Here is a 56793-nt window from a genome sequence, read left to right as displayed (position 1 = left end):
GCGCGGGCTCGTCCCGGCACCACCCCGCCGGGACGAGCCCGCGCCGGACCGGAGGCTCGCCGCACGGGCGGTACGGCGCGAGGGACTGACGCGCGGAGCCGGTGCGGCGGAGGAGCCGTCGCGGACGACCTCGCGGGCGATGCCGCCGAGGCCGTACAGACCACGGACGCCCGGGTCCGGCGCCACTCGCCGCCGTGACCCGGCCGGAACCGTAGGACTCGCGTCGTAGCGGCGGCCGAGGACGGCGGTCAGCCGCCCCCCGCAGACGGGTGCTCCCCGCTTCCTTGCCCCGGCCCCGCGGAGAGCCGTTCGTGCTCGTCCTCCCAGACCCTCAGCAGGACTTGGGGGTCGGCGCCACAGGTGCGCGCGTACAGGAGGATGAAGCGGCGGGGCGGGAAATGGGCGCCGCCGAGGACTCTGGCGAGGTAGTCGACGCCGACTCCGGTCCGGTGCGCCAGGATCTCGTGCTGGATGCCCGCTTGCCGGCGCACTCGTTCGAGAACGACACCGATGTGCGTGGGACCCGTCAGCGGGCGGTTGCGTGTATCGGACATTGCTGGGCTCCGCTGGGCTCTGGGGACGTGCTGGTTCATGCCTGGAGCTCGGTCAGGGGAGTTGTTCGGACTGGTGCGGGAATGACGCTAGGCGCGCAAAGGCGCCGCATCTCCCCTTTTCTCAACCCTGCGTCGGCACAGACCCTCGCCAACGCCTGTTCAACAGCCTTCAGTTGCCCCCGACCACCTGTGCGCCGTTCGATTCACATGGCGGGTCTACGGGGCGGACGACTTTGTCAATTGTCCCTGCTGAAAGGCTTACTTGGGCCGCCACACGACAAACATGCCGCGGCCCGCGTGCGAATTGACGCCGCCGACGCGCCCTCCCGACCGGAACGCGGTCCGGCGGTGCGATGAACCGGTGGTCCGACGGCTGCACTTGCATGCGCGAGCAACGGTTGAATCGAGACATTGTTGCCTTAAGCACGCATACATCACCGGCTCCGGGGCGATCCTGACCTCGCCGGGCGAGATGCAATTGCATCTCGACGACGGGGAGTTCGTTCACCGTAGGAGGAAGTTCGGTGGGGAAGTCGATGTATGTGTCACGGCAGGACGCGGACGACGCCGGCGTGATGTGGCGCAAGAGTTCGTACAGTTATCCGGAAGGGGAGTGCGTCGAAGTCGCGCAGCCGTCGGGCGCCCAGGTGCTCTTCGACGACTCGAAGGTCCGCGAGGGCCGTGTGGTGGAGGTTTCCACGGCCGCCGCGGTCGCCTTCGTGACCGCCGTGCGCCGCGGCGACATCTGAGGCGACGACCACCGCCGGGCGCACCGTCCGCCGCGGACGACGCGCCCGGCCGTGAAAGAGTTCTGATGCTCCGTCAAAGAAATCGGGCAGCTCTGGACATCGCCCGTAACCGACCAGTATGCATAGGGATAATGCAAGTGCATTCCGTTCCTGACGGGGACGGATGATCAGCGGATACCTGGGGGTGTGCCGTGGCGGAACAGCCTGTGCCTGCACAAGGACAGGACGGTACGAACACGGACTTGGGGCAGGACAGGGCCCACAGTGCACGCATGTACGACTACTACCTCGGCGGAAAGACGAATTACGTCGTGGACCGGGAGGCCGCCCAGGAGGTGATCCGGGTCTTCCCGGCGATCGAGACCGTCGCGAAGGTCAACCGGGCCTATATGCACCGGGCCGTCCGCTACCTCGCGCGGCAGGGGATCCGGCAGTTCATCGACGTGGGGACCGGCATTCCGACCTCGCCCAACCTCCATGACGTGGCCCAGGAGGTCGCGCCGGACTGCCGGGTCGTGTACGTCGACAACGACCCGATCGTCCTCGTCTACGCCGATGAACTCCTCGACGGCACCCCGGAGGGGCGGACGGCCTACGTCCAGGCCAACGCGACGAAGCCGGATGAGGTCTGGGCCGCCGTACGGGAGCGGAACATCCTCGACCCCGAACTCCCGGTCGCCCTCAGCCTGCACGCCCTGATGCACTTCGTCACGGACTCCCAGGAGCCGTACGAGATCGTCAGGAGCCTCCTGGAACCGCTGCCGCCGGGCTCGTACTTGAGCCTGAGCCACTGCACCGGGGAGTTCGACCCGGAAGCCTGGCAGGCCATCATCGACACCTACGCGGAGGCCGGCACCTCCGTCCAGGTGCGCGGCCGGACGGAGGTGCGGCGCTTCTTCGACGGCCTCGAACTGGTCGACCCGGGCGTGGTCCTCGCCCATCAGTGGCATCCGCAGCCCGGCAGCGGACCCGGTGTCCTCAGCGAGCGGCAGGTGTCCCTCTACACCGGAGTCGCCCGCAAACCGTGACCGACGCGGCGCGAGCGCGCGTCAAGGGGCCTGGAACTTCCGGTACATGCGCGCCAGATCATTGAGCTTGCGCCGCGCCGCGTCCGGCCCCAGCCCCTTGAAGCGCAGCTCGTCGAAGACGACCTCACGGTGGTCCACCAGGTCCTCGTCCTGGATGAACAGAGCGCCGTCCAGGTTCTCCGCGTAGGCGACCTTGGGCACCCGGCCCTCGAAGTCGAAGATCGTCGTGGTGCCCAGCTCGACCGGCAGATCGTAGTGATGCGCCGGATCGATCAGCCGCAGCTGGTAGTTGCGCCGCTCGGACAGGCCGGCCAGATGCTCCATCTGGTCGGCCATGATCTCCGGGGAGCCCACCCGATTGAGCAGCGCGGCCGCGTGTACCACGATGATCAGCTTCTTGCCCGGCGCGGCCTCGAACCTCGCCCGGCGCTCCTTGCGCAGCCCCAGCAGCGCGTCATGGGTGCCGCGCTCCCCACGGCCGCGTCTGATCAGGGCCTCGGCGTACGCCGGCGTCTGCGCCAGGCCGTGCAACAGATCGCTGCTGTACGCCTTGATGCGCGTCGCCATGTCCTCGAAGCTGATCACGGCCTGGAGGTACGGCTGCGCCACGGTCGACCATTCCTGCCACCACGTCGGCTGGTTGGCGATCTCGGCCAGTTCGAGGAGGACGACCTGTTCCTTCTCGCCGCTGATCTCGTACACCACGAAGAGCCGCAGCAGGTCCTTCTCCTTGAAGTGGTGCATGCCGCTCTCGATCCGGCTGAGCTTCGAGGAGGAGCAGCCCATTCGGCGCGCCACCTCCTCCTGCTTCAGCCCGAGATGGTGCCGCCGGCTCCGTAACGCGTGCCCGAGCAGCATCCGGGGCGCGGACGGAACGGCCTCGTCCTTGAGGTAGCGCACGGTGCCCCGGCGGCCCGGCCGGTCGCCGCCGCTCCCGCTTCCGACCGGCCCCGGGACCCCTGCTATCCGCCTGATCAACGTTCCCTCCTCGCCTCTCCCCGTGGGACTGCCCGCGCCCCCGCCCCGCGGAGCCCCATAGTGCACAGCCTCGCGCCGCACGGAGCCCGAATCACCGGAAAACCCCCATCGGTACGGATGTCCACCTGCTCTCGGCCCCTCGCAGACACCTCACCAGGAGAAGACGAAGACGCCTCGGAGGTCAACGTGGCGACCCATGGCGGGAGTTGGCGCACGGGCAAGGAAGGCCGGCGATATTCGCGAGAGATCGGCAGGGGTTCGGGGACAGCCTCCCGCGATGACCTCACCTGCCCAGCCCCTCGTGGGCACCCGGCTTCGTCGTACCGCCGCCGCCCGCCACCGACCGCTTCCGGCTGAACCCCTCGGCCCGCAGCACAACGCCGCCGACCACGCCGCCTGGACCTCCAGCATCGCCCACATCCGGGCCAACCCCGACTTCACCGGCCGCTCCTGGCCCCCGCTGGCGGGCATGTCCCTGGAGGCCGACCTCGAAGACCTGCGCCGGCACGCCGAGGACGTCGAGCGCCGCTCCGGCTTCACCTACACCGTCCTGTCGGTCCCCGGGAACGATGTCATCGGCTGCGTCTACATCTACGGCTCACGCCAGGACCCCGAGGTCACCGACGTCCGCTCCTGGGTCAGCGCGAGCCACGGCGAGGGCCGCACAAGCGCCGCGTGCGTGCCTCGCGGCGGCTTCCGTCAGACCGTGGACCGGGCCCGCTCCCCTTCCGCCCCGAGTTGGCGGTTCCGGGCCCGTCGGAAGAGCAGCGTGCCCGCCGCGGCGGCGAGGAAGACACCGCCCGCGGTCCAGGCCACCACGGGCGCCCGGGACGTCCCGGCGGAGCGGGCCGCGGCCTGGTCCGTGGAGCAGGACTTTCCGGATGTGGCGGGGGCCACGCGCAGACGCGCCCATGGCCGGTCCGGACCGCTCTGACCGGCATCGTGCCGGTAGACGACGTAAAGGCCCGGCGCGGCCCCGCACTTGAGGGTGGCGGTGGCGGTCAGGACGGCGCGGGCGCCCCGCAGGACGGGGCGGTCGGCGAACGCGCGGGAGGTGAGGCTGATGTACCCGTCCGCGCCTTCGTCGTCGTTGTCGGTGAGGGTGACACGGCTGCCGGCCCGGAAGGTCCGCACATCCCATTCCGACTGGGGCCATGTGTCGCCCGGAGCCCAGCGCTCCTCCAGATCGGGCGCGGGCAGCCGCTTCACCTTCTCCCGACAGGCCCGGCGCGCGTCCCCGTCGACCGGCTGGACGCGCACCCGCGCCCAATGGAAGGGATGTTCGTCCGGGCCCACGTCTCCGGCGCCGCGCCGGATGACCGGCTGAGTGCCGGGCCGGGCGTCGCAGGCGATGGTGACGGTGGTGGTCAGCAGCGGATCCCTCATGCGCAGCTTGCCCGTGGCCATGAACACGGAGGCGTGCATGGTGTCGCCGTAGGAGGCCTCGCCGGACCGGGCGTCGATGGTCAGTGTGTCGCCGGGCCGCACCGACGCTAGGCCGCCGTACGTGAGCGACGGCGACGGCGTCGACGGCGCGGCCGACGCCGGCCCGGCCGCGAGCAAGGGCAGCAGGAGAGGGAGGGCCGCCCAAGCCGCCCTGCGGAATCTGTCCATCGCCTGTGCCCTGTCTGTCTTTCGACGTCTGTCGTTCGACGCCGTGTCAGGCGGCGTCGCCGATCGGTATGCTGATCCTCTTCGCGGCGAACGCATGTGCGATATATGCGATTTCAACGGTCCGGTATCGCGCACCGTTCGGCTTCCTCCAAGACGGAAAGACACCCTGGTGCGTTCCAGCTACAGATGGGTTCCGGTCCTCGCGCTCGGACTGGGCGCGGGCATGTTCGGTGCCGCCCCGGCTTCCTCGACGGAGACCTCCGGGACCACGGCCCCCGCGGTCGCTCCGAAGGGGCCGAACGTGCCGAACGGGCCGGGTCTCGTCGGCGAGGAGAGGTACTGGACGGCGGACCGCATGAAGAACGCGGTACCCGCCGACGGGCCCACGGCCCCCGCCTCCCCGCGGCACGGCCTCGGCGCACAGCGGGCCGCGGGCCACAGCTCACCACCGCCCGGCACACCCGCACCCCAGCACTTCGCGGGCCACCCGATGATCGGCACCTTCTTCTTCGACGGCAGACCGCTCGGCGGCGACACCTACTGCACGGGCAGCGTCGTGCACACGGCCGCCAAGGACATCGTGCTGACCGCCGGACACTGCGGCATCGGGCTGAGCAAGGCCACGCACCGGGTCTTCGTCCCGCAGTACCGCAGCGGCAAGAGCGCCGCGCAGCAGCCGTTCGGCGTCTTCCCGGTCCTCCAGGTCTACACGGACCCCCGCTACACGGCGAACACCAAGTCGGCGGCCTCCGACCTCGATCTGTCCTTCGCCCAGGTCGACGCCAACAGCCGCGGCAAGGTGGAGGACGCCACCGGCGCCCTCACCTTCACCCCCACCAGCGGCTACAGCCACAAGGTCACCGTCATCGGCTATCCCGGCTCCGGGAGCGTCAACCCCGGCCATCTGCCGGTCCGTTGCCCCGTCACCACCTCCCAGCTGCCCGGGTTCCGGCAACTGCGCATGACCTGCAAGGGCTTCTACGGCGGTGTCTCCGGCGGCCCCTGGATCGAGGGCTACGACAGCGCCACGGGCAAGGGCAAGGTCATCGGCAACACCGGCGGATACAACGGCGGCGGCAACGACGCCGACGACGACTGGGTGTCGTACGCGCCGGTCTACGGCAAGGACGCCCAGAACCTCTTCCAACACGCCGCCGCCCACCAGCAGTTGGGCAAGAACCCCCCGTACACGGGGACGACGGACCCCTGGCTGCCCGGATCGGCGAGCACCTGGAAGAAGGCCGCGCTGATGACCTCGGGCGACTTCCGGGGGACCGGTCACAGCGACCTGATCGTGGTCTGGACCGACGGTGAGGTCACGCTGTACCCCGGTAACGGACACGGCGGTTACGGCACCGAGCGACGGCTGATGGCGCCCAACAGCACCTGGAAGAACGCCAGGACCATCACGGCGGGCGACTTCACCGGGTCCGATCAGTTCGACCTCCTGGTGCGCTGGACGGACGGCGAGGTCACTCTGTACGGCGACGTCGGCTCCAAGGGGCTGAACAGGGCCGGCACCCGGATGATCAAACCCAACGCCACCTGGAAGAACGCCACCCAGATCAGTGCCGGCCGCTTCGGCACCACGCGATACGTCACCGATCTGATCGTGCGCTGGGCGGACGGCGGGCTCACCCTGTACACCGACGTCGGCGCCGGCACCTTCGGGCAGCAGCACCGGCTCAAGGCCCCCAACGGCACCTGGAAGAAGGCCACCCTGCTCACCAGTGGTGACTTCTCCGGTCGCCGGCAGTGGGACCTCATGGTCCGCTGGACCGACGGCGAACTCGACGACTACCCCGGCACCGGCACGTCCGGCCTCGGTACCGAGCGGCGCATCCAGAACCCCAACGGGCGGTGGGCCAAGGTCGCCACCATGACGGCCGGCGACTTCACCGAGAACGGCCGCACCGACGACCTTGTCGTACGGCGGTCCGACGGCGAGACCACCATGTACACCGACACCTCGGGCAACAGCCTGGGCGGGGAGCGCATGCTCGTCGCCCCGACTTCCTGACGGCCCCCAAGGGCGGCCTGTACGACGGCTGCCGGACTCGCTCACCCGGGCCCGGTCGGGCGGCGAGTGGCGGGCAGAGGGCAGAGGGCAGCGGGTGGTGGGCAGCGGGTGGGCGTCCGCGTGCGTCGCCGTCGCGCCCGACGCCGTCCGGGACACCGGCAACACCCGCACCCGTACACCGGCAACACCCGTATACCGGCGCCGTGTTGGGAGCGGGCTCAGAGGCGTCGTACGATCCCGCCGTGCCCCGGCACGCCTACGCGGTGCCCTGCGACGTGGAGAGCCAGGCGCGGTAGCGGCGCAGCGCCCGTCGCTGCCTGCGCTGCTCGGAAACGAGGGCGAACGCCGGATGGGTGCCGGGTGTGGGACGGCTGCCACGGGCGATACGGCGCATCTGGTGGCGGACCTGTGCCATTCCCGCGGCCGAGGCGAGGGCCTTGTCGGACCAGGTCACCGGCCGCAGTCGTGCGTCGGCCTCGCGGCCCTGGCGCCAGCGCTCGGGCAGATCCGGCGTGACGGCGAGGGCCGTGCCCATCCCGACGAGCGCCACACCGCTGTCGAGGACCCGCTCCGCGGTGTCGCGCCGGGTGATGCCGCCGGTGAGCATCAGCGGCAGCGGGCTGGTCGTGACCAGGTCCTTCGCCAGGTCGAGGAAGTACGCCTCGCGGGCCTGGGTGCGCGCGTCCGCGGGGCGGCCCGACATCGCCGGGCTCTCGTAGCTGCCGCCGGACAGCTCCACCAGGTCGACGCCGAGCGGTGCGAGCATCGCGATCACCTGGCGTGCGTCGTCGGCGTCGAACCCGCCGCGCTGGAAGTCGGCGGAGTTGAGCTTCACGGCGACCGCGAAGGACGGGGAGACGGCGGCGCGGACCGCGCGCACGACGTCCAGCAGCATCCGGGCCCGGTTCTCCAGCGGGCCGCCCCACTGGTCGGTGCGCCTGTTGACCAGCGGGGACAGGAACTGCGACAGCAGATAGCCGTGCGCGGCGTGCACCTCCACACCGTCGAAGCCCGCCTGCTCGGCGCGCCGGGCGGTGACCGCGTACCGGTTCACGGTGGCCCGGATCTGCTCGGGCGTCATGGCGACGGGGCGGCCGAAACGGCCGCTGTGCCTGCCCAGGTCGACGCCGACCGCGGACGGGCCCCAGACGACTCCGGGCATGTCGGATCCGATCTGGCGGCCGGGGTGGTTGATCTGCATCCAGATCGCTCCACCGCCCGACCTGCCCGCCTCGGCCCACTCGGCGAACGGCTCCAGCGGCGCGGCCTCGTCGAGCACCACTCCGGCCGGACCGGTCAGCGCCTCGGCGTGGACCATGACGTTGCCGGTGATCAGCAGCCCGGCGCCGCCGGCGGCCCAGCGCCGGTAGAGCCCGAACAGCTCCTTGCCCGGGAGCTGGCCGTCACCGGCCATGTTCTCCTCCATGGCCGCCTTGGCGATCCGGTTGTTCAGCACGTGCCCGGAGCGCAGGGACAAGGGCGAGAACAGCTCGCTGGTCATCCGGGTTCTCCTCTCGATCTCGGTCGCCTACGATGTATGCAGCGTTCACATTAGGTCGGCGATGTAAGCGCTGTAAACATGAGGGAGTGTGACCTATGTCGCAAGCGAGCGGCACGTACCACCACGGCGATCTGCGCGCCGCCTGTCTGCGGGCCGCGCGGGAACTGCTGGAGGAGGACGGCGCTGCCGGGCTCTCCCTGCGGGCGGTGGCGCGGCGAGCCGGTGTCTCGGCGGCTGCTCCCTACCGCCACTTCGCGGACCGCGACGCGCTGGTCTCCGCGGTCGCCGCGCAGGGCTATCGCGAACTCGCCGGACATCTGGCCGCGGCGCATCCCTCGCCCACGACCCCTGAGGAGCTGGCGGCGGTCGCCGTCGCCTACGTGCGCTTCGCGCTGGACCGACCGGCGCTGTTCCGGGTGATGTTCGCGGAGCCCTGCGATCCCGACAACGAGGAACGGGTCGGCGCGACCACCGCCATCTCGGAATACGTCCACGGCATCGTCCGCGGCGCCTTCCCCGGCGCCGATCCGGACGTACTCTCCACCACGGTGTGGGCCCTGGTCCACGGTCTGGCGTTCCTGCACCTCGACGGCAAGCTCGATGCCTCCACCCCCGAGGGGGTCGCCGACCGGGTACGCGCCGCGGTCCGCGCGCTGTTCACCGCGGCGGCGGGGGCGGCGGCCAAGTGAAGGGGGAGTGGCGGGTCGCGTGGTAGCGGCGCGGCCGAGGCCGTGCAACTGCTCGTTCTGCCGGGCGACTTCGCGGCGCGCTGCGGGAACTCGGACAGGCGCGCGGTGGCGAGGCGGGAGCGCGCGTCGGCGGTCCGGTCGGTGAGCGCACGGCGAGCGCACGCTGAGCACACGGTGTGCGCCGAGGAGGTCGCGCGGGTGGTGCATGCCTCGGGCGGGGACCGGACACGGAGCGCCGCAGCGGCACCGCGCCGGTCCCCGCCCTGCTCAGACCTCGGTCGGCCGGAGCCTTCGGCGCCCGGTCACACCGCGACGCGGCGCGAGCGCCGGGCGCGGCGGAGACGGAGGCAGACCGCGAGCACGGCCGCGGCGGCCATGGCGATGGCGGTCGCGGTGAAGGCCGTTGACGTGGTGGATGTGGTGGACGTCGCGGTGGCCGCGGAGGCGGAGGGCGCGTCGGCGGAGGACGCGGAGACGGAGGACGTGGGCGGGGCCGCCGGGGCGCCGTCGTAACCGCCGCCCTTGCCCGCCCGGTCGTAGGCGGAGCCGGGGAGCTTGTCGCCGTACTTCTTGTGGACCAGGCGCTGATAGTCGGCGAGGGAGACGCCGGCCTTGCCCACGGCGCGGCGCGCGTCGGGGTCGAGCGGGAGCACACGGCCGTCGCGCACCACGTACCAGGCGTCGATCTGCGGCTCCTGGAAGACGGTTCCGCGGCCGTGCGCCTTGCCGACGTAGTCGGTCTCGTCACCGCCGGTCGCGATGTTGACGACCTTCCACCCCTGCGCCGTCCGTACGGTCCACAGCGAGGCGACCTGGCCGTCGGCGGAGACCGCCTTGCTCGCGACGAACTGCGGCGCGGCGACGGGAGCGCCCGGGCGCCCGGCGACGAACCCGGGAGCGAGGGAGTAGACGGTCACCGAGGGCCCGACCAGATGCGGGCGGGCCGCGTCCGCCTTGAGGGCGCCGGCGCGGGCGAAGAAGCGCGACAGGGTGTGGAGGGTGGCGGGGCTGGACGCCGCCTCCCTCGCCTGGGCGGTGGCCGAGGCGGTGAAGGGCGCGGGGAAACCGGCGGGCCCGGAGGCCGCGTGCGCGGCGGCGGGGGTGAGGGCGCCGAGGGCCGTGGCGGCGAGCAGGGCGACGACGGCCGTGCGCGGGTGGGTCGAGGTCATGGGGGTCACGCTCCGATCCCGTAGAGCGAGTGCGTCCACGTGAACGAGTTGTTGTCCACGTAGTAGTCGTAATCCGCCCAGTTGTAGCGGGAGTTGGAGGGCCACGGATCGCCCCAGTAGACCTGGCCGGCGGCAGGGTCGTAGCCGTAGAGCACATGCATGTGCCCGCCCCCGGAACTCCACTCGATGCGTGTCTCGACGGGGCGGCCGGCGTCGATCTCCTTCTGCACGGTGGCGTAGCGCAAGTAACCCCGCACGTACGTACCGGGGTTGATGCCCATCCAGTCCAGGGCGTCCTGCACATTGCCCAGCGACGCCTGCCAGTTGCCGCAGGGGCTGCCCTGGGGGCGGCCGAACGCGGCGTCGCAGAACTGGTTCTGGTTGTAGTCGCGCCCGAACCACGAGGCGATGGTGTTGCCGCTCGCCGCCCAGCACCAATTGCTGTTCTGCTGCGCCTGCATGGTGATGTTCAGGCGCTTGGCGGTGGCGAGCGCGGGGCGTGCGGCGGCCCGTGGCGCCGTCTGTCGCACGGAGTCGGGTGCGGCGTGCGCGGTGGCCGCGGGGAGGAACGCGGGCGTCAGGACGGCGACGGCCGTGAGGGCCAGTGACGCCAGCCGTATACGGCGTCGGTTGGAGGTGGACATGGCAGTGCTCCCAGTCAAGGTGGGGGGTGGCGGTGCGCGTCCGGACGCTGCCACAGCAGCTTTGATCACCCGCCGGGCCCCGGTCAACGGCATCCGCCGCGGGATGGTGGTGAAGTAAACTTCGCGCGTACGGTTGTGAACGCCCCCGCGGTGCCGGCAGGTGGCGGCCCGTAGGCAACACCCCGTGCCCGTACGGGAAGTGAACGTTCACTGGAAGACGCTCATGGGGGCCGGAAGAGGGAAGAGCCCCGATGGCAGCACGTGCTACCGATCGCCATGGCACCCCGCGCGCCAGTGATCCGGCCCTCGGCCCGTCCCGCCGCCCCGGCCCTTCCACCACCCCCGAGGCCGAACTCGCCGAAGCCCTGCGCACCGGCCCGTTCGATGTCGCGCTCCGGGCCGCGCTCGCCGCGCGCGGCCTTGCCCTGCACCGGGTGCAGCACCGGCTCGCCCAGCGCGGCATACGGGTCGGGGTGACCAGCCTCAGCTACTGGCAGCGCGGGCTACGGCGGCCCGATCGGCCCGAGTCGCTGCGCGCCGTCACCGTACTCGAAGAGGTCCTGGAGCTTCCCCCGCACGCGCTCACCCGGCTGATAGGGCCACGCGCCAACGGCGACCGCCCCCCGTCCCGTCCCTACCGCGCCCTCCTCGAACCGGCCGCCGCGCTCGAAGCACTGCTGGCGAGCCTCGCCGCGCCGGAGGACGGCGGGCTGCACACCGTGATCCACTACGAGCACGTTCACATCGGCGCCCGCCGGGAGCTGCTCGCACGGGACTCGCACCATGTCGTACGCGCCCACCGCGACGGCGTCGACCGCTATCTCGCCATCCACCTCGGCGACCCGGGCTGCGACACCGAGCGGGTCCGGGTACGCGGCCTCGGCAACTGCCGGGTCGGGCGGACCCGGCGCGACGGCGCCTCGGGAATCGTCGTCGTGGAACTCCTCTTCGACGCACGGCTGAGAGCCGGCGAGACCGCCGTCCTCGGGTACCGCTTCGAGGACGGAACCGGCGCGCCCAGCGAGGAGTACGTGCGCGGCTTCACCTACGGCGGCGGCCAGTACGCCCTCCAGATCGGCTTCGACCGCGCCGCCCTCCCCGTCCACTGCCGTCGCTTCACCCGCCCCTCGGCCACCGCCCCCCGCAAGGCGGTCACCGACCTGACCCTCAACGCCCACGGCTCGGTCCACCTGGTGGAACAGCAGATCCGCCCGGGCGTCCTCGGCATCACCTGGGAGTGGGACTAGAGCCGGTCCCGAAGGCGGCACCCGAGGCGGACCCCCCTTGTTAGGCCGGATGCCGTCTGCGGATGCATGCCGGGGTCGACCGCCGCAGCATCCTGATCATGCGGATATCTACTGTCGTACGGACCAGTCCACTGTCGGCGCGGCGCCGTGGAGCGCGTCATGTCATACCCGTGGCCCTCGTCTGCGGTGTGCTGCTGGCCGGCACCGCGGCGTGCGGCTCGGACGGCGGTCGCCGGAACCACGCCGGCGCACCGGGTCTCAACATCCCGGTGGCGTCCGGGTCTCCCAACCCGGGCGCGGTGCCCCGCCTTCCGGGCATCGGAAGCCGTATGTCGAAGCGCGTACCGGCTGACACCCGCCAGGCGGTGGTCGTCTACGGCGACGACCAGGACTCGGACGAGAGCACCGTCGTGCTCTACGAGCGCAAGGGCAACGCCTGGAAACTCACCGGTACCTGGCCCGCGCACAACGGCAGGCAGGGCTGGACGACCGACCATCACCTGGACGACGAGCGCAGCCCCGTCGGCGCGTTCTCCCTGACGGACGCGGGAGGGTCGCTGGAGGACCCCGGCAGCCGACTGCCCTACTGGTACGACGACAATGCCTACGCGGCCATGACGGAGGACGGCGACGAGCACGTCCACGACTTCGACTACGTCATCGCCATCGACTACAACCGGCTCAAGGGCGTCGCGCCGTTCGACTGGAACCGCCCCGAGGGAGTGGAGAAGGGCGGCGGCATATGGCTGCACCTGGACCACGGTGACGGCACGTCCGCCTGTGTCACCGTTCCCGAGTCCGGGATGAAGACGCTGCTGAGCACCCTCAACCCCCGCCTCCACCCCGTCGTGGTGATGGGGGACCGGGACCACCTGAGCGCCTGACGGCGGGCCACCGGCGCGGTCGGCGAGGCCGCGCCCACCCGGCGGCCTCCGCGCTCGGCCTCCGCGCCCGGTCGGCGCGGTGGTCAGCCGGACGGCCCGCGCCGGGTGCGCAGTGCCAGTACCAGGCAGACCGTGGTCGCGGCGATCACGAGTGAGGCGAGCAGCCGCGCCCATGAGGTGCCCGCCACCGGTGCCTGGGCGGCGAGCAGGACCAGCGCGGTCGCGGCGGCGGCGGCCAGCGCGGGTGCCGTCGGCGGACGGCCGGGTGGCGCGGTGACACCGACGGTCCACGCGTCGGTGACGAGCAGATAGGCGAGCAGCAGCGCGGCGACGCAGACGACCAGCCGGAGCGGGGGATCGGTGGCAGCCGCGATCGCGATCGCCGAGGCCGGCAGCACGGTCGTCCTGCGCCGGGCCGCGACGGCGCGCCGGCGCATGGAGGTCAGGACCGGCCGCGCGTCGACCATCGGAGCGGCCCACCACGCGGCCCCCACCGCCCCCAGGACCAGCACCTTGACCAGCCACGACGCGTGCAGGGCGGCCGGCGGATCGCAGGCCGCGACGACAAGTGCCGTACCGAGCAGGCGATCGGTGAGCCTGGAGGTGAGACGCGCGACGAGCAGCGCGGCACGGCTGTCGGCCGGGCGCGCATCCGGCCGAGCGGCTCGGGTGCCGGCGGTGGTCATCGGGTCCCCCCGTGGATGCGGGTGCGCAGCAGCGGCGCGAGCGCGAGGTCCAGGCTCTCACCGGGCCGGTGGGCGACGACCGCGATGCCGCGTTCCACCAACGCGAAGCGCATGGCGTCACGATCGGCCCGCCACAGCCGCAGCGCGAGTTCGCCCTCGGTGTCGCCGGCTTCCAGGGTCGGCTCGCCGGTCGGGATCTCGACCACGACCATCGGATTGGCCCGGCCCCGCACCTGGTGCAGGATGTCGAAGATCCGCTGATCGGTCAGCGGCGTGATGACGTACACCAGCGCTCCTTGCGGCAACGCGGGCGGCGGGAGCAGACCGATCCCCTCCGTGCGGTACGCGGCGTCCTTGCGGACGTCCAGCACACTCTCGACGATGCGGTAGAAGTACCCCTGGCCGCCGCCCGGTTGCAGCCAGCGGGTCGTGCCGCCGACCGATACGACGCCGACCCGGTCGTGGGCGCGCAGATAGGCGCGGACCAGCCCCGCGGCGGCCCGGAAGGTCTCGTCGAGCGAGGACGCGCCGGTGACCGGATCGACCACGTCGGCGAGCACGTCCAGCAGCACCACGGTGTCGGCGGTGCGCTCCGCGGCGAACTGGTGGACCTGGAGGGCGCCGCGCCGGGTGGTGGCCGGCCAGTGGATCCGCCGCTGCCGTTCGCCACGTACATACGGGTGCACGCCGGTGACCTCGATGCCCTCGCCGCGCTGCGCGGCGGTGTGCTCGCCGAGCCGCTGCGGCAGCCGGACCGGGATGGGCGTGAGGCCGGCGTGCCCGGGCAGCGGGAAGACGGCGACCTCACCGAGTCCGACCCGCACGGTGCGCCGGGCCAGCCCACCGCGGTCGTAGACGTCGACGTCCACCGTGCCGAGCGTCCAGCGGCCCCAGCGCCGCACGGTCAGCACGAGATCGATATGGCGCGGCCCGACCGCAAGATGGTCGAGCCGGACCCCGTGGCCGAGGGTGATGCCGGGGTCCAGACGGCCGGTCTCACCGTCGCAGGCCACCGCGATCCGCACCGTCACCCGCTCGCCCTCGAAGCACCGCCGCGGCTCCACCTCGGCCTCGGCCGTCACGGTCTCCGGGCGCGGCCCGCTCGGCAGGGCGAGGGCGAGCAGCACCAGGGGCGCGGCGGCGAGCGCGAGTACCCAGGGGCGCCCGGTGACCAGTGCGGCGGCCAGCGCGATGACCGCCAACGTGCCCAGCCGCAGCGCGCGTTCACCGGCACGCCAGCCGGGCGGTGGCGGTGGCGGGGGCTCGGCGGTCATGTCCGGGCGGTCGGCCAGGGCCCGCCGGACGGCGGCGGCCGCTCCGCCGGTCGGCACCGGTTCCTTCATGACACGGCCGGGGTGCGCGGCAGGGTCCCCGGGGCGGGTACGGACTGCACGATCTCCCGGATCACGTCGTCGCCGTCGATCTGCCGGACCCACAGCTCCGGCTTGAGGGTGACACGGTGCGCGAGGGCCGGTACCGCCACGGACTTGACGTCCTCCGGGGTCACGTAGTCCCGCAGGTCCAGTACGGCACGGGCGCGGGCCAGCTGCACCAGGGCGAGGCCGCCGCGCGGCGAGGCACCGACCTGGATGTGCGGGTGGTCCCGGGTGGCGCCGACCAGCGCGACGACGTACTCCAGCAGGTCGTCGTCCACCTCGACGCGTTCGACGGCGGCCCGCATCGCCAGCACCTCGCCCGGCCCGCTGAGCCGGCGCACCACTGCCTCGGGCGCCGCCCGGTCGATCCGCGCGCGCAGCATCCCGGTCTCCTGGGCCGCCGTCAGATAACCCATCCGTACCCGCAGCAGAAACCGGTCGAGCTGCGCCTCGGGCAGGGTGTACGTGCCCTCGTACTCGATGGGGTTGGCCGTGGCGACGACCACGAAGGGATCCGGCAGCGGCCGGGTGCTCCCGTCGATGGACACCTGGGACTCGGCCATCGCCTCCAGCAGCGCGGCCTGGGTCTTGGGCGGGGTGCGGTTGATCTCGTCGGCGAGCAGCAGGTGCGTGAAGACCGGGCCGGGCCGGAAGACCATGTCGGCGCTTCGCTGGTCGTAGAACGGAGCGCCGGTGACATCGGAGGGCAGCAGGTCGGGGGTGAACTGGATCCGGCGGAAGTCCAGGCCGAGAGCGGTGGCGAAGGAGCGGGCCAGCAGCGTCTTGCCGAGCCCGGGCAGGTCCTCGATCAGGACGTGCCCGCCGGCGAGGACACCGAGCATCACCAGCGCCAGGGACTCCGGCTTGCCGACCACGGCGGTGCCGATCTCGTCGAGCACGGCCGCGGCCGCCTCACCCGCCTGCCGCGGTGTCAGGGTGGCGTGCTCCGGGATGGGCTGCGTGCTGGTCACGGTCGGATCCTCACGGGACTTGGGCTTGGGCTTGGACGGGAAGGGGGCGGGGCTGTGACGGGGACGGGTGCCGGGCGCGCGGGTTGCGGGGTCGGCCCCGGGGCCACCGGTCACAGGGCTTCCAGCCGGTCGAGCAGGGCCCGCAGGACGGGCTCCGGGAGAGTGGGCCCCGGAGCGGACGCCCCGGGGTCGATCCACGGCCACAGCTCGGCACCGACCAGGGCCCGGGCCCGCCGCGGGCTGCGGTGCATCGCCACGCCGTGCCGCTCGGCCAGCCGGGCGGCGAACAGCCGCTGCAACTGCGGCCTCATGACGGTTCGCAGATGCACCTCGCTGTCGTCCGCGAAGGTCCTGGCCACGATGCGCCGCCATCCGCCGAGCGCCGGGGCGTGGCTGCCGAGCAGACGTACCCGCTTGCGGTGGTCGCTGTCCTGGGCGCCGCCGCCCGCGGCATAGCGCACCAGGACCAGCGCGACCGCGGTGACGAGGGCGAAGCCGGTGGCGGCCGCTGCGGCACCGTCGGCCAGGGCGAGCAGTACCTCGGCCCCGACCGCGACGGTGCCCAGGACGACGAGCGAGTGCCGTACCGATCCGGGCGTCCCTCCCACGGAGTTGACGAAGTTCTGTATCCGCGCGGGCACCTTCACGAGGCACCCGCCACGGATTCGGGCCCGGACGCCCGTGAGCGCAGACCGTCGGCGATCTCGGCCAGGGCCGCCGCGGCGCGGTCGCGGTGGCCGTCGCCCATCGGGTGCGTGGAGTAACGAGCCTCGCGGAACAAGGCGGTGAGCTCGACGACGGCCGCCCGCGCGGGCAGCCCGCCCGCGGCAGCCCGCTCCAGCAGGTCCTGCGGGCTGTCCGAGGCGCGCCGGGCCACCCCGGAGGCGGCGAGCGACTCTTCCATGGTGGCGTAGCAGGCGATGACGGCCGCGCGGGCATCGGTTCCGTCCAGCAGGGCACGGCGCCCGGAGTCCACGGCCCGGGTCAGCCGTTCGCGCTCGTCGCCGACCGTCGCGTAGGTCGCCGGCGCGTCGAGCACCGGCGGCCAGGTCAGATACCGCCACAGGTACAGTCCCGCGATCACGACGACCACGACGAACAGGGCGATGCCCAGACCGAGCAGGATGGGCGTCAGCCCGAGGCGCAGGCCGTGGTCGGCGTGCTCGGCGGCCGGCAGATCGGGCACCGGATCCTGCCCCGGGCTGGGGAACGCGGTCGGCCCGTCGCCGCTCCCGTGCTCGGCCTCATGGCCGCCGCCGGACGAACCGAACCGGTGCAGGATCAGGACGAGCAGCGGTACGAGCAAGGTCGCGACCGGCAGTACACGGCTCACGACGTCGACCATCCGCTGTTCCACCGGGTCGAGCCCCTGAACGGCGCGGACCTGCTCCCGGTACTTCTCGCGCAGCGCCAGGCCACCGAGGAATGCCAGCAGGACGAGACCGATCACGAGCACGGGATTGCCACCGAGCGGCCCGCGCCCCTTGGCCGACAGGCCCGTGTCGGGACGCAACAGCAGCGCTCCCAGCGTCACTCCGCCCACCACCAGCACCGCCGCCGCGACCTGCGCGGCGCCGATCGTCCCGTGCCGCCGCCGCTGTCGCCCCGTATGCTCCCGCCCCACCGCCCACACCCTTCCCATGTGATCGGCAGCTTTGCACACTGGTTGACGGCGTGTCAGCAGGGGGGCCGGTGGGGCGGCCTGGACGGAACCCCCGGTGCACCGCAGGTCTCCCCTCCTCCTACTGCCCCTTCCCCTTCCTGGAGACGAACCCGGCGTGGGCGAGGGCGAGCAGGGTGACGGCGGTCAGCAGGGTGGGTGTCGTCGTGACGTGGCCGAGGAGCGTGAGGACGTACGGGGTGAACATGCCGAGGTACGCCACCGCCCAGAACCAGGCCGTCCAGCGGGCGAGTCGGTGGGGCGGGGCGAGAGCCGCGGTCCGGGTGAGGCCGTATGTGAGGGCCAGTCCGTAGCCCGCGCCGAGGACGATCGCGGCGAGGAGGGCGAGGGGCTCGTTCTCCGAAGCGGCGGCGACGACGGCGATCGCGGTGCCGGCCGCCACGGTCAGGAGACCCGCGGTGGGCGTGGACGGGGCTCGCCGCGCCGTGAGCAGACCGGCGCCGGGGACGAGGGCCGTCGCGACGCCCGTGAGGAGCAGACCGCTGTGGAGCGTGCCCGGCAGCGTGACGAAGCCGATGGTGGGGGCCGCGAAGACCCAGGGCGCCAGGGGCAGGACCGTGCGCCGGAAGCGGTGGCCGGTGTCTTCGCGGGCGACGTCGGAGCCATGGACCGCGACCCCTCCGCCCGTCTCCGGCGCGGCCAGCGCGAGCCACCCCGCCACCGCGCCGATGACGACGTGCGGGACGTACGCCGTGACCATCGGCCAGGGCGCCCACCGTGCGATGAACGCCGCCGCGAGGCCGCCCGTCGCGAAGCCCGCGGAGACGAACAGGCCGGGGCGGCGCGGCGAGCCGGAGAGTTCCTTGATCCAGGCGCTGCCCGCGGCCAGCAGCGCGCCCGCGCCGACCCCGGTCAGAAAGCGGCCGGGCAGCAGCAACCAGGTACCGCCCCACGCGCCGCCCGCCATGAGGAGCACGGTGGACAGGACGTTGACCGCGAGGGCCGTGAGCGCCACCGGGCGTCGTCCCCTGCGGTCCGCGAGCGGGCCCGCGAGCAGCAGCGCGGGTATCAGACCGACGACATACACCGCGAACAGGCCGGTCACCGTGGACTCGGTGAGGCCGAGGTGGCTTCGATAGGCGCCGAGCAGGGCCGAGAACTGGTTGGCGCTCCAGCCGGAGGCCAGCATGATCCAGGCGGCGCGGGCGCTGCGGGCGCCGGTGGCGGAGGGAAGGGCGGTGACGGGCGCGGTGGCCGGGGCCGTGACAGGAGGTGCGGTCATGCTCCCTTCGTACCTGTCCGGCTGTTCGGCGCGCGCCGTACCTTCACGATTCGTGAACGGCCCGCGCCGGGGGCCAGGGGTCCCGTCTACCCTGGACGTATGGCGCTTGACCTGCGGCTGCTGTCGTCGTTCCTGGCGGTCGTCGAGGAGGGACACTTCGGACGGGCCGCGGCACGGCTCTTCCTGTCGCCGCCCGCCGTCACCCAGCACATCCGCCGCCTGGAGAGCCAGGTCGGCGCGCGACTCCTGGACCGTTCCGGTTCCCCCGTCGTGCCGACGGCCGCCGGAGTGCGGTTCGCCGGACACGCGCGCGCCCTCCTCGACGCCGCGAACGCCGCGCTCGACGACCTGGCGGGCGTCGCGCAGGAGACCGACGGCGGGCGGCCACTGCGGGTGGGGATCATGGGGCATGGGTCGGCGGAGCTGACACCCGCGGCCATCAACGCCTACCGGCGGGCCCGGCCCGAGGTGCGGGTGGAGATCCGGCAGCTGGACTTCACGGAGCATGTGACCGCGCTGGTGGAGGACCGGGTGGACGTGGCCTTCGTCCGGCCGTCCCCCAAGGACGAGCGGCTCGTCGCGGATGTCCTCACCACCGAGCAGCGGATCGTCGTCGTGCACGAACGGTCGCCACTGGCCGACGCCCGGACGTCCGGGATCGAGGTTGCGGACCTCACCGAACTGCCGCTGTTCCGGGTCCCGGGACACACCCCGCACTCCTTCACCGACTACCTGTACTTCGGCGACCGCGCCCAGCGCCGCAGCTCCGAGTACGCCGTCACCCCGCAGGAGGTCCTGACCGGCGTCGTCACCGGCCGGTCCGCGGGTTCCGGACTGCGCTCCTTCGCGCGGTACTACGCCTGGCCGGGCGCCGTCTTCATACCCGTCCTCGACGCCCCGTGGGAGAGCAGCTATCTCGCGGTGCGGGCCGGTGACGACAACCCGGAGGTACGGATCTTCCGCGCGCTCGCGGTGGCCCTCGCGAAGGACATGGGCCCCGGCATCAACGCTCTGTAGCGCGCCCCGCGTCGGACCCCGGCGGGGCTCACTCGGCCGACGCAGACGGTTTCAGCCTCTTGATTCGACGAAGCCGCTCATCTGCTGCCACCGCACGCCTCGCCTCGTGGACGGCTCCGAACCGATGCGTCGCCCCGCCCCGTGCTACGGCGCGGTGGCCAGGTGCGGGGAGCGGAGCACGAGAAGGGTGATCTCGCTGGGGGCGAAGACACGGAACGGCGGGCCCCAGAAGCCGGTGCCGCGGCTGGTGTAGAGGAGGGTGCGGGCGCCGTGGTGGCTGAGTCCGGCGAGGGCGGGCTGGTCGATGCCGACCAGGTGGTGGAAGGGCCAGATCTGGCCGCCGTGCGTGTGGCCGGAGAGCTGGAGGTCGACTCCGGCGGCTGCCGCCCGGTCCACGAACTTGGGCTGGTGCGCCAGGAGAAGCACGGGCAGATCGGGGTCGGCGCCGTCCAGGGCTCCGGCGAGATGGGCGCGGTGTCCAGCCAGGCCGGAGGACTCGGCGGTGACGTCGTCGACCCCGGCGACCACGAGGGTGTCCCCGCCGCGTTCGAGCAGCAGATGGCGGTTGCGCAGCGGCTCCCAGCCCAGCTCGTCCATGAGATCGACCCAGCCCTGGGCCTCGCTGTAGTACTCGTGGTTGCCGGTGACGTACACACGGGCCCGGGTGGCCCGCACGGTACCGAGCGGGACAGCCTGTGCGCGGCGGCGTTCGGCCGTGCCGTCCGCGATGTCCCCGGTGTGGCAGACCAGATCGGCTTCCAGCGTGTTCACGGTTTCGCACACCCGCGCCGACCAGCGGGCGCGATCGAGCGGGCCGTAGTGGGTGTCGGTGATGAGGGCGACGCGGAGGCCGTCCAACCCGGCCCCCAGCCGCGGGAGCCGCACGTCGATCCGGCGCACGCGCGGCACACGGCGGGCCTCGGCGTACCCCCAGACGAGCAGGACGGCGGTGACGCCGAGGACGGCCCACGTGACGATGCGGGCCCTGTCCTGACTCCCCCCGACCCCGGCCACGGTCAGCGCGAGCCGCAACAGCACGCCGAGCAGAACGGACCAGGTGAACAGAATCCAGCTGGCGCCCAGCAGGGTGTCACCGATGATCGCCGCCCGGTCCTGCTGGCGCCGGCCGTGGCCACGCGTCATCGCGAGCGGCATACCGACGAGGCCGAGGACGAACAGCACGGTGCCGACCACCGCGACGGGCAACGGCCAGTGCTGCCCGGCGTGCAGGAGCACCCAGCAGGGCACGGCCCACAGCAGGACGGGGGCGACCAGGGGTATAAAACGCATCAGGCGGCGCAGTCGGCTCGGCCCCGGCGCCTGCGCCTGCGCCTCACTGTCGGCGGATCGGGTGCTGCTGGTCTCGGTCACGCTTCCCCTCTCTGACCGGGCTGCCGTCTCGCGCACTGTATCCGGTCACCCTCGGGGGCAGCCTGGCGCTCATGGGTACGGCCGTGCTTGGACTGCCGCCGGCGGAGAACGCGCCAGGCGGCCGACGAGGGACTTGTCGGGCATGCGGGACCGGCTGCTCTCCGCATCCAGCGGGCAGGAGAACCTGACGGATACAGGGCGGCCCAGAGCGAGCGCCACCAGAAGGTTCCTGGTCTGCTGGTGGTACAGCAGCTGCGTCCACATTGACCAGGCGAAACGGTAGTTGGCGCAGCCTTCGGTCGGGAGCTGGTCCGGACATGATCCGGATCTAGCTCCAACCGCCGGGTCTTTGCCGTTACTACGAGACTACGAGTTTGCTGAAGGATGCGGTCGCGGTCCACTGACCAGATGGCACCGATCGAGGCTCCTTCGTGGGCGACCCGATTCCGGGCCTGCTGCTCCGAGAGCGCGCACCTTCGACAAGGGCATCGACAAGGGCATCGGCAACGGCATGTCCATCGGCGTCGTCGTCGCCCGTGCCGCCGTCTGGACTGCCTCGACACGAACTCCATCTCCACTTTCGGCGGCAGCCCCGTCACCATGGCGCGGGCCTCGTCAACCTCACGTACCTCCTGGAACACGACATCCAGGGCAACGCCCGGCGCGTCGGCGGGCTGCTCATCGAACGGCTTCGCGCCGTCGCCGCGGGCTTGCCCGTCGTACGGGAAGTGCGCGGGCGCGGCCTGATCATCGGTGTCGAACTGGTGGAACACGACGGCACCCCTCCGCGTGCGCCGCCACCCTCGCCCTCGAACACGCCCGGGTACGCGGCCTGCTCATCGGCAAGGGCGGGCGGGACGGCAACTGCCTGTGCCGCGCACCGCCGCTCACCCTCACGGTCGTGGAGGCCGAGGAGGGCGTGTCGCTCCTCGAAGAAGCCCTGCGGCAGGTGCAGTACACGATCGCGGGGAGAGAGGCGGAGGCGGCGCCGTAACCCGTATCGCCCCCCGGGAAGCCGCGGCTGAACCCCGCCGATCACGTCATTCCTGTACGCGCCGATGAGACTCCGGCACGTTCGGGCCGGCCGTGAGGTGGGCGGCCGGTTGGGCCGGGACGTTCTTCGGCGCTGTCACCGGTCCCGCAATGGCCTGCGCAGAGTCGCGCTGTCCGGCCGCCTCGCTCGTCGGCCACCGGTGCCGCACACCATGCCACCCTCCGCCGCTCCAGCGACCTACTGCCGTGGTGCCTGCTCAGCGCCGGCGGTGCTGCCGGGCGGCAGACGGGGTGCCGCTGCCAGAAGGACGCTCGCAGCACCTCGAACCCCGGTGAACCCAGGCGAGTGCCGACAACTCACCCACGGCGGGCCCGCGAAGGGTCCCGTTTGTCACGGAAGAGTGAGCCCCCATCGTCCCGGGCCGGCGGGCCTCACGCCGTATTCGTGCGGCCGGTGGGAGCGGGCCCAGGGCGACCGAGGTCAGCGCCGTGCCATCTGCGTGCCATCGATATGCCAGAGCCGCTGGGCATGATGGCCGAAAGCGATTCGGGGGCGCTGTCCACTGGGCAGCGGAAACGAGGGGGCAGGGTCATGCGGCCGAGGCCATTTATCAGGCGCCGCTCAGGAACCCGGCCACACGCCCGAGTCGATCTGCTCGGAGTCGTAGTGATGACACCTCTCGTCGGGATTGGGTGCTGCTCATGACGCGGCAATATTGGCTTCGCTGGTTTTCCCTGCATGGTGTCCCGCGGGTGGTGCTGCGCGTGCAGTCCCGGAAAGGCGACACCTTCGCCCGGATGATGGGTCCTGAAGGGATCGCCGATCCGCACCCGTACATCGAGACGATACGCAGCCAGGGCAGGCTGGTGAAGACGCCGCTGCCGTGGGTGACCTGTGACCACGCGTTGGTGCGGTCGGTCCTGCGGGACGACAGGTTCGGCGTGCGCAGCTCGGCCAGGATGCAGATTCCCAAGGTATTGCAGAAATTTGCGAACCGGGTGCCACCGCCGGCCAATCCGGCCGATCCGCCCGCGATGCTGCGCATGAATCCCCCGGACCACACCGCGATGCGCAAGCCGGTCGTATCCGCGTTCACCCCGCGCGCGGTCAAGAAGCTGCGCGATACGGTCGAGACGGTCACCGAGGAACTGCTCGACGCCATGCCCTCCGGCGGTTCGATCGAGCTGGTCGAATCCTTCGCCTCGCGCGTGCCCATCGCGATCATCTTCGACATACTCGGCATGCCCCGGGAAGACCAGGAGAAGTTTCTGGCCTGGGGCAAAGACATGACGCCCATGCTCGACGTGGGCATCTCCCGGCGGACGTACGGCCGCGCGATGCAAGCGGCACAGAGCCTGAACGACTATCTCGACCGGCATATCGAGAAGCTGCGCCGGGAACCGGGCGACGACATCCTCAGCAATTTGGTGCGGAGCGGTGATCTGGACCATTACGCCCTCAAAGCCAACGCCAGCATTGTCATCGGCGCCGGATTCGAGACCACCGCCAATCTGATAGGTCACTGCGTGTCCCTCCTGCTCCGCCTCCCGGAGCAGCTGGACCGGCTGCGCGCGGAACCGCAGCTGTGGCCCAACGCCGTCGAAGAGGCGCTGCGGTACGAGCCGCCGGTGTTCATCACGGCCCGTCAGGCGCTGACCGATCTGGAGCTGGAGGGCGTCCAGCTGCCGCAGGGCTCCATGGTCATGCTGTCGCTGGCGGGCGCCAACCGGGACCCCGCGGTGTTCACCGACCCGCAGCGGTTCGACGTGGCCCGGCCGAACGCCAACGAACACCTGAGTTTCAGCTATGGCGTCCACGCCTGTTTCGGGGCCAGTCTGGCCCGGATGGAAGCCACGCACGCGGTGCGCGCTCTGTTCGAGCGCTTCCCCGACATGCGCGCCGCGGCACCGCCCCGGCTCCGCCGGCAGCTCACGTTCCGTGGCTATGCGCAGGTGCCCGTCCACTTGGGACGCAAGGTGCAGGTCACACCGTCCACGGTGGCCTGAACACAGGAACAGCGCGGTTTGCCCAGTCGACCGAAGCATCGCTCAGAACGAGGTTGAATGATGAATGCTGCCCACGGCTCCCCGACCGAGAGCGCGTCACCGGCACATGAGGGCGTCGCCGTCGTAGGAATTGGTTGCCGGTTCCCGGGTCAGGTCGGCAACGTGGAGGAGTTCTGGCGGTTGCTGGTCGAGGAGCGGGACGCGGTACGGGAAGTGCCGGAGGACCGGTGGACCGCCGATGCCTTCTACGACCGCGACGCGGGCCGGCCCGGGCACATGCGTACCCGCACCGGCGGTTACCTGGACGACGTGTCCTCCTTTGATGCCCACTTCTTCGGCATCACGCCGACCGAGGCCGCGCGGATCGACCCGCAGCAGCGACTGTTCCTGGAGACCACCTGGGAGGCGCTGCAGGACGCGGGAATCCCGCCCGAGCACATCGCCGGCCAGAAGGTGGCCGTATACGCCGGTGTGTCAGGACACGACTACGGCATCATCCAGCTCAATCCGGAGAACCGGCATCTGATCGGCGGTCACACGATGACCGGCGTGACGAACTGCATCGTGGCCAACCGGGTTTCCTATCTGCTCGACCTCCGCGGTCCGAGCATGACGGTCGACACGGCGTGTTCCTCGTCGCTCGTCGCCATCCACCTCGCGCTCCGCAGCATCCGCTCGGGCGAGGCCACGATGGCCATCGTCGGCGGCGTCAGCACGCTGCTGCTCCCGGAGGCAACGATCGGCTTCAGCCAGGGGACATTTCTCTCCCCCAGCGGCCGGTGCCAGTCGTTCAGCCGGACGGGCGACGGTTACATCCGCAGCGAGGGTTCGGGCACGGTGGTGCTCAAGCCGCTGTCCGCGGCCGTGGCCGACGGCGACCGCATCTACGCGGTGCTGCGCGGCAGTGCGACGAACCAGGACGGACGCACCAACGGCATCTCCGTGCCGAGTGAGGACGCCCAGGCGCAGATGATCGCGGACGCTTGCCGCGACGCGGGGGTCGCTCCGGCCGACATCTCCTACATCGAAGCCCACGGCACGGGCACCCCGGTCGGCGACCCCATCGAGGCGCGCGCCCTGGGCCGCGTACTGGGAACCGGGCGCACCGGACGGGGCCCCTGTGTCGTCGGCGCCGTGAAGTCGAACGTCGGCCACCTTGAGTCGGCCGCCGGAATGGTCGGCCTCATCAAGGCGTGCCTCGTCGTCCAGAAGGGTGAGATCCCCGCGAACCTGCACGCGGAGGAGCCCAATCCGGCCATCCCGTTCGACGAGCTGGGGCTGCGGCTCGCGCAGACCCGCCGGCCCTGGCCCGGAACCGGACCGCGACTGGCAGGCGTGAACTCGTTCGGCTTCGGTGGCTCCAACGCGCATGTGATCGTGGCAGCTCCGCCGGCGGAGGAGCCGACGAAGACCCTGGCGGCGGGCAGCGCGGCGGACGAGCCGGTCTTGTTCACCCTCAGCGCGAAATCGGACGCCGCACTACGTGCCTATGCCGGGGCGTACGCCGACTTCCTGGCGGCTCCGAAGACGGCCGCCCTGCCCGAGATCGCCTCCGCGCAGGCCCGGACGCGTTCGCACTACGACCACCGGCTGGCCATGGCCTGCTCGTCCGCGGAGGAACTGCGCGACGCGCTGCGTGACGTGGCCAGGGGAGCCGATCCCGACGGGCTGCACCGCGGTGTGAAGGCATCCGGCGCGAGCAATGTCGCCTTCGTCTTCTCCGGCCAGGGCCCGCAGTGGTGGGGCATGGGGCGCGAACTGCTCGCCCAGAACAAGGTCTTCCGCCAGACCGTCGAGCGCGTCGACGCCGAACTTCGCCGGCATGCCGACTGGAGCGTGCTCGAGGAGCTCAACCGGGACGAGGACGAAAGCCGCATCGGCGAGACCTTCATCGCGCAGCCCGCAGTGTTCGCCATCCAGCTCGGACTGGCCGCCCTGTGGCAGAGCTGGGGCATCACCCCGGCGGCCGTCGTCGGTCACAGCATCGGCGAGGTGGCCGCCGCGTGCGTCTCGGGCGCGCTGTCCTTCGAGGACGCGGTACGCGTCATCCACCATCGCAGTCGGGTGCAGCAGCAGGCGTCGGGCAAGGGCACGATGCTGGCCGTCGGCCTGCCCCAGCACGCCGCGGAGCAGCTCGTCAGCGGCTATCGCGGACGCGTCTCGGTGGCGGCGCTCAACGGCCCGGAATCGACCGCGCTGGCAGGTGACCCCGACGCGCTGGAGGAGATCCGCAGCCAGTTGGAGCGGGACCGGATCTTCTGCCGCATGCTCCAGGTGAAGGTCGCGTTCCACAGCCACCACATGGACCCGCTGCGCGACGACGTGTTCGAGTCGCTGTCCGGCATCACCTCGGGCCCGGCCGACGTACCGATGTACTCCACCGTCACCGGCGCCCCGGTCTCGGCCGGTGAACTCGATGCCGGGTACTGGTGGCGCAATATCCGCGAGCCCGTCCGGTTCGCCCCCACCATCGACCGGCTCATCAAGGACGGGCACCCGACCTTCATCGAGCTGGGTCCGCACCCCATCCACTCCACCGCCATCGGCGAGCTGCTGTCCAAGCGGCAGACGACGGGGACCGCCGTGCCGTCGCTGCACCGTAAGCAGCCCGACGGCTTCACCCTGCGGTCCTCGCTGGGATCGCTGTACGCGGCCGGTCTCGACCTCGCCTGGGAGCGCGTGTTCGACGGCAGCACCCAGCGCGTGCCGCTGCCCCTCTACCCGTGGCAGCGCGAAGAGCACTGGTTGGAAACGCCGTTCTCGCGCAGCCGGCGCTTCCCGTCGCAGGGGCATCCGCTCGTCGGGACCCGTTCCCCCGTCGCCGACGAGCCGGACAAGTACGTGTGGGAACTGACGATGGACACCGATACCTTCCCGTGGCTTGAGGACCACCGCGTGCAGGGGCCGATCGTGTTCCCCGGCGCGGGCCACCTCGATCTCGTCGTCGGTTGCGCGACCGAGGCGTTCGGCCCGGGCCGGTACTCGGTCGAGAACGTCGAGTTCCGCCGCCCGCTGTTCGTCTTCGACGACCGGCCGGCGCCGCTCGTCCAGGTGGTGCTGTCCCCGTCGATGCACTTCGGGGTCTACAGCCTGCAGGGCGGCGACAAGGAATGGGTCCTGCACTCCGAGGGCACGGTCAGCGCCGGCGCCCCCGACGCGGAGCCGCCCGTTCCGTTCGCCGAGCTGGAAGCCCACTGCCCGCTCGAATTCGACCCGGCGAAGGTCTTCGCGAAGTTCCGCAACAACGGCCTGATGCTGGGGCCGACGTTCCGGGTGATCTCGCGGCTGAAGTACGGCGAACTCCGCTCGCTCGGACGGATCGACACCCCGGACACCATCGCGGACGAAGCGCAGCGGCACATGATCCACCCGGCGCTGCTCGACGCGTGCTTCCAGTCGCTGTCCATCGCGATGGGCAACGACCCGAACACCGAGGACAAGACGCTCTACATACCGTTCGACGTCAAGCGGTTCAGCTTCCACGCCAAGGCGGGCAAGCGGCTGTACTGCTACGGGCAGGCACACGTCCTCGACGACATCGCCTACTGCGAAGGCGATCTGTGGCTGTTCAACGAGGACGGCGAGCTGGTGGCCGAGTTCGAGGGATTCAAGGGCAAGTCCATCACCCAGCCCACCGAAGACCGCGACGCGCTGCTCCAGTGGCTCTACGAGTACCAGTGGAGTCCCGCGCCGGTACGCGAGCGGACGCTGCTGCCCGCCGATTTCGTGCCGGACGCGTCCGCGCTGCGGGCCGCCATCGCTCCGATCGCCGACGAGATCCGCGACTGGCCGCTCAACCGCGAATACCACGCGGAGACGGAAGCCGAGATGAACCGGCTCTGCATCGCCTACGTCACCGAGGCGTTCCACCAGCTCGGCATGGACTTCACGCCGGGACGTCGCTTCACCCTCGATGACCTCGCGCGCGAGCTGGGCGTTCACCGCAAGCACCACGACTACCTGGCCCGCCTGCTGGAACTGCTCTCCCAGCACGGCATCACGGGCGAGGACGGCGACGCCTGGCAACTGCTGCTCACGCCCGCCCGCATCGACACCGCAGCGGCGCTCGCGCGACTGCGCGAGCAGCATCCCGAATGCGAGTCCGAGTACGCCGTGCTGGAACGCTGCGGCACCGAGCAGGCGGCCGTGCTGCGTGACGAGGTCAATCCCGTCGAGCTCATCTTCCCGGAGAGCGAATTCCAGTCGGTCGTCGACCTCTACGAGACCTCGTTCTCGTTCGAGCGGTGCAATCGCATGGTCGCCGAAGCCGTCGCCGAATGTGTGCGGAGGCTGCCGGAGGACCGGCCCATTCGCGTGCTGGAGATCGGGGCCGGCACCGCCGGCACGACCGGCTGGGTCCTGAACCAGCTGCCCTCGGACCGCGCGGAATACGTGTTCACCGACATCGGCCAGCTCTTCCTGAACAAGGCACAGCAGCGGTTCGCCGGCCACGACATCGTGGACTACCGGATTCTCGACATCGAACAGGACATCGCGGAGCAGGGCTTCGATCCGCACCACTTCGACATCGTCGTGGCGGCCAACGTCCTGCACGCCACCCGGGAGCTGCGTACCACCCTCGGCAACGTCGAGCAGCTGCTCACCTCACGCGGGCTGATGATCGTCGTCGAGGAGACCAACCCGCCGCACTGGGTCGATCTGACCTTCGGCATGACCGACGGGTGGTGGCGGTTCGCCGACCGCGAACTGCGGCCGCACTACCCGCTGATGTCCGAGGCACAGTGGCAGGAGTTCCTGCCCACGGCGGGCTTCGAGAGCGTCCAGCTCTTCTCCGACATGACCGACCCGCGGCAGACCGGCTGCTCGGTCATCACCGCGCGGGCGAAGGAGCTGGACCTCACACCCCACCAGCCGCGTGTCGAACCGGGCTCCTGGGTCGTGCTGGCCGACGCCGACGGCGTCGGCGAACACTTCCTCGACCGGCTCGGGGAGGCCGCCGGCGGCAGCGTCCTCGTCACCCGCGGCGAAGCCTTCGAGCCGCTCGGCGACGGCCGCTACCGGGCGAACCCGGCCAGCGCCGACGACCTCCGGCGCGTGCTTGAGCAGGTACGCGAAGAGGCCGGCGCCGTGCCCGGGGTCCTGCACCTGTGGAACCTGGACTACGCCGCGACCGAGCTGACCGGCGCGCTGCTGCCGCAGTGGGAACGCGACGGCGCCTACAGCGTGATCGCTCTGGCGCAGGCCGTCGAGCAACTGGACTGGACCGAGGCTCCGCGGTTCTGGGTGGCCACGGCCGGCGGGCCGGTAGTGGACCGGGCCGATCGGACCGTGCCGTCACAGCTGCCGAGCTGGGGCATTCTGCGGGTGCTGCTCAGTGAGCACAGCAGCCTGCGAGCGAAGATCATCGACTTCGATCCGGCGTCCGGCGCCGACGTGCGGGCCACGCAGCTGTTCGACGAGCTGCAGCACGTGCGGACGCCGGAGGAGGAGGTCGCCTACCGCGGCGGGAACCGCTTCACCGACCGCTTCGAGCACCTCTCGCCCGCCGAGTTCGAGGCTTCCGTCGCGGCCCCCGTGCGGGTGTCGGACGGGACCACGTTCGCGCTGGGCGTGCCCGCCGAACCCGGAATCGACGAGCTGCGGTACGAGGAGGTGACGCTGCCCGATCTCGGCCCGCACGACGTCGCCATCCAGCCGACGGCGACCGGCTTGAACTTCCGCGACATCATGCTGACCCTCGGCGTACTGTCGGAGGGCGCGGCCTCAGGCGGTTTCTACGAGAAGAACCTCGGTGTGGAATGTGCCGGTGTCGTCGTGGGGACCGGGGCCGAGGTCGAGGGGTGCGCACCGGGTGACCGCGTGGTCGCCTTCGCCCGCGGTTGCTTCGGCTCCCGTGTGGTCACCGGCGAGCAGCACGTGTATCCCGCACCCCGCGGGCTGTCCGACGCTGACGCCGCGACGCTGCCGATGGCGTATCTGACCGCGTGGTACGCGCTGGTTGACGTCGGCCGGCTGCGCGCGGGCGAGCGGGTGCTGGTGCATGCCGCCGCCGGCGGTGTGGGCCTGGCCGCGGTCCACATAGCGCACCTGCTGGGTGCGACGGTCGTCGCGACCGCCGGCAGCCAGGAGAAGCGGGAGTACCTGCGGTCCCTGGGTGTGGAAGACGTCTTCGACTCCCGCTCGCTGACGTTCGCCGACGAGATCCGCCGGCGCTACGACGGCGTCGATGTCGTGCTCAATTCCCTCCAGGGCGAGACCATCGCCAAGAGCCTCCAGCTGCTCCGCCCGCACGGCCGCTTCGTCGAGATCGGGAAGAAGGACATCTACGACAACTACCAGCTGGGGCTGAGGCCGTTCGGCAACAACCTGAGCTACTCGGCTGTCGACATCGACCGCATGCTGCGCGAGGTCCCGGACCGCTGCCGGGAGGCCATGACCACGGTCCTGCAGCAGGTGGAGGCGGGGGCGCTGCCGCCGCTGCCGCACACCGAATTCGGCGCTGCGGAGGTGGCCTCGGCGTTCCGGTTCATGGCGGGCGCCAAACAGATCGGCAAGGTCGTCGTCGGATTCGATGCGGAGGACGAGGTCCTGGTGTACCCGGGCGCGACCGGTGACGTGGCGATCGATCCCGAGGGCACCTACCTGATCACCGGCGGTTACACCGGGTTCGGTCTGCGGACCGCCGGGTGGCTCGCCGCCAAGGGGGCCCGGACCATCGTGCTGGTCGGACGCCGGGCACAGATCGATGCCGAGAACGAGCAGCCGATCGCGGCGCTGCGCGCGAAGGGCGTCGACGTCGTCCTGGAGCGTGCCGACGTCTCGGTCGAGGCGGAAGTCCGGAGTCTGATCGAGCGCATCTCGGCGCTGCCCCCGCTGCGCGGCGTCTACCACGCCGCCATGGTCATCGCGGATGGCCCGCTCGCCGCGATGACCGAGGAGCAATTCCTGCGAGCGGTGCGGCCGAAGGTGGACGGCGCCTGGCACCTGCACCACCACACGCGCGGACTCGACCTGGACGCGTTCGTCATGTTCTCGTCGATGAGCTGGAATGTCGGCACTCCCGGCCAGTCCAACTATGCGGCGGCGAACGGATTCCTGGAGGCGCTGGCCCTGCATCGCCGGCAGACCGGCCTGCCCGCGCTGACGGTCAACTGGGGTGCCATCGCCGAAGTCGGGTTCGTCGCGCGCAACAAGCTCGACACCCTGTCCTGGCTCGGCTGGACGCCGATCTCGCCCGATCACGCACTCGACTTCATAGGCCGCTGCCTGGTCCAGGGCGTCAGCAGCGCCAGCGTCTTCGGCGTGAACTGGCCGAAGATGAATCAGGTCATGCCGATCATCCGGAGCTCGCCGCGGCTCGCCCACCTCGCGGCGCAGGACGCGGCTCACCCCGCGGCCGGGTTCGGCACCGAGGGCCTGCGGGCAGAACTCCTCGAACTGCCGGATGACGAGCGGATGCCGCGGCTGGCGAGCGCGCTGTCACAGCAGATATCACGGATCTTCGACATGCCGGTCGATCGGCTCCCCCAGGACGTCGGCCTGACCGACCTCGGAATGGATTCGCTGATGGCGGGCCAGATCCGGAACATCCTGGCGAAGCATCTGGAGATCGACTTCCCGACCATGGGCCTGATGCGCGGCCCGTCGATCACTGAACTCGCCAGTGAGGTGCTCGCCCAGGTCGTCGGTGAGGCCACCGGCGCGGCGCCGGTGCTGCCCGTCACCGGTCCGGAGCGCTGGATCCGCACGGTGATCGGCCGCTCCAACACCGCCTCGATGCGGTTGTTCGCGCTGCCGTTCGTCGGCGGCGGCGCCTCGGTCTTCACGCCGTGGGCCGATCACCTGTCCGACTCCATCGAGGTGGTGGGCATCCAGTTCCCGGGCCGCGAGGAGCGACTCGACGATATTCCGGTGGACAAGATGCCGGAGATGGTGGCGGAGCTGGCCGAGGCGATGCTGCCGCATCTCGACCGGACCTTCGTGGTCTACGGGCACAGTATGGGCGGGCTCCTCGCCTACGAGCTCACCAAGCACCTCGAACAGCACTACAACGAGGTGCCGATGAAACTCATCATCGGCGGCTGGCCCGCGCCGACGCTGGTCGAGGACTACGTGCGCAACCTCACGCACATCCGCGACGGCTTCGACCTGGACCGGGAACCCGACAGCAGGGTGTTCGCCGTACTGCGGGACAACCACCTGCTCGACATCCCCGTCGAGGAGGAAGCCTCGATCCTGCACTGGATGCCGGCGATCCGGGCGGACCTGAAGATGCTCGGCGACTACCGCTTCGAGAGCGGCACCCCGCTGCGGGCTCCGATCTCCGTATTGCGCGGCGCCGCCGACCCGGTGTTCACGCTGGACCAGATGCGCGGGTGGGAAGCGCTGACCAGCGGCACCTTCTCCCTGACGACCGTGCCCGGCGGTCATCTGTTCATCCAGGGCGCGGACCCGGAAGTCATGCGGACGATCGCCCAGGAACTGTCCGCCGAGGACGCCTTCCCGAGTTTCACGAGCCTTGTGGACGGCCACTGAACCGGCCGCCGCGCACGGGCGATCCGAAGGAGAAGACTGATGAAACCGGCACACCGGTACGACGTCGTGATCTGCGGTGGCGGCCTCGCGGGGCTGACCCTGTCCAGGCAGCTCAAGCGGGCCATGCCCGATCTCACGGTGCTCGTGCTGGAACGCAGCGAGCGAGAGTTCCCCGACGGCGCCTACAAGGTGGGTGAGGCGACGGTCGAGGGTGGCGCGCACTACTTCAGTGAACAGCTGGGCCTCACCGGGTACATGAACCGACGGCACCTGCACAAACTCGGCCTGCGGATGTTCTTCGGCGACTCGCACGGGCCGCTCGAAGCACGGCCCGAGCTGGGCGCGCGACGGTTCCCACGGGTGACGTCGTATCAGATCGACCGCGGCAGGTTCGAGCGGGACCTGCGCGAGGGGGTGAGCGAGCTCGGGGTCGATCTCGTCGAGCAGGCACAGGTGGTGGACATCGACCTGTCGACGGACGATGACGACCACGTGGTGCACTTCGAGACCCCTGAGGGCGGTGCGCAGAGGGCACTGGCGCGTTTCGTCGTCGACGCCTCCGGGCGCCGCCGGCTGCTGCAGCGCAAGCTGCGCCTCGGGGCCCCGAGCCCGCACAAGATCAACGCCGCGTGGTGGCGGTTCCGCGGCGAGTACGACGTCGAGAAGATGACGGATACCGCGGGCCCGACGTGGCGGCCGAAAACCCAGGAGCGTCGCTGGTTCTCGACCAACCACCTCATGGGCACCGGGTACTGGGTGTGGATGATCCCGCTGTCCTCGGGGAACACCAGCATCGGCATCGTCACCGACGACGCCATCCATCCGTTCCAGTCGTACTCCACGCAGGAGAAGGCGCGGGAGTGGATCAGCGAGCACGAGCCGACGCTGGCGTCGTTCATCGAGCGCGCGGAGCCGATCGACTTCCTGCGGGTGCGGAACGCCAGTTACGCTTCCGAGCAGATCTTCTCCCACCATCGGTGGGCCTGCGTCGGTGAGGCCGGCATATTCCTGGACGCTTTCTACAGCCCAGGGTCGGACTACATCGCCTACACGAACACCATCGCCACGCGCCTGGTCGAACTGGACCGCAAGGGCAGCCTCACGGCGGAGGTCGCGCAGACCTACAACCGGCTGATGCTGGAGGACATGTGGCCGAACTATCTGGAGATGTACCACCAGAACTACGCGATCTTCGGAAGCGCGCCGGCCATGTTCACCAAGGTGATGTGGGACACGTCCTTCTACTGGGCGCTTCCCTCCCAACTGCTCTTCCGGGGCCTGATCGCGAACGAGGAAGCGGCCGCCGAGTTTCATCCGATCGCGACGAGGTTCAAGAGCATCCAGTCGCGGATGCAGGCGAATCTGCGTGCTTTCGGCGCCCAAGCGACGCAACCGGACAAATATCTGTTCGTGGAGTACAGCAAGGTGCCGATCTGCGCACAGCTGCACCTGGATCTGCTCACCGAGAAGACGCCGGACCGGACATTCCGCGAGATGCGGCACAACGTCGACCGGCTGGAGGCGTGGGCGGATTCGTTCGAGCAGGAAGTCGCCAAGAGGTACGACCTCCCCGACCGGGAGGCGGTCGGCGCATGACGCCGGCCGGAGAGCGAGAGGAGCGCGTATGACAGGGTTCGAAGGGCGCGTAGCGATCATCACTGGCGGCAGCCGGGGTATCGGCAAGGCACTCGCCCTCGCCTTGGCCGGGCAGGGGGCCAGTATCGCCATCGGTGCCAAGACGATGGAATCCGGCGGGCGGCTCCCGGGCAGCGTCCCGGATACGGTCCGGGAGATCGAGGCGCTGGGCGCAAAGGCCCTGGGGCTGCGCTGTGATGTGCGCGACGAAGCGGATCTGAAGAATCTTGTCGACCGGACGGTGCAACGCTTCGGCCGCGTGGACATCCTGGTCAACAACGCCGGAGCGATGTGGTTGCAGTCGGTCGAAGGCACCACGCGCAAACGCTACGACCTGGTGATGGCCATCAACGCCCGAGCGCCCTTCCTGCTCGCCCACCACTGCATTCCGCACATGCGCCGCGGCGGATGGGGCCATATCGTCAACCTGAGTCCGCCGCTGGACCTGGAGGGGATTCAGCACATGGGCGGCAAGGTGGCGTACATGTCCTCGAAGCTCAACGCGACGCTGCTGACCCTTGGCCTGGGCAAGGAGGTCGCGGCAGACGGCATCGCATGCAACACGATATGGACGCGCACGCTGATCGGGACGCTGGCGACGCAGAACCTCGGCATCGGTAACCCGCGGGACTGGCGGACAGAGGACATCGTCGTCGATGCCGTCATGGCCGTGCTGGAGCAGAATCCGGCGAAGTTCACCGGGAACGCCCTGATCGACGACGAGGTCCTCGCGAGCCTCAAGGGAATCGAGGACCTGACCCGGTACCGCTTCGTGCCGGACCACGAACCGACCCCGATGACATGGGAGTTGTGGGACGCTGTCGCCGAAGTCGCACAGCAGATGTACTTCGCCGCCATGACGGCGGCCGACGGCGCACAACCGGCTTCGCCGCCGGCCGGCAGCTAGAGAGGACCCTCCATGGACACAGAAAGCGACAACGTGATCAAAGGCCACGAACAGATCGTGGCGCACGTGATCGCGGCGTTCGACGACCTTCCCGTCCCACCCGGCATCCGCCTGCAGCTGCCTCCGCCGTCGACCACGACACTGGCCCTGCAATACGAGAAGTTCGTACCGGGCCGGTCGATCTCGGCGACGGTGGAGATACCCCCGCAGTACGGCAATGTCATGGGCATACTCCAAGGCGGCTTCATCGCGGCGATGTTCGACGACCTCATGGCGCCGCTCAGCTATCTGACGGCGAAGAACCCCACGACCAGCATGGACCTGACGACGCATTTCCTGCGGCCGGTGTTCGTCGGCGAACGCGTGACCCTGACCGCCACGGTCCAGAAGGCCGGCCGGACAGCCATCTACCTGGCCGCGGAGGCACACAACGAGAAGAACAAGCTGGTGGCGACGGCGGTCTCCACGCTTCAGGTAGTGGGGCTGCCGCAAACCTGAGCCGCGTATCCATCCCTGATAGTGCGGGGTGTCCCCGGCTTCGGCCGGAGAGGCAATGCATCCTTGGCCCGGAGCCGCGAAGCCGCGGAGTTCGCTGCCCCCGCGTTCACGCGGGGGCAGGAGTCACGGCGACACGGACTTGATGATCACGGGGGAATCCGTGCACCACGCTGCTCATCTGGCATCCGCCACCACCGACAAGAACCTGCAACTCGCCCTCAAGGTCCTGCCCGCGATCGTGGTCATCCTGGCCGGTTCGGCACTGTGCGGGCGGCTGGCCATCTGGCTCAGACAGCCGCGCGTCCTGGGTGAGATGGTCGCCGGCGTCCTGCTCGGCCCCACCCTGTTCGGGGCGCTCTTCCCGGATGCCCAAAGAGCCGTCTTCGCGCCCGAGGTCAAGCCGATCTTGTACGTGCTGAGCACCATCGGCCTGACGCTGTTCATGTTCCTGGTCGGTGCCGGCCTCGACCATGGCTCGGGCAAGGGCATCAAGGACATGAGGAACGCGGGCGTGCTGGCCCTCTCCGGCATCCTGCCGTCCCTGCTGCTCGGCGCCGCAGCCGCCTTCGTCCTGTACGGCAAGCTCTCCCGGCCCGGCGTCAGCACCTTCGAGTTCGCGCTGTTCCTCGGCGGCGCGCTGTCCATCACCGCGTTCCCGATGCTGGCCCGCATCCTGTACGAACGGAATCTGCAGAACACCCCGATCGGCCGGATGACCCTGCTCGGTGCCTCCGTCGACGACGCCGCGGCCTGGTGCTTCCTTGCCGTGCTCTCTGCCATGCACACCGGCTCCGGCGCCCCGCAGGCCCTGCGCACCATCGGCCTGACCGCTGTGTTCGCCGCTGTCATGCTCCTGGTTGTCAAGCCGTTGCTGCGCCCGCTGGGCGAGCGGGTGGAGCGCACCGGCACGTTCGGCTTCGACCACATGTACCTCGTCGTCGGCATCGTGCTGCTGTCCGGCCTGTTCACCGATTACATCGGCATCTACTCCGTGTTCGGTGGCTTCATCGCGGGCCTGGCCATGCCCCGCAACCCGGCGTTCCGCGAGGCCCTGCACGGCCGCATGATGGACATCGTCTGTGTGCTGCTCCTGCCGATCTTCTTCGCCTTCTCCGGACTCAACACCGAACTGGGCGGCATCACCAACTGGACCGCGTTCGCGATCATCCTGGCCGCCGGCTTCATCGGCAAGTACGCCGGCTGCGCCGCCGCCATGCGTACCGTCGGATTCACCTGGCGCGAGTCCTGGGCCGTCGGCGGCCTCATGAACGCCCGCGGCCTGATGATCCTCATCTTCATCAACATCGGCCTCGCTCAGGGCATGATCACACCCCAGGTGTTCGCCATGCTGGTCCTGGTCGCGGTGATCACCACCGCGGGCGCCATACCTTTGTACCGCTTGGCCCTGCCCGAGCGGCTGGAAGCGCGGATGCTGCCCACCCCGGGGGAATCCGGCCCCGCTGGGGCCGCGGTGCCGCAGGGCGAGCGCGCACCCGCGTAAGCCCTCCGTGCCGACCGGACCGCGATGTCGTGTCTCCGGTCGGCGCCGGTGAGGGGTTCCTGTCCTACCGTGCCGCCTCACAGGGCAGTTGACGTCTGTCCGCCCGCGCGGCCCTACGCCGAACAGCTCATGGTCGTGCGCAACACCTGAATCCACCAGTCGATCAGCCGATCGGCTGCGGTCCCGTCGAGGCCAACGCTGCGGCGGAACTCGTCTCCGAACAGTGGCTCCATCACCATGGCCTGGTGCATCGCGGCCACGGTCACTTGGATGTCTTCGCGTGACGGCGCCCTGCGCCCGCTGGCCGTGGACTGCCGCCGGGCCTCGGTGTACAGCCGGTCGACGACCTCGTTGAGCATTCCGCTGCCCGTATCGCGCCAACCGGACCGGTGCAGGGCGAGCGCGAGTTCCGCGTAGCCTTCGGCGTACATCCGGTGGAGCGCACGGACCAGGCCGGCCGGGTCCGCCGGGCCGTGGTTCCACGTCTCCAGGACGGCGCGCAGTTCGGCCCTCAGCTTGGCTCCGCCGAATCGCAGCAGCGCTTCCAGTAGTTGGTCACGGGTGCCGAAGTGGTGGTTGATCGCGGCGTCCGACACGCCGATCGCGGCGCCCACGGCCCGCACCTGCACGGCGGACGGGCCGCCGGCGGCGAGCAGTTCGCTCGCCGCTTCCAGGATCAAACGCTTGGCGACATCCGGGTCGCGCCGTACTCGCGTGGTCACCCGCCCAGATTACCTTGACGGGCCAAGGCGCCCCTCCTTACATTGGGCACTCAAGGTACAGAGGCGTGGACAGATCAACTCTGACCGGAGGAGCCCCCCGTGGCCGAAGCCGACCCGACAGTTCACCCCGATCGACGCCGGTGGGCTGTACTGGCGGTGATGTCGTTCTGCATGTTCATCGTGGTGATGGACAACACCATTCTCGTGGTGGCGTTGAAGTCGATTCAGCAGTCCCTCTCCGCGACCAATGCGCAGTTGCAGTGGACGATGGACGCGTACACCCTGACGTACGCGGCGCTGATGTTCACCACCGGCGTGCTCGGCGACCGTCTCGGCCACCGCAATGTACTGGTCTTCGGGATGCTCTTCTTCACCGTCGTGTCCACGTTCGGCGCGTGGTCCGGCGACACCGTACAGCTGACGCTGTGGCGCGCGTTGATGGGTGTAGGAGCGGCCGTGGTCCCCGGCTGCACCATGGCGGTGATCACCAATGCCTTCCCTCCGGCCGAGCGGGCCAAGGCCATCGGGCTGTGGTCCGTGTCGAACGGGCTCGGCATCGCCTGCGGCCCGGTGATCGGCGGGGCGCTGGTCAGCGAGTTCTGGTGGGGGTCGGCCCTGCTGGTGAACGTGCCGCTGGCAGGGCTGGCCATGCTGGCCATCGTGCTACTGGTCCCCAACACCAAGGCCCCGCAGCCCGGGCGCCTGGACATCGCGGGGGTGGCACTGTCGGCCTCCGGGGTCGGGCTGATCGTTTACGGCGTCATCGCGGGCGGCGAACCCGCGGGGTGGTTGCGCGTTCCGGTGTTCGGGCCGATCGCTGCCGGCGGCGTCCTGCTGGGGACGTTGGTGTGGCATTCCCGACGCGCGGCGAATCCGGCGTTGGACCTGCCGTTGCTGCGTACCAGGGAGTTCGCGGCCGGGGCCGCCACCATGTCGCTGACCTTCCTCTTGGTCAATGGCGCCAGTTTCGTCCTGGTGTTTTATGTGCAGATCCTGCGAGGTTTCTCGCCGTTGCAGTCAGGTCTGCTGATGCTGCCGGTGGCGGTGGGGGCAGTCCTCACGGGACAACGCAGCGATGCGCTGATGAATCGGTTCGGCTCCGCGGCGGTGGTCGCGGCGGGCGCCATCACGTTGTGCGCCGGGTGCACCGGGTTCGCACTGCTCGATCTCCACACCGGCATCTGGGTCTTCATTGTGCTGCAGTTCGTCTCCGGCCTGGGGTTCGGTGCGACTCTGGCGCCCTCGATGACGGCAGCGCTGTCGGTGGTGCCGAAGGCGCGGTCCGGCGCCGGATCGGCCCTCGCCAACACGTTCCGGCAGTTGGGAACGGCGCTCGGCGTGGCCGTGCTCGGGTCGTTGCTGGGGACGATCTACCGGAACCAGTTGGGCAACCGTATCGAAATCCTGCCCCAGCAGGCGCGCGGCGAGGCCGGCAACTCCATCGGATCGACGCTGCTCGCGGTCGAGCGGGCACGCGCCGGAGGCGACGGGTCCGGTCCCGCTGAACTATCCCGGTTCGCGCGCCGGGCCGCGGAACTGGTCACCGCGGCACAGGACTCCTTCCTCGTCGCGATGCGGGTGACGATGGTGGTCAGCGCCGGTGTGGCGTTGCTGGCAGCGGCGGCCGCGATGCTGTGGCTGCCGAAGCGGGAACCGCGGGAACCGTCATCGGCCCGGAAGGCCGATGTGTCCATGGGGTCGCGGTAGCACCGCCCGTGGCCACCGGACAGCCGACCGAGCCCGCCGTCTCGCGGTCCCACGCGCCGTTGTTCGTCCGGAAGGCGGGGGCGGGCCCGCCCGTCGTGCTCGTGCACGGCGGACTTCCCGCTCGCCATGCCTGGGCCCGCCAGCAGGAACTCGCAGCCCGGTGGTCGCTGATGATCCCGAGCCGCCGGGGCTTTTCACCGAGTCCCCCTGCGCCGCGACAGGATTTCCTCGTGGACGCCGAAGACATGGCGGCGCTCGTCGCCGGCATTCCTGGTGGCGCGCATTTCGTCGGGTTCTCTTACGGCGGATTGGGGATGTGTGTGGCAGCTGGTCTGCAGCCGTCCCGGGTCCGGTCCCTGACGTTGATCGAGGTGCCGTTGTGGAGCGCCGCCGGCGCGGACGAATCGGTGCGGAGGCTGGCGGAGTTCGCCGATCGATTTGCCGAGGGGCATCGTGACGCGCCGACCGAACGCGAGTTCCTGGCCGTGGCCGGCCTCGATCGTCAGTGTCTCGATACCCGGGACGACGACATGCGTCAGGCGATCGAGCTGGCGCGCAATTTTCGCTCACCGGGCGAGGCGAGCCCGCGGTTCGGAAGGATCGTCGAGGCCGGCATACCTGTGCTCGTCGTCTCGGGCGGCCACGCACCGGCGATCGAGGTCGTGTGCGATGCCGTCGCCGCCCGGACCAGCGCGCAGCGGATCTGCGTCACCGGAGCCGGCCACGCGGTCCAGCGCGCGCCCGGCTTCAATCCGGTGCTGGAGGCATTTCTGACTGCGGCGGAACACCGCGCGTCCCACCTGTGAGACCGGGGGCCGGGCCGTCCGGCGGACCCGCCTTCCGCGGCGCTCCTCAGCTCACGCGGGCCTCGCCGCTGGGGACGTGGTCGCGCTGCGGCTGCCCGAACGGGAGGTGCTGCACGTCGAGGTGGCCGAGCGTGAGCGACTCGCCCGCCTGATGATCCAGACTCTGGAAGAGCTCCATGGCTTGGACGAGGTGCTGCACCGCCCGCGAGTGGCGTGTCCCCGCCCCGTGGACTTGGCCGAGCAGGCTCAGCGTCTTCTCCTCGCTGCCCTTGTCGCCCAGGCGGCGGGCGAGATCACGTGAAGGGGTCGCATGCCCGCGCGCCGCACGGTGCTCGCCACGATGCAAGAAGGCCCTGCCCAGAGCGCGGTCCCCGGTGATTCGGCCGCTTGGGCGCCTCGCGGTACGGCGAATTCGATCAGCGATTCCCCGTGGTCTGGAGGTGTTCCCAGTGATCCGTCAGCACGAGGAGACGCTGGAGAAGCTCGCAGAAAGTCGTCAGGTCGAGGCCGTCTGCGTCTTCGGCGCCGACGCCGTGGTGGAGCATGTTCATCAGCAGCTGGAGCTGGTCACCGAACCACTGCTGGGCGGTTTCTCCGCAGGAGAACGGATGAGGGCGAGCCAGGGTACCGATGGCGTCCTCGGGCAGCAGGACATCGCTCACGAGCTGGAGCTGGCTGATCTCGTGCCGGAAGAGACGGTGCAGTGCCCTGCTCGAGAGCGTCGTGTCGGCGGTATTGCGAGACAGCCCTTGGGCGTACTCGCGCAGGAGGGTGTGGAAGGCGTAGCGGCCCGGGGCAGGTGAGCTCAGCATATTGACGTCCACCAACGTCTCGAGGTCCTGGCTGACCCTCGACGCCGAGTCGCCGAGAACGATTCCCGCGGTGGTCAGCGTGAAGTCGTCGACGTCCAGGTTGGACAGCAGCTTGAAGAGGGTTTGCTGGCTCTCGGAGAGCATTGCGTAGCGCACATCGAAGCTGCTCCGGACTTCGAGGCCGCTCAGGTGCCACTGGTCGACATCGGCCCGGTCCCGCTGAAGGCTGCTGATGAGATCCACCAGGCGCCAGTGAGGACGGGCGGCCAGCTTCGCAGCGACCGATTGCAGGGCCAGGGGCAGCCCACCGCAGAAATCGATCAGTGCCGCAGCGGCCTCCGGTTCGGCCAGGAGGCGATCACGCCCGATGTTCTTGGCCACCAGAGCCAGACTCTCATCGGGAGGCAGCATGGCGAGTTCGACGTTGTACGCGCCGGGGAGGGCAGTGAGCCGGCCCCAGCTGGCGATGAGCACGGCGTTTCCCGGTTCCGCAGGGATCAGGTCCCGGACATCCATCGTGTCGGCCGGGTTGTCGAGCACCACCAGGCAATGCCGGCCCGCGAACAGCGATCGGCAAAGACGTTTTTGCAACACAGGGTGCACCGGCAATTCGAGACCCGCGGGCGCCAATGCCTGAAGGAAGGATTTCAGAGCCGCGTGTGTCCTGGACGCAGCGCCGCCCAGGTCGGCGTACAGAACGCCGTCCTTGAACTCCTGGCTCAGCCGGTGCGTCACATGGGCCACAAGAGTACTCGCGCCGGCCCCGGGCGGGCCGGACACCGTGACCAGGGGAACGTCATGGCGATTGTCGGTCAACCTGCCGACGATGTCCTCGATCTGTGACGCCTGGCCCGTGAAGTGGGGAGGAGCCGGCGGCAACGGGTTCGGCGTGAATTTTCCGGCCGACTGCGTGTCGCCGCTCATGGCGGTGACCTGAGGCGAGCCCGGTATCTGTGGTTCGTCGTCGGTGGGCGGCGAGCTTCCCGGTGTCAGAATCTGATGGTAGAGACGCTGCAGGGGCGGGCTGGGATCGGATCCCAACTCGTCGGCCAGTGTCTCCCTGAGTCGCTGGTAGGCGTGGAGCGCCTCTGCCGAGCGTCCCGTCTCTGCCAGCGCGTTCATCAGGTGTTTCCAGGACTGTTCCCGCAGCGGGTGTTCCTCCGTCAGCCTTTGCAGCTCGGCGACGGCAACCGCACCATTGCCGATCCGAATGCAGGATTCCGCCCACAGTTCGATCGTCTGCAGCCGGGTCTCCTGGAGGCGATGGCACTCGCTGTGCCGCAAGGATTCCGACGGCACATCGGCCAGGGTTTCACCTCGCCACAAGCGCAAGGCATTCGTGAGGGTGTCGGATGCGAGCTCCCAGTTCTCGTGAGCCGCTGCCTGACGGCCTGCGGCGCTGAGCATGAGGAATCTTCGGAGGTCGATTTCGTCGTCGGCCACCGAAATCAGGTAGCCGGTGGGCAGCGTCCGGATTCTCTTGGCCGAGTCCGGGCCGAGTTTCTTTCGCAGCCGCATGACGTAGCTCGACAGCGTGGCGCGGGCCTTTGCTGCGGGCCGGCCGTCCCACACGGTCTCCAAGAGGTCGGTCGCGGGGACCAACGTGTTGTGCTTGAGGAGTAGGCTCGCGAGCAGTATGCGAAGTCGCGTGCTCGAAATGACCAGTTCCTCTCCCCGGTCGTCGCGAACGAGTAAGGGGCCGAGAATTCCGAACTCCATGATGGACTTCCCCCGTATTAATATGTGCTTGTGACTCCGATGGGATCAGCTTGCGTTGCGTTGACGAGGTTGCCTGACGTCGGCCGTGACGCGCCGGATCTGCGCCGGAATCTCGCCGGCGGTCGCGGTTCGAGGCGGAGAGAGTGGCGTCGGCGTTCCACGAGTCGGTGCGGTCGCGCGGGGCGCGGCACCACATCGACTGCGTGATCTGGATGCCGAAGCGGACCTCAGTCGGGTTGAGCCAGGACGAGTCGACGGGGGTGCGGCACACGTGCGTGTCCTACGCCGACCATTCCCTTCACGGGAAGCCTGGCCGGTACGCGACTTCATCACCTTCTTCGGGAACGCAAAGAAGTTCGCTCGATTCCGGTTTGGCTTACGTTGCCCGATCACTTCGCCGTTGTCGACGTTGACAGGGGCGCACAGGTTCGCGGTCCGAAGGGTGGTGCCGAGCCACACCTCTCGACTGCCCGCCACCTTGGTGATTCAGCCATCTTTTTTCGATCTCCAGACCGGCGATCTACACCGCAAAAGCTGACGTCAATGGGTCAGGACGTGCTAGAGCCCCGGTACGGCCAACGGCACGTCATGACATCGAATCTTCGACAAAGTAGCACGCGTGATCCGGGGCTTTCAACGGCGATGCGGACGGGCATCTGACGGGCCGGAGGCTCTCGCCGGATGGGATCTGAAGAACAAGATGCCCTGGAGGCAAGAGTTTTTTTGGCCGTTTATGCGGCGCTGTGTGCCGCAGGAAACCTCCCTCTTTCTCGTGTGGCGGTGAGCCAATGATCAATTTCCGCGGTCTTGCCGATCATCTATGCGTGTATCGAAAGTGGATCTCGGCCGTGAGATGATCTTTATTCGTGACGGGTGGAGACCTGACGAACGAGCAATGGACGGTGCGGGAGCCGTTATTGCCGAAGGGTAAGAAGTCCGGTCGGCCGCCGACATTTAGTCGGCGGCAACTGATCGACGGCATACGCTTCCGGGTCCGTACTGGCATCCCGTGGCGGGACTTGCCTGCCGAGTACGGGCCATGGAGCCGGGCGTACGACCTGTTCCGTCGCCGGCAGCGGGACGGCATCTGGCAGCGGATCTTCACCGCCCTCCATGCCCAGGCGGACGCCAAGGACCTGCACTTGGCTGTGGCGCAACGGCAGAAGCCCATGTCGATCGTCATCACGGCGGGGCAGCGGGGCGACTCCCCGCAGTTCGCGTCCGTCCTGGGCCGTGTCCGGGTTCTCCGGCTGGGGCCGGGCAGGCCACGCACCCGGCCCAGGCGGGTTCGCGCGGACAAGGCGTACGCTTCCCGCAAGAACCGCGCCTACCTGCGACGCGGCATCCGCTGCACCGTACCCGACAAGGCCGACCAGGCCCGCAACCGGAAGAAACGCGGCTCTCAAGGCAGCCGGCCGCCGTTCCCCATCCGGCCCAGGTGCCTCGGCTGCTCGAGGACGTCGCTCGCCGGCGGGGGGGGGCGGGGTCCTCATCTTGAAGCATTCTTCGGTTGCATGTACTTCGCGGCTATGCGGCCGGCTGAGGTCATCCACCTTCGGATCGAGCAATGCCACTTGCCAAAGACGGCATGGGGGATGCTTAACCTCTCGGGCGGGGTCGTCACGTCCGGCAAGGAGTGGACCGACGACGGTGAGGTGCACTCGCTCAAGCGTCGCGCGGCAAGCGCGACGCGGCCTGTTCCCATCCCGCCGCAGCAGGCTGGCAACTACGTGGACGCTGCCGCCTACGGCATCCCATGGGCGCGGGCCCGGGAATACGCCCTGACCCGTACTGAGCGCACTTCTCGCCTAGCCAAGCGGCCTTACGATCTGCGTCACGCCGGGATCTCGTTCTGGCTCTACTCCGGAGTGGACCCGGCCGAGTGCGCCCGAGTCAGCGCGCAAGCCGGTCCCGGCCGAGAGCGGGTTGCACGAAGGGCGCCTGACGGGTGAAAACCCAGGTCAGGCGCCTTTTCGCATGTGTCTAGAAGAAGCCCAGCTTCTTCGGCGAGTACGACACGAGGAGGTTCTTGGTCTGCTGGTAATGCTCCAGCATCATCTTGTGCGTCTCGCGCCCGATGCCGGACTGCTTGTAGCCGCCGAAGGCCGCGTGCGCCGGGTAGGCGTGGTAGCAGTTGGTCCAGACCCGGCCCGCCTGGATCGCGCGGCCCGCGCGGTAGGCGGTGTTGGCGTCCCGGGTCCACACGCCCGCGCCGAGCCCGTACAGCGTGTCGTTGGCGATCTTGATGGCGTCGTCGAAGTCGTCGAAGGAGGCCACCGAGACGACCGGGCCGAAGATCTCCTCCTGGAAGACCCGCATCCGGTTGTCGCCCTCGAAGATGGTGGGCTGCACGTAGTAGCCGCCCTTCAACTCCCCGTCGTACTCGATGCGTTCGCCACCGGTGAGGACCTTCGCGCCCTCCTGCCGGCCGATGTCCAGGTAGGAGAGGATCTTCTCCAGCTGGTCGTTGGACGCCTGGGCGCCGATCATCGTGTCGGTGTCGAGCGGGTGCCCCGGCTTGATCTGCCGGGTGCGTTCGACCGCGGCTGCCAGGAACTCCGCGTAGTGGCCGCGCTGGACGAGCGCCCGCGACGGGCAGGTGCACACCTCGCCCTGGTTGAGCGCGAACATCGTGAAGCCTTCCAGCGCCTTGTCGCGGAAGTCGTCGTCGTGCGCCCACACGTCGTCGAAGAAGATGTTCGGCGACTTGCCGCCCAGTTCGAGGGTGACCGGCTTGATGTTCTCCGAGGCGTACTGCATGATCAGCCGCCCCGTCGTGGTCTCCCCGGTGAACGCCACCTTCGCCACCCGCGGGCTCGACGCCAGCGGCTTGCCCGCCTCGACACCGAAGCCGTTGACGATGTTCAGCACGCCCGGCGGCAGCAGGTCCGCGATCAGGCTCACCCAGTAGTGGATGGACGCAGGGGTCTGCTCGGCCGGCTTGAGCACCACCGCGTTGCCCGCGGCGAGCGCCGGCGCCAGCTTCCACGTGGCCATCAGGATCGGGAAGTTCCAGGGGATGATCTGCGCGACGACCCCGAGCGGCTCATGGAAGTGGTACGCCACCGTGTCGTCGTCGATCTCGCCCAGCGACCCCTCCTGCGCCCGGATCGCCCCGGCGAAGTACCGGAAGTGGTCGATCGCCAGCGGGATGTCCGCCGCCAGCGTCTCCCGGACCGGCTTGCCGTTCTCCCAGCTCTCCGCCACCGCGAGGGCTTCGAGGTTGGCCTCCATGCGGTCGGCGATCTTCCGCAGGATGTCCGAGCGCTCCGTCACCGACGTACGGCCCCACCCGGGGGCGGCCGCGTGCGCCGCGTCCAGTGCCCGCTCCACGTCCTCCGCGGTGCCGCGCGCGATCTCGGTGAACGGCAGTCCGTTGACCGGCGACGGGTTCTCGAAGTACTGCCCGCGCGCCGGCGGCACGTACTCGCCGCCGATGAAGTGGTCGTAGCGCGACTGGTAGGAGACGATCGCGCCCTCGGTGCCCGGCGCCGCGTAACGAGTCATCCTGGTGTGCCTCCTGGTGCAGCGCTGCCCGCCCTTGGGCAGCTCTCGGCGCGAGGCTAGGCGCGCGGACGTTGCAAGTACGTTGCGCCCCGGGCCCACCCCCCTGCCCGCGCGGCCGGTACCGCCAACTCCGTCTCCAGCGCCGCCAGTCGGGACCGCACCGACGCCGTCGGGCGCACCGTCGCGAGCGCCCGCCACACCTCGATGTCGTCCTCGCCCCACGGCGCGTGCGCCCAGTCGGCCAGCAGATCGGGATCGCGCTGCGCGACCAGCGCCGACCGCAGCCCCCGCGCGAGCCGGTCCCGCAGCCGTACGATCGCCGGGGCCTGCGAACCGGGCAGCAGCGGACCGGCGTACGCCTCCGCCGCCGCGGTGAGTGCCCCCGACGCCAGCCGCCGCTCCACCACGGTCGCATCCGCCTCGACCGCGGCCGTCAGCCGGTACGGCCGCGAGTCCAGCAGCCCCGGCCCCAACGACCGCCGTAGTCGGGCAAGTTCCGCCCGCAACGTCACCGGGGTCACGGACTCGTCCGCGTACAGCGCGCACAGCAAAGCGTCACCCGTCAGCCCCTCGGGATGCCGTGACAGCAGCAGCACGATCTCGCTGTGCCGACGGCTCAGCCTCATCCGCCGTCCCTGGACGGTGAGTTCGGCCTCGTCCCGGCCCAGCGCGCGCAGCGTCGGCGTGTCCGCGGCACACCGCGGCGGAGCGAGCAGCGCCAACTGGGCCTCCGCCGCCCGCGCCACGGCCTGCACGAACCCCAGGCTGTGCGGATGCGCCAGACCGTCGCCACCGGTGACGTCCACGGCGCCCAGCACCCGCCCGGTGCGCGGATCATGCACCGGAGCGGCCACGCACGTCCAGGGCTGCACCCGCCGGGTGAAGTGCTCCGCCGCGAACACCTGCACCGGCCGGCCCAGCGCCACAGCGGTCCCCGGCGCGTTGGTGCCCACCGCTGCCTCCGACCAGCGCGCCCCCGGCACGAAGTTCATCGCGTCCGCCCGCCGCCGCGCCGCCGGGTGCCCCTCGACCCACAGCAGCCTGCCCTGCGCGTCGCACACCGCGAGCAACTGCTCGTCCTCGGCGGCGAATGTGCCCAGCAACTCCCTGAACAGCGGCATCACCCGGGCCAGCGGATGCTCCGCCCGGTAGGCACCGAGATCGCCGTCGGACAACTCCACGCACGCCGTGCCGTCCGGTACGACACCGGCCCGCGCGCTGCGCCGCCACGACTCCGCCACCACCGACCGCACCGGGCGCGGCACCGCGCCCACCGTGGTGAACGTCTCGTGCGCGCGGCGCAGCACCCGGACCCGCTCGGCGGGATCGGCCCCCGGTTCCAGGGCCACCCACGGATCGGTCAACTCGGCCTCCCCGGACGGTTTACGGCGATGATCCGGCTGAGACCATCGTCACGTGCCGTGTCCGCGCAGACAACCGGTGTGACGCCGGTTCGGGATCTGTGCCAGGCTCTAGGCGAAGTTGACGAGTCTGATGTAGCGGACCCAGTCCCAGTTGGGGCCGGGATCGGTGTGGTCGGTGCCGGGCACCTGGTAGTGGCCGATGATGTGCTCCCTGTCCTTGGGGATGCCGTATCTGTCGCAGATGGACGCCGTGAGCTTCGCCGACTGCTCGTAGAGGGCGTTGGTGAAGTAGGAGGGCTGGTCCACCCAGCCCTCGTGCTCGATGCCGACGCTGCGGGTGTTGTAGCTCCAGTTGCCCGCGTGCCAGGCGATGTCGCTCTCGCGCACGCACTGGGCGACGTGTCCGTCCGCCGACCGCACCACGTAGTGCGCGGTCACCTGCTTCTCCGGGTTCTGGAAGATGGCCAGGGTGTTGGCGTACGTCTCCTGGGTCACATGGATGATGACCCGGTCGATCGCGTAGGTGCCGGGCCGGCCGGAGTCCGTGTAGTTGGAGGTGCTGGCGGGCGTCCACTCGGCGGGCGGATAGTCGACGGAACCGCTCGCGCCGGCTTGCGGTTCGGGAAGCAGCGCGTACGGAACGGCGGCGAGCGCCGCGCCCTTCAGGATCCATCGTCTGCTCAGACGCGGCCTTTCCCGGTCCATGTCCATCGTGGGGTGCCTCTCTGGAGTGGGGGAGTCGGGGAGTGATGGGAGTACGGGCGGTGGTGCGCTTGGGAGTGGGGGGTGTCGGGTGCCGCGGTGTGCGCGGGGTTCGGTGGCCGGTCGTCAGCCGCGCAGCGCTCGTGCGGTCTCCCGGAGCCGCGCGTGCACACCGCGGTAGGTCTCCCGCGCGGGCAGCCACTCCTTGCGGAGCTTGGCCACGCAGGTGTAGTTCGTGTCGCACACGTTCGCCAGCGGTGACTCGACCGTCTGGGTGGCGAACTGGTACGCGTCCAGTTCGCTGAACCCGTAGTCGCGCACCAGCCAACGCACCAGGTCCGCCTGCGATATCCGGAACGCGTCCTCCAGCGGGCGCGCCGAGCCGGTCGAGACGATGTGCGTGTCCGACTCCAGCCGGGGCCACGGAGTCGCGACGCCCTTGAGGAGGTCCACGATCACCACGGTGTTCATCGCGCACTCCACCGCCACCCCGCAGGTCTCGCCCTCGCCCTGGCGGGCGTGTCCGTCGCCGAGGCTGAGCAGGGCGCCCTCCACATTGACCCCGAGGTAGCAGGTGACGCCGGCGCGCATCTCGGGCGTGTCCATGTTTCCGCCGTGCGCTTCCGGGACCAGCGCCGAGCGGACCTCCAGGTTGGCCGGCGCCACGCCCACCGTGCCGTGCATCGGCTCCAGCGGCAGCTCCCTCTCGAAGTCGCTGTCCCGCGCCCGGAAGAGGGCGGTGCGCCGGGCACGGTCCAGCTCCCAGATCCAGACCCGCTCCGGCAGCGGTGGCTGGAGCGAGGCGGTGGCGTGGGTGGAGGTGAGCGCCCCGAAGAGAGGAACCGTCGTGGACGCCGCCCAGTCGCGGGCCGGTTCGATCGACACGAAGTGCACGGCCACCGTGTCACCGGGTTCCGCGCCCTCGATGTGGAAGGGACCGGTCTGGGGATTGAGGAACGGGAACTCGCAGACCTCGGACACAAGGTCCTTCTCGGAGCGGACCCGCCCGGCGAAGCAGTCCTCCGTGAACAGGTCGAGCACCGTGCCGGGCGCGACGCGGGCCACGGGGGCCGCGCCGCCGAACGTCCAGGCGTATTCGTCCGGCTCCGGTCGCACGGTGAGGATCCGGGGGTCGGTCATCGTGTCGTGGGTCCCTTCTGGTGGGCGGGTCGTAGGGGAGGTCGCGGGGAGGAGGACGGGGGGAGAGCTTGCGGGCCGCCGGGGAAGCGGACGCAGCGTGGTGTGGACGACGTGGTGGGGCGGCGTGGTGTCCGATGGGTGCGGGGGCCTGTGATCGTCAGCCATCGGGCGGTCGTACGGCGCGCGGCGCCGGTGCGAGAACCGGTCAGCCGACCACGCTGCCGTCCTGCCGCGGGTCGGCCGGGGCGTCCTCCTCGATGTGCACCCGCGCGGTCTCGGCCATGCGCTCGGGATGACGCCGGGTCAGGACCAGCAGCACCACCACGCCCGCCGCCATCCAGACGCCGACGATCGGACCGGCGTAGGACACCGGAGCCGTCAGCTCGGTCACGAAGTCGAACACCGGCAGGCCGGCCGCCGTCAGCAGCGCCGGGACGAAGGCGGCGATGCCCAGCACCGGGAACAGCAGATGCCGTATCGGCTTGAGGGCACTGCCGCCGACCCGTATGAAGTGGCCGGCGCACGCTAGGTTCACCACGATGTAGACGCCGATGACGACCGTGACGATCACCGTGGCCAGGAGCAGGAACGCGGTCTCGGGGCCGTAGCCGAGGCCGAGGCCGAGCACGGCGGCGACGGCCACGACGGTCTGCACCGCGATGCCCGCCACGGGGGAGCGGCGGCGAGGATGGAGCGTGGCGAGCACCCCGGGCAGGACCCGGATGCGGGCCAGGGCGAAGGCCGTACGGGTCGACACGTTCGCGCACGCGTTGGTGTTGGCGATCGTGGAGTTGACCACCGCGAGGAACAGCAGCACCCAGAAGAAGCCGAAGGAGGCCCGTGCGACCCCCTCCCAGGAGGCGTTGCCCGACGCGCCGAACCCGGCGAACCGGTCCGGCCCGAAGTAGACGGTCATCGCATAGGTGGTGATGACGTAGAACAGGCCGATGCCCAGGGCCGCGCCCAGCACCGCGCGATGCATCGTCCGCCGGGGCTCGCGCGTCTCCTCCGCGAGCGGTGCCGCCTCCTCGAATCCGGCGAAGGCCAGCACGGTGTACACGGATCCCGCGAACACCCCGCCGATCCCGGAATGGCCTGCGGCTGTATGCGAAGTGCCGAAGACGGAGAGGGTGTTGGCGCCGCCCGCTCTGCCGATCAGCAGCGCGGCGAACACCAGGAGGACAAGGACCTCGAAGGCTCCGAGGACGGTGCCGAAGCGGGCCGAGGCGCGCACACCCAGATATCCGGCGACGGCGATCACGGCCGCTCCCGCGAGGGAGTACGGCCACCACAGGTCCGCCGGGTACGAGGGCCACTCGTCGTGCAGTGTTCCCGCCACCGTGAAGCCCAGTTGCAGGAGCAGCAGCGGGGGGATCAGCATCTCCACGAAGACATAGCCCCAGCCGACGAGGAAGCCGACGGCCGGATGCAGTCCCCGCGCCGCGTAGGTGGCGACCGAGCCGGCCGCCGGCAGCTCACGCGCCAGCTCGGCCACGCAGGAGGCGGTGAACAGGCAGGCCACCAGGGCGACCAGCACGGCCAGCGGCAGGCTGCCGCCCGCGAAGGCCGCGCCGGCCGGGATGGACGCGGCCACCGCGGCGGCCGGCGCCATCGCCGTGATGCTCTGGAACAGGACCTCGCGTAACCCGATGGCGTCACGCCGCAGAGCCCCGGTGCTCTCCCCGCGCATGTGTCCCCCGATATCTGTCCGTCCGATGCCGCCCGATCTGGGTGAATGCCGCTCGAATCACGAGGTCCGCACCGGTCCTGACGCTCCGGCAGCGTGTGCCTCGTGCGATTCACGGTACGGCGCGGGCGGGCCCGGCAGAAGGGTGCGCCACGGTTCCGTGGACAAGCGGAAGCCTGTGGATAACTTCGCCACTCGTTCGGGCGAGGACAGTGCGCCGGGGACCGCGCGAGTCCGCCGGAGCCTCCGGCGGACACATCGGCATCGTGACCCGCCGCCGCTGTCCACAGGCGCCTGACGAAGCGTCAGGATCGTTTGGTCACCGAGGCCGGATCGTCCAGTACGGCGCGGACGACCGAGTGCGCCGCGCCCAGCAGCGGACCCTCGGGACCGAGCGGTGACACCGCCACCGGGCAGGCCGGGCCCGCCGAACGGCCCGTCAGCTCCGCCTCCAGCGAGGGCAGCAGCCAGGGCGACAGCCCCGCCAGGGCCCCACCCAGGACCACCGTCTCGGGGTCGAGCAGGTTCACCGCCCCGGTCAGCGCGATGCCGAGGGCCGTGCCCGCGTCCCGCAGCGCCGCCCGCACCCCCTCCTCACCCTCCTCGGCGTGCTCCGCGAGCAGGCCGACGAGGTCCTCACGCGGCTGGAGCCCCGCCGCGCGCAGCACCGCTTCCTGGCCCGCGTACTGCTCCAGACAGCCGCGTCCGCCACAGGCGCAGGGCGGGCCGTCCGGCCGTACCGGCACATGGCCCAACTCGCCTGCGAACCCCCGCGTCCCGCGCAGCAGTTGCCCGTCCACGACGATCGCCGCGCCGATGCCGATCTCGGCCGACACATGCAGGAACTCGCGTGGTGTGCCGGCGCCGAGCCACAGCTCGGCCAGCGCACCGAAGTTGGCCTCGTTGTCCACCGTGAGCGGCCAGTCGCCGGGGAGCAGGGCGCCGAGGTCCGTGTCACGCCACTCGAGGTTGGGGGCGCGTACGACGGTGTGGCTGTCCCGCGCCACCAGCCCGGGCACGGCGACCGCGAGCCCGGCGGCCCACAGCTCCTCCCGCTCGGCCTCCGCGACCACCTGGCCGACCAGCGCCGTCAGCTCCGCGATCACCGGCTCGGGCCCCCGGCCGCGGTTGGCGGCTCGGCGCACGGCCCGCGCGCGGACCGCGCCGCGCAGGTCGACCGCGCACACCGCGAGATGATCGACGCCGATCTCGGCCCCGATCCCGGCCGGACCACGGCCGCTCACCGCCAGCGCCGATCCGGGCCGGCCCACGCGCCCCGGTCGTTCGGGGCCCAGCTCCTCCAGCAGCCCCCAGCGGATCAACTCGTCCACCAGGGTCGACACCGCGGCCCGGGTCAGACCGATGCGGGAGGCCACCGCGGCCCGGGAGAGTGAACCCTCGGCGCTGACCGCGTGCAGCACCCGCGCGAGATTGCGCCGGCGCATGCCCTGCTGAGTGTCCGGCAGAGCCCGGCCGGCCCCCGCGGGTCGGGCCTCGTGCAGCGGTGCGGTCATGCCTGCGTCAATCCTCGTTCCAGGGCCGGGCGGCACGGATCAGCGGTCTTCCGTACCCCGCTCCAGCAGCGGGGCCGCGTCGGAGAGTACCCCGCCGATCCGGGCCAGCGTCTCCTCGTCCCGGGACACGGGCTCCAGCACGGGTCCCGCCGCGGTGTTCCAGCGCCGGGCCACCGCGGCCGGATCCTCTCCGGTCAGCAGCCCGGCCGCCTGGGCCGCCGCACCCAGGGCGACCAGTTCCTTGGCCGCAGGGATCTGGACCGGCCGTCCGGACAGTCGTCGTACGGTCTGCTGCCAGGCGTGGCCCCGCGCGCCGCCGCCGATCAGCAGCAGCGGGCTGGCGCGGTCCGCGTCCTCGTCGAGGACCAGGTCGAGCGCGCCGAGCAGGGAGTGCACCGCACCGTCGTACGCGGCCTGGAGCAGCTGGCCCGGGGTCGTGTCGTGGCGCAGCCCGTGCAGCAGACCGGAGGCGTTCGGCAGGTCGGGGGTGCGTTCGCCGTCCAGGAACGGCAGGAGCGTCACGGAGCCGCCGGGCGCGACGGCCTCGCGGTCCAGGCCCAGCAGAGTCGCGACGCGGTCGACGGCGAGCGTGCAGTTCAGGGTGCAGGCCAGCGGCAGCCAGTCCCCGCGCGCGTCGGCGAAGCCCGCCACCGTACCGGTGGGATCGGCCGGGCGATGCCGGGACACGGCGTACACCGTGCCGGAGGTCCCGAGGCTCAGTACCGGGGTGCCGGGCAGCAGCCCGAGGCCCAGCGCGGCCGCCGCGTTGTCACCGGTGCCCGAGGCCACCAACGTGCCCTTGGAGAAAGGCAGACCGTGTCCGTCGCGGACGGTCCCGGCCACCTCACCCGGACGCACCACTCGGGGCAGCAGCGCCGGGTCGAGCCCGAGGTGCGCCAGAGTGTCCTCGTCGTACCGCTCCGTGCCGGACGCCCACCAGCCGGTGCCGGAGGCGTCACCGCGATCGGTGACGGCCTGCCCGGTCAGGCACTCGGTGAGGTAGTCGTGGGGGAGCCGTACGGCCCTGGTCGCGCGGGCCGCCTCCGGTTCGTGCTCGGCGAGCCAAGCCCACTTGCTCGCCGTGAACGAGGCCCCGGGCACGCTGCCGGTCCGTTCGGCCCAAGCCTTCGGGCCGCCCAGTTCCTCCACCAGCCGACGGGCCTGCGGCGCGGAGCGGACATCGTTCCAGAGCAGCGCCGGCCGCACCGGCTCACCCCGCTCGTCCAGCGTGACCAGGCCGTGCTGCTGTCCGCCGACCGAGATCGCGGCCGCCTCGTGCGCCGCGTCACCGCACTGGCGCAGCGCCTCGCACAGGGCGTCCCACCACTGGCGCGGATCGCTCTCCCGGCCCCCGCCGGTGGTGACGGTGTGCGGCGCCTGGCCGCTCGCCACCACCTGCCCGGTGGCCGCGTCGACGACCAGGGCCTTCGTGGACTGGGTGGACGTGTCCACGCCGACGACGAGCGGACCCTCCGCTGCTGACATGGGGTTCTCCCTCTTCCGCGGCTCAGCGGGATGTGCTGTGGGGCGCTCCCGAGGACACCCCCGAGGGCGCCCGTGGAAGACATCTGTCGAAGACGCCTTGTGGTCGAAGACACCTTGTCTCTTCCCAGAGGCGTGGTCGCATACTAATTTGTAAACGGCCATGACGAAATAGTCGTACGGAACAAGGAGCCGCGCCATGAGCTTCCAGCCCACCCCCGAGGACAGGTTCACCTTCGGTCTGTGGACCGTCGGCTGGCAGGGAAGGGACCCGTTCGGCGACGCCACCCGCCCCGCCCTCGACCCGGTCGAGACGGTGCAGCGCCTGGCCGAGCTGGGCGCCTACGGAGTGACCTTCCACGACGACGACCTGATCCCCTTCGGGTCCTCCGACACCGAGCGCGAGTCGCACATCAAGCGCTTCCGCCAGGCCCTGGACGCCACCGGCATGACGGTGCCCATGGCCACCACCAACCTCTTCACCCACCCCGTCTTCAAGGACGGCGGCTTCACCGCCAACGACCGCGACGTACGCCGGTACGCGCTGCGCAAGACGATCCGCAACATCGACCTGGCGGCCGAACTGGGTGCCAAGACGTATGTCGCCTGGGGCGGCCGTGAGGGCGCCGAGTCCGGTGGCGCCAAGGACGTGCGCGACGCCCTCGACCGCATGAAGGAGGCGTTCGACCTCCTCGGCGAGTACGTCACCGCCCAGGGCTACGACCTCCGCTTCGCCATCGAGCCCAAGCCCAACGAGCCCCGCGGCGACATCCTGCTGCCCACCGTCGGCCACGCCCTGGCCTTCATCGAGCGCCTGGAGCGCCCGGAGCTGTACGGCGTCAACCCGGAGGTCGGCCACGAGCAGATGGCCGGCCTGAACTTCCCGCACGGCATCGCGCAGGCCCTGTGGGCGGGCAAGCTCTTCCACATCGACCTCAACGGCCAGTCCGGCATCAAGTACGACCAGGACCTGCGGTTCGGCGCCGGCGACCTGCGGGCGGCGTTCTGGCTGGTCGACCTCCTGGAGACCGCCGGTTACGAGGGCCCGCGGCACTTCGACTTCAAGCCGCCGCGGACCGAGGACTTCGACGGCGTGTGGGCCTCGGCCGCGGGCTGCATGCGCAACTACCTGATCCTCAAGGACCGTGCGGCCGCCTTCCGTGCCGACCCGGAGGTGCAGGAGGCGCTGCGTGCCGCGCGTCTGGACCAGCTGGCCCAGCCGACCGCGGCCGACGGCCTTGACGCCCTGCTCGCCGACCGCGCGGCGTTCGAGGACTTCGACGTCGATGCCGCCGCCGCGCGCGGTATGGCGTTCGAGCACCTCGACCAGCTGGCGATGGACCACCTGCTGGGCGCGCGCGGCTGACGGCCACGAGCGCGAGGCGCTGACGAAAGAAGGCCGGGGGTACGGCGCGTACGCGTGCCGTGCCCCCGGCCGTTCCGTCGCGCAGGACAGTCGCGCATGACATGGGCGCCTTTGCGGCGACTCTCCTATGCTGACGTCATGACCTGCGTCACCTCGCCATGCTCCGTGGTCGCCGCCCGACCCGGGGAACCGGCCCACTAGGGGCACACATCAGGGATCTCTCAGGGGCGAGGCCCGGAACCGCGGGGAGCCGGAGGCCGTTCTCACAGCAGAGAACGGCAGTGGCCGTTGAAGGAGGCGACGCTCATGTCGAGAAACGCGAAGATCGCCGTCGGGGGTGTGGCGGTCGGCCTGGTGCTGCTGCTCCTGGGGCTGCCCCTGTGGGTGGTGCTCCTGGTCGTGGTCGGAATCCCGGCCGCCGGCTACCTGGCGCTGGATCCGTCCCAGCGGCGCAGGCTCCGCAGGCTCAGCCGCAAGGAAATCGGCCGCTGAGACGGACCCGGCGCCGCCTCTGATCACAGGGGTCGTACGGCCATCCTGTCGAGGGCGTCCAGCAGCCCGGGCAGCTCCGGGCCGCGGCCGACCGGCAGGACCTCGCCGGGCTCCTCGTCGAGCAGGACGAAGGCGATGTCGTCGGTGCGCGCCACCATCGACCAGCCGGGGCCGTCCGCGCGCAGTGTGCGGGCGTCGCCGGGGGCGAAGGTGGAGCGCACCCGGCCCAGCGGCGGCGGTGAGTCGACGTAGGCGCGCGCCTCCGTGAGCACCCGCCGGATCCCCTGGTGTCCGCCCTTCGGCGGTTCCGCGGCGCCCTCGGCTCCCTTGTCGCT

At 70.5% G+C, this 56793-nt stretch carries 41 protein-coding genes and 3 pseudogenes; 21 read left to right on the top strand and 23 right to left on the bottom strand.

Going from position 1 to position 56793, the window contains the following annotated elements:
- The coding region (locus CCN72_RS39945; RefSeq protein ID WP_208637967.1) for a hypothetical protein at nucleotides 1–198 on the top strand (198 nt) is incomplete at its 5' end.
- Nucleotides 199–248: 50 nt separating this feature from the next.
- Here CCN72_RS39945 and CCN72_RS10545 read toward each other — a convergent pair.
- On the bottom strand, nucleotides 249–554 hold the full coding sequence (locus CCN72_RS10545) for a helix-turn-helix domain-containing protein (RefSeq protein ID WP_158101338.1): 306 nt from the start codon (nucleotides 552–554) through the stop codon (nucleotides 249–251).
- A gap of 524 nt (nucleotides 555–1078) precedes the next feature.
- On the opposite strand from CCN72_RS10545, the gene CCN72_RS10540 reads away from it, so the two are divergent.
- Both CCN72_RS10540 and CCN72_RS10535 read left to right on the top strand, forming a co-directional pair.
- Entirely contained in the window at nucleotides 1079–1303 is a 225-nt protein-coding gene (locus tag CCN72_RS10540; protein ID WP_232986220.1) for a DUF397 domain-containing protein, read from the top strand.
- 242 nt (nucleotides 1304–1545) lie between these two features.
- A complete protein-coding gene (locus tag CCN72_RS10535; protein WP_279630227.1) occupies nucleotides 1546–2331 on the top strand; it encodes an SAM-dependent methyltransferase in 786 nt (261 codons plus the stop codon).
- A 21-nt stretch (nucleotides 2332–2352) separates the two neighbouring features.
- Here the strand turns inward: CCN72_RS10535 and CCN72_RS10530 are convergent, their stop codons facing one another.
- Together CCN72_RS10530 and CCN72_RS10525 are read right to left on the bottom strand one after the other, a co-directional pair.
- Nucleotides 2353–3309 carry a helix-turn-helix domain-containing protein gene (locus CCN72_RS10530; RefSeq protein ID WP_232986218.1) on the bottom strand — a complete coding sequence of 319 codons (957 nt, stop codon included), beginning with the start codon at nucleotides 3307–3309 and terminating at the stop codon, nucleotides 2353–2355.
- Between the two features lie 699 nt (nucleotides 3310–4008).
- Nucleotides 4009–4797 carry a hypothetical protein gene (locus CCN72_RS10525; RefSeq protein ID WP_086807279.1) on the bottom strand — a complete coding sequence of 263 codons (789 nt, stop codon included), beginning with the start codon at nucleotides 4795–4797 and terminating at the stop codon, nucleotides 4009–4011.
- 295 nt (nucleotides 4798–5092) lie between these two features.
- Between CCN72_RS10525 and CCN72_RS10520 the strand changes: the two genes are divergently transcribed.
- Entirely contained in the window at nucleotides 5093–6943 is a 1851-nt protein-coding gene (locus CCN72_RS10520) for a trypsin-like serine peptidase (protein ID WP_244174181.1), read from the top strand.
- Between the two features lie 256 nt (nucleotides 6944–7199).
- Here CCN72_RS10520 and CCN72_RS10515 read toward each other — a convergent pair whose 3' ends face one another.
- Nucleotides 7200–8444, bottom strand: coding sequence for an NADH:flavin oxidoreductase/NADH oxidase family protein (locus tag CCN72_RS10515; RefSeq protein ID WP_086807278.1), 1245 nt, complete (start codon nucleotides 8442–8444; stop codon nucleotides 7200–7202).
- A 95-nt stretch (nucleotides 8445–8539) separates the two neighbouring features.
- On the opposite strand from CCN72_RS10515, the gene CCN72_RS10510 reads away from it, so the two are divergent.
- Nucleotides 8540–9133: a TetR/AcrR family transcriptional regulator gene (locus CCN72_RS10510; RefSeq protein WP_086807277.1), complete on the top strand. Its 594-nt coding sequence runs from the start codon at nucleotides 8540–8542 to the stop codon at nucleotides 9131–9133.
- A gap of 302 nt (nucleotides 9134–9435) precedes the next feature.
- Here the strand turns inward: CCN72_RS10510 and CCN72_RS10505 are convergent, their stop codons facing one another.
- Together CCN72_RS10505 and CCN72_RS10500 are read right to left on the bottom strand one after the other, a co-directional pair.
- Entirely contained in the window at nucleotides 9436–10302 is an 867-nt protein-coding gene (locus CCN72_RS10505) for a hypothetical protein (RefSeq protein WP_086807276.1), read from the bottom strand.
- A gap of 5 nt (nucleotides 10303–10307) precedes the next feature.
- A complete protein-coding gene (locus tag CCN72_RS10500) occupies nucleotides 10308–10946 on the bottom strand; it encodes a papain-like cysteine protease family protein (RefSeq protein WP_086807275.1) in 639 nt (212 codons plus the stop codon).
- Nucleotides 10947–11197: 251 nt separating this feature from the next.
- Between CCN72_RS10500 and CCN72_RS10495 the strand changes: the two genes are divergently transcribed.
- Entirely contained in the window at nucleotides 11198–12193 is a 996-nt protein-coding gene (locus CCN72_RS10495) for a hypothetical protein (protein ID WP_232986212.1), read from the top strand.
- Between the two features lie 62 nt (nucleotides 12194–12255).
- On the top strand, nucleotides 12256–13077 hold the full coding sequence (locus CCN72_RS10490; protein ID WP_244174180.1) for a hypothetical protein: 822 nt from the start codon (nucleotides 12256–12258) through the stop codon (nucleotides 13075–13077).
- Nucleotides 13078–13160: 83 nt separating this feature from the next.
- On the opposite strand, the gene CCN72_RS10485 is transcribed toward CCN72_RS10490, so the two are convergent.
- From CCN72_RS10485 to CCN72_RS10460, 6 genes are all read right to left on the bottom strand, one after another.
- The gene (locus tag CCN72_RS10485) at nucleotides 13161–13763 is read right to left on the bottom strand and encodes a hypothetical protein (protein WP_086807274.1); all 603 of its coding nucleotides are present in this window, start codon (nucleotides 13761–13763) and stop codon (nucleotides 13161–13163) included.
- Entirely contained in the window at nucleotides 13760–15106 is a 1347-nt protein-coding gene (locus tag CCN72_RS10480) for a DUF58 domain-containing protein (RefSeq protein WP_086807273.1), read from the bottom strand. Before CCN72_RS10480 ends, CCN72_RS10485 begins: the two co-directional genes overlap by 4 nt.
- On the bottom strand, nucleotides 15103–16110 hold the full coding sequence (locus CCN72_RS10475) for an AAA family ATPase (RefSeq protein WP_208637966.1): 1008 nt from the start codon (nucleotides 16108–16110) through the stop codon (nucleotides 15103–15105). Before CCN72_RS10475 ends, CCN72_RS10480 begins: the two co-directional genes overlap by 4 nt.
- A gap of 110 nt (nucleotides 16111–16220) precedes the next feature.
- The gene (locus CCN72_RS10470) at nucleotides 16221–16751 is read right to left on the bottom strand and encodes a hypothetical protein (RefSeq protein ID WP_232986207.1); all 531 of its coding nucleotides are present in this window, start codon (nucleotides 16749–16751) and stop codon (nucleotides 16221–16223) included.
- A 2-nt stretch (nucleotides 16752–16753) separates the two neighbouring features.
- Nucleotides 16754–17734, bottom strand: a complete 981-nt coding sequence (locus CCN72_RS10465) for a DUF4129 domain-containing protein (protein WP_244174179.1) — start codon at nucleotides 17732–17734, stop codon at nucleotides 16754–16756.
- Nucleotides 17735–17852: 118 nt separating this feature from the next.
- On the bottom strand, nucleotides 17853–19013 hold the full coding sequence (locus CCN72_RS10460) for an MFS transporter (protein WP_244174178.1): 1161 nt from the start codon (nucleotides 19011–19013) through the stop codon (nucleotides 17853–17855).
- Between the two features lie 99 nt (nucleotides 19014–19112).
- Between CCN72_RS10460 and CCN72_RS10455 the strand changes: the two genes are divergently transcribed.
- The gene (locus CCN72_RS10455) at nucleotides 19113–20030 is read left to right on the top strand and encodes a LysR family transcriptional regulator (RefSeq protein ID WP_086807270.1); all 918 of its coding nucleotides are present in this window, start codon (nucleotides 19113–19115) and stop codon (nucleotides 20028–20030) included.
- Nucleotides 20031–20174: 144 nt separating this feature from the next.
- On the opposite strand, the gene CCN72_RS10450 is transcribed toward CCN72_RS10455, so the two are convergent.
- Nucleotides 20175–21401: a metallophosphoesterase gene (locus tag CCN72_RS10450; RefSeq protein WP_086807269.1), complete on the bottom strand. Its 1227-nt coding sequence runs from the start codon at nucleotides 21399–21401 to the stop codon at nucleotides 20175–20177.
- 493 nt (nucleotides 21402–21894) lie between these two features.
- Between CCN72_RS10450 and CCN72_RS10445 the strand changes: the two are divergent.
- The 7 genes and pseudogenes from CCN72_RS10445 to CCN72_RS10415 all read left to right on the top strand — a co-directional run.
- Nucleotides 21895–22395 (top strand): annotated as a pseudogene (locus tag CCN72_RS10445) (aminotransferase class III-fold pyridoxal phosphate-dependent enzyme); the annotation flags it as partial.
- Nucleotides 22396–23096: 701 nt separating this feature from the next.
- Nucleotides 23097–24401 carry a cytochrome P450 gene (locus tag CCN72_RS10440; protein WP_086807283.1) on the top strand — a complete coding sequence of 435 codons (1305 nt, stop codon included), beginning with the start codon at nucleotides 23097–23099 and terminating at the stop codon, nucleotides 24399–24401.
- A 57-nt stretch (nucleotides 24402–24458) separates the two neighbouring features.
- A complete protein-coding gene (locus CCN72_RS10435) occupies nucleotides 24459–32897 on the top strand; it encodes a type I polyketide synthase (RefSeq protein WP_086807268.1) in 8439 nt (2812 codons plus the stop codon).
- Nucleotides 32898–32936: 39 nt separating this feature from the next.
- Nucleotides 32937–34493, top strand: a complete 1557-nt coding sequence (locus CCN72_RS10430) for an NAD(P)/FAD-dependent oxidoreductase (RefSeq protein ID WP_086807267.1) — start codon at nucleotides 32937–32939, stop codon at nucleotides 34491–34493.
- Nucleotides 34494–34521: 28 nt separating this feature from the next.
- On the top strand, nucleotides 34522–35439 hold the full coding sequence (locus CCN72_RS10425) for an SDR family oxidoreductase (protein ID WP_086807266.1): 918 nt from the start codon (nucleotides 34522–34524) through the stop codon (nucleotides 35437–35439).
- Nucleotides 35440–35451: 12 nt separating this feature from the next.
- Nucleotides 35452–35937 (top strand): PaaI family thioesterase, encoded by a 486-nt coding sequence (locus tag CCN72_RS10420; RefSeq protein WP_037659154.1) that lies wholly within the window; start codon nucleotides 35452–35454, stop codon nucleotides 35935–35937.
- Nucleotides 35938–36079: 142 nt separating this feature from the next.
- Nucleotides 36080–37438: a cation:proton antiporter gene (locus CCN72_RS10415; RefSeq protein WP_158101337.1), complete on the top strand. Its 1359-nt coding sequence runs from the start codon at nucleotides 36080–36082 to the stop codon at nucleotides 37436–37438.
- 113 nt (nucleotides 37439–37551) lie between these two features.
- Here the strand turns inward: CCN72_RS10415 and CCN72_RS10410 are convergent, their stop codons facing one another.
- Complete coding sequence (locus CCN72_RS10410; RefSeq protein WP_086807264.1) at nucleotides 37552–38160, bottom strand: TetR/AcrR family transcriptional regulator; 609 nt, start codon at nucleotides 38158–38160, stop codon at nucleotides 37552–37554.
- Nucleotides 38161–38259: 99 nt separating this feature from the next.
- Here CCN72_RS10410 and CCN72_RS10405 point away from each other — a divergent pair, with 99 nt between their 5' ends.
- The 3 genes from CCN72_RS10405 to CCN72_RS10395 all read left to right on the top strand — a co-directional run bounded on the left by CCN72_RS10405 (nucleotide 38260) and on the right by CCN72_RS10395 (nucleotide 40974).
- Nucleotides 38260–39867, top strand: a complete 1608-nt coding sequence (locus CCN72_RS10405) for an MFS transporter (RefSeq protein WP_143664075.1) — start codon at nucleotides 38260–38262, stop codon at nucleotides 39865–39867.
- Nucleotides 39795–40673: an alpha/beta fold hydrolase gene (locus CCN72_RS10400; RefSeq protein WP_143664074.1), complete on the top strand. Its 879-nt coding sequence runs from the start codon at nucleotides 39795–39797 to the stop codon at nucleotides 40671–40673. Before CCN72_RS10405 ends, CCN72_RS10400 begins: the two co-directional genes overlap by 73 nt.
- Before the next feature lie 76 nt (nucleotides 40674–40749).
- Nucleotides 40750–40974, top strand: a complete 225-nt coding sequence (locus tag CCN72_RS10395; RefSeq protein ID WP_086807261.1) for a hypothetical protein — start codon at nucleotides 40750–40752, stop codon at nucleotides 40972–40974.
- 115 nt (nucleotides 40975–41089) lie between these two features.
- Here CCN72_RS10395 and CCN72_RS10390 read toward each other — a convergent pair whose 3' ends face one another.
- Nucleotides 41090–43204, bottom strand: a complete 2115-nt coding sequence (locus tag CCN72_RS10390) for an AfsR/SARP family transcriptional regulator (protein ID WP_086807260.1) — start codon at nucleotides 43202–43204, stop codon at nucleotides 41090–41092.
- Between the two features lie 866 nt (nucleotides 43205–44070).
- Here CCN72_RS10390 and CCN72_RS41665 point away from each other — a divergent pair.
- Nucleotides 44071–44625, top strand: a pseudogene (locus CCN72_RS41665) (transposase); the annotation flags it as partial.
- 562 nt (nucleotides 44626–45187) lie between these two features.
- On the opposite strand, the gene adh reads toward CCN72_RS41665, so the two are convergent.
- The 7 genes from adh to xylB form a co-directional block, all read right to left on the bottom strand.
- Nucleotides 45188–46711: an aldehyde dehydrogenase gene (adh, locus tag CCN72_RS10375; RefSeq protein ID WP_037659142.1), complete on the bottom strand. Its 1524-nt coding sequence runs from the start codon at nucleotides 46709–46711 to the stop codon at nucleotides 45188–45190.
- Between the two features lie 56 nt (nucleotides 46712–46767).
- Nucleotides 46768–48075 carry a GAF domain-containing protein gene (locus tag CCN72_RS10370; protein WP_086807259.1) on the bottom strand — a complete coding sequence of 436 codons (1308 nt, stop codon included), beginning with the start codon at nucleotides 48073–48075 and terminating at the stop codon, nucleotides 46768–46770.
- Nucleotides 48076–48183: 108 nt separating this feature from the next.
- Entirely contained in the window at nucleotides 48184–48780 is a 597-nt protein-coding gene (locus tag CCN72_RS10365) for an N-acetylmuramoyl-L-alanine amidase (protein ID WP_202442501.1), read from the bottom strand.
- 123 nt (nucleotides 48781–48903) lie between these two features.
- Nucleotides 48904–49917: an acetamidase/formamidase family protein gene (locus CCN72_RS10360; protein ID WP_086807257.1), complete on the bottom strand. Its 1014-nt coding sequence runs from the start codon at nucleotides 49915–49917 to the stop codon at nucleotides 48904–48906.
- A gap of 205 nt (nucleotides 49918–50122) precedes the next feature.
- A complete protein-coding gene (locus CCN72_RS10355; RefSeq protein ID WP_086807256.1) occupies nucleotides 50123–51607 on the bottom strand; it encodes an APC family permease in 1485 nt (494 codons plus the stop codon).
- 302 nt (nucleotides 51608–51909) lie between these two features.
- A complete protein-coding gene (locus CCN72_RS10350) occupies nucleotides 51910–53118 on the bottom strand; it encodes an ROK family transcriptional regulator (protein WP_086807255.1) in 1209 nt (402 codons plus the stop codon).
- A gap of 39 nt (nucleotides 53119–53157) precedes the next feature.
- Nucleotides 53158–54603 carry a xylulokinase gene (xylB, locus tag CCN72_RS10345; protein WP_086807254.1) on the bottom strand — a complete coding sequence of 482 codons (1446 nt, stop codon included), beginning with the start codon at nucleotides 54601–54603 and terminating at the stop codon, nucleotides 53158–53160.
- A gap of 196 nt (nucleotides 54604–54799) precedes the next feature.
- Here xylB and xylA point away from each other — a divergent pair, with 196 nt between their 5' ends.
- Both xylA and CCN72_RS10335 read left to right on the top strand, forming a co-directional pair.
- Entirely contained in the window at nucleotides 54800–55966 is a 1167-nt protein-coding gene (gene xylA, locus CCN72_RS10340; protein ID WP_086807253.1) for a xylose isomerase, read from the top strand.
- Nucleotides 55967–56272: 306 nt separating this feature from the next.
- Nucleotides 56273–56458 (top strand): hypothetical protein, encoded by a 186-nt coding sequence (locus CCN72_RS10335; RefSeq protein ID WP_037659116.1) that lies wholly within the window; start codon nucleotides 56273–56275, stop codon nucleotides 56456–56458.
- A 23-nt stretch (nucleotides 56459–56481) separates the two neighbouring features.
- Here the strand turns inward: CCN72_RS10335 and CCN72_RS10330 are convergent.
- Nucleotides 56482–56793 (bottom strand): annotated as a pseudogene (locus tag CCN72_RS10330) (hypothetical protein); the annotation flags it as partial.

This window comes from Streptomyces murinus (assembly GCF_002154555.1).
Lineage (GTDB): Bacteria > Actinomycetota > Actinomycetes > Streptomycetales > Streptomycetaceae > Streptomyces > Streptomyces murinus.
This window is presented reverse-complemented; position numbering and strand designations above follow the sequence as displayed.

Bases quoted from the DNA above. Each gene is read 5' to 3' on its own strand.
- CCN72_RS10515 (WP_086807278.1), bottom strand. From the start codon at position 8,444: ATGACCAGCGAGCTGTTCTCGCCCTTGTCCCTGCGCTCCGGGCACGTG.
- xylB (WP_086807254.1), bottom strand. From the start codon at position 54,603: ATGTCAGCAGCGGAGGGTCCGCTCGTCGTCGGCGTGGACACGTCCACC.
- CCN72_RS10365 (WP_202442501.1), bottom strand. From the start codon at position 48,780: ATGGACCGGGAAAGGCCGCGTCTGAGCAGACGATGGATCCTGAAGGGC.
- CCN72_RS10490 (WP_244174180.1), top strand. From the start codon at position 12,256: ATGCATGCCGGGGTCGACCGCCGCAGCATCCTGATCATGCGGATATCT.
- CCN72_RS10415 (WP_158101337.1), top strand. From the start codon at position 36,080: ATGATCACGGGGGAATCCGTGCACCACGCTGCTCATCTGGCATCCGCC.
- CCN72_RS10455 (WP_086807270.1), top strand. From the start codon at position 19,113: ATGGCGCTTGACCTGCGGCTGCTGTCGTCGTTCCTGGCGGTCGTCGAG.
- CCN72_RS10350 (WP_086807255.1), bottom strand. From the start codon at position 53,118: ATGACCGCACCGCTGCACGAGGCCCGACCCGCGGGGGCCGGCCGGGCT.
- CCN72_RS10495 (WP_232986212.1), top strand. From the start codon at position 11,198: ATGGCAGCACGTGCTACCGATCGCCATGGCACCCCGCGCGCCAGTGAT.
- CCN72_RS10480 (WP_086807273.1), bottom strand. From the start codon at position 15,106: ATGAAGGAACCGGTGCCGACCGGCGGAGCGGCCGCCGCCGTCCGGCGG.
- CCN72_RS10425 (WP_086807266.1), top strand. From the start codon at position 34,522: ATGACAGGGTTCGAAGGGCGCGTAGCGATCATCACTGGCGGCAGCCGG.
- CCN72_RS10420 (WP_037659154.1), top strand. From the start codon at position 35,452: ATGGACACAGAAAGCGACAACGTGATCAAAGGCCACGAACAGATCGTG.
- CCN72_RS10335 (WP_037659116.1), top strand. From the start codon at position 56,273: ATGTCGAGAAACGCGAAGATCGCCGTCGGGGGTGTGGCGGTCGGCCTG.
- CCN72_RS10500 (WP_086807275.1), bottom strand. From the start codon at position 10,946: ATGTCCACCTCCAACCGACGCCGTATACGGCTGGCGTCACTGGCCCTC.
- CCN72_RS10390 (WP_086807260.1), bottom strand. From the start codon at position 43,204: ATGGAGTTCGGAATTCTCGGCCCCTTACTCGTTCGCGACGACCGGGGA.
- CCN72_RS10505 (WP_086807276.1), bottom strand. From the start codon at position 10,302: ATGACCTCGACCCACCCGCGCACGGCCGTCGTCGCCCTGCTCGCCGCC.
- CCN72_RS10545 (WP_158101338.1), bottom strand. From the start codon at position 554: ATGTCCGATACACGCAACCGCCCGCTGACGGGTCCCACGCACATCGGT.
- adh (WP_037659142.1), bottom strand. From the start codon at position 46,711: ATGACTCGTTACGCGGCGCCGGGCACCGAGGGCGCGATCGTCTCCTAC.
- CCN72_RS10355 (WP_086807256.1), bottom strand. From the start codon at position 51,607: ATGCGCGGGGAGAGCACCGGGGCTCTGCGGCGTGACGCCATCGGGTTA.
- CCN72_RS10460 (WP_244174178.1), bottom strand. From the start codon at position 19,013: ATGACCGCACCTCCTGTCACGGCCCCGGCCACCGCGCCCGTCACCGCC.
- CCN72_RS10485 (WP_086807274.1), bottom strand. From the start codon at position 13,763: ATGACCACCGCCGGCACCCGAGCCGCTCGGCCGGATGCGCGCCCGGCC.
- CCN72_RS10435 (WP_086807268.1), top strand. From the start codon at position 24,459: ATGATGAATGCTGCCCACGGCTCCCCGACCGAGAGCGCGTCACCGGCA.
- CCN72_RS10440 (WP_086807283.1), top strand. From the start codon at position 23,097: ATGACGCGGCAATATTGGCTTCGCTGGTTTTCCCTGCATGGTGTCCCG.
- xylA (WP_086807253.1), top strand. From the start codon at position 54,800: ATGAGCTTCCAGCCCACCCCCGAGGACAGGTTCACCTTCGGTCTGTGG.
- CCN72_RS10510 (WP_086807277.1), top strand. From the start codon at position 8,540: ATGTCGCAAGCGAGCGGCACGTACCACCACGGCGATCTGCGCGCCGCC.
- CCN72_RS10360 (WP_086807257.1), bottom strand. From the start codon at position 49,917: ATGACCGACCCCCGGATCCTCACCGTGCGACCGGAGCCGGACGAATAC.
- CCN72_RS10430 (WP_086807267.1), top strand. From the start codon at position 32,937: ATGAAACCGGCACACCGGTACGACGTCGTGATCTGCGGTGGCGGCCTC.